Below are 43,464 nucleotides of genomic sequence, written 5' to 3' on the forward strand. Positions count from 1 at the left end.
AGCGCTACCTCGCACGCCAGATCTACCGAAAGCTCGAAGCCCTCCACGCCCAGCCCGCCCCGGCTTGACAGACATAGAAGAGTCCACCGGCCCCACACCGCAATCGGCGGCCCACCCGCCCACCGCGTCCCCAACCTCACGGGACAGAACACCTAGCCCGCCCCGGCCAGCCCCGGCCGGCCCCGCGCCGGGCCGGCCGGTGTCGGCCGGTGTCGGCCGGTGCCCGTCCGGACCGGTCCGGGCACGACCGGTGTCAGTCCGGGTCCACCTGACGTGCGGTGGCGAACGCGCGCTCGGTCTCCCAGAAGGCACGCATGGACACGAGCAAACCGTCCGAGTTGACCCGGTACACCGCGACGAGGTCGGTGTCCACCCGGTAGTTCCCCGGCAGGTGCGAGGTGATGGTGCCGACGTTGGCGACCTCGTCGCCTGCCGCGTGCGAGTCCCGGATGGTGAACTCGAAGTGCTCCACCGTGCCGATGGTCATGTCCCAGAACGCCGACAGCCCGTCATGACCGTGGTGCCCCTTTCCCTCCGGATCGAACCCGGACGGGCCGACCGGGTCCTCCACGACAGCGTCCGCGGCGAACAGCGCGAGCCAGGTCTCCTTGTCGTGCCGCGCGGCGGCGTGCATCGACCGGTACGCGGCGAGCCGCGCCGGGGGTTGGTCCGCCTGCTCGTCCCAGCACACCGTGACAGTCACCTGAAACCTCCTAGACCGCGGAGATGGTCTCGTCCGCGAACTTCTTGATCGAGTCCTTCTTGGACGACACGTCGGCGTCGAACCCCAGCCCGTCGAAGACCCACGGCATCACCACGGCATCGGTGACGCCGATCTCCGCCTGCTCCCGGTAGCCGTCCGCACCGAACCGGTCGATGCACACGGCCTGGAACTCGAAGGGGTCGTCCGCCCGGCCCTGCTCGGCCAGTAGCTCGCGCAACCGGTCGATGGTCTCGCGCAGCTCCTCGAAGCGCATCATCGCCGAGGACCAGCCGTCGCCGTATCGGGCGGCGCGGCGCAGCGCTGCGGGGCTGTGTCCGCCGATGTAGAACGGCATGTGCTGTCGGGGTGCCGGGCTCATCCGGAGCTTGCCGAAGTCGAAGTGCTCCCCGTGGTAGTCGACCATCCCGCCACCCAGGATCAGGCGAAGCACCTCGATCGCCTCGTCGGTGCGCTTGCCCCTGCCCGCGTACGGCACCCCGCACCACTCGAACTCCTCCGGCAGCCAGCCGACACCCAGCCCGAGCCCGAACCGGTCCCCGGTCAGCGCGGCCACCGAGCCGAGCTGGCGTGCGAGCACGACGGGATGCCGCGAGCCCAGCTTGAGCACCGAGGTGTAGAAGCGGATCGTGCTCGTGGCGGCGGCCATCCAGGTCGTCGCCAGCAGCGGATCGACCCACGGTGTCTCGGCACCCCAGAAGCGGTTCCCGTCCGCGGTGTACGGGTACTGCGCGGAGGTCTCCTCGGAGTAGAACAGCGAGTCCGGCAGCGCCACGGACGAGAACCCGTTCTCCTCCCCGCACCTGGCGAGCTCCGCGAGCTGATCAGGCGGGCTCAGCGCGACGGACAGCGTGAACTTCATGGGCACCCGACCTTTCTGGACGCTGTCGATCCTACCCGAACAACTATAACGTGTTCTAGTATCGTGTCGAGAGGTTCGCGGATGCGGCAGGAGGAGATCATGGATTCCAGTGCCATCGACGACGCGGCAGGCAGGCTCCTGCGCGCCTACGACAAGGCCCGCCCCGTCGCGCCGATCGTCGAGGACTTCCCCACCGCGACCGTCGACGATGCCTACCGGATCCAGCAGCAACAGGTCCGGACATGGACCGCTGCCGGCGATCGGGTCAAAGGGCACAAGGTCGGCCTGTCGTCGGCGGCCATGCAGCGCCAGATGGGGGTCCACCAGCCGGACTACGGGCACCTGCTCGCCGGCATGTTCCACCTGGAGCACCAGCCCATCGACGCCGGGGCGTACCTGCAGCCACGTATCGAGCCGGAGATCGCGTTCGTGCTGGGCCGCGACCTGACCGGCCCCGGCGTCACGGTCGCCGACGCCTTCAGGGCCGTCGAGTACGTGGTGCCCGCCCTGGAGATCGTCGACTCGCGCATCACCGACTGGCGCATCTCGATCGTCGACACCATCGCGGACAACGCCTCCTCCGGCGGTGTCGTGCTCGGCAGCACACCGCACCCGCTGAACGCCGTCGACCTGCCGATGGCGGGCTGCACGTTCGGCATCAACGGTCACGTCGTGGGCACCGGCACCGGTGGTGCCGTACTGGGCTCCCCCATCAACGCGCTGGTGTGGCTTGCGAACACGGTCGGCCCGCTCGGCATCACCCTGCAGGCGGGTCACGTGGTGCTACCCGGATCGATCACCCGCGCCGAGCCGGTCCAGGCGGGCGATACCGTAGTGGCAACGGTTGCCGGACTCGGCAGCGTCACGGCTGTCATGGCCGGCCCGCATGCACAGCGGGAGAATTGAACCGAGGCCCTGAACTGTCCCACCACGTGCAGAAGGAGCGCACATGAGGATGCACATCGACACGGACGTATGCACCGGCCACGGAGTGTGTGAGGGGATCCGCCCGGACGTCTTCGAGGTCGGCGACGACGGCGTCGTGCACCTGCTCACCGAGGAGTTCACCGAGGACGACCGCCAGGATCTGGAGGACGCGGTCGACCAGTGCCCCACCCAGGCACTGCGGCTCGAGGGCTGACCACGTGCCCGAGCAGCACCTGGTCGTGGTCGGTGCCTCGCTGGCGGGGCTGCGTGCGGTCGAGGCCGCTCGCCGGGCCGGGTACGAGGGTGAGATCACCCTGGTCGGTGCCGAGGAGCACCTGCCGTACGACCGCCCGCCGCTGTCCAAGGAGTTCCTCACCGGCGAGGTCGAGCCGAACTACTTCCGGGACGAGGAGTCGCTGCGCACCGAGCTGGAGGTGGACCTGCGGCTCGGCACGGCCGCCAGCGAGCTGCGCCCGACCGAGCGCACCGTCGTGGCAGGCGGCGCCGAGCTGGCCTACACCGGCCTGGTGATCGCGACCGGCGCCCGTGCCCGCGAGCTACCCGGAACGCCCGCCCTGGACGGGGTGTACACGCTGCGCGGCCTGGACGACGCGCGTCGCGTCCGCGCCGCGCTGGGCCCCGGGGTACGCACCGTGATCGTCGGGGCGGGGTTCATCGGCTCCGAGATCGCCAGCTCGGCCCGCGCCACCGGCGCCGAGGTGACCGTACTGGAGGCCGCGCCCGTACCGCTGGCAGGCGCTGTCGGCGAACGGATGGGCGCGGCCTGCGCCGGCCTGCACCAGCGCAACGGCACGGACGTGCGGTGCCGGGCGACGGTGGCGGCGATCGAGGGTGCGGGCGCGGTCGAGTCCGTCGTACTCGACGACGGAACCCGGCTGTCGGCCGACGTGGTTATCGTCGGCATCGGTGCCGTGCCGGAGACGCGCTGGCTGGCAGGCTCCGGTGTGGCACTGGACGACGGCGTTGTCTGCGACGAGACGCTCAATGCGGGCTTTCCCGGTGTGTACGCGGCAGGCGATATCGCCCGCTGGCCGAACCCGCTGTTCGGCGAGACGATGCGGCTCGAACACTGGACCACCGCCGCCGAGCAGGGCGGCCTCGCCGCGCGCAACGCGATCGACCCCGAGCAGGCCCGGCCCTGTGCCACGGTGCCGTACTTCTGGTCGGACTGGTACGGCAGCCGGATCCAGTTCGTCGGCGTCCCCACCGCCGACGAGGTACGGGTCGCGGCAGGGGACGTCTCCGCGGACAGCTTCCTCGCGCTCTACCGCCGCGGCGAGCACGTGTGCGGCGCGCTCGGCCTGAACCAGCGCAGACCTGTCATGAAGCTGCGCGCCTTGATCGCCAAACACGGCACCTGGCAGGACGCGCTCGACGTCGCCGCAGCCGGCTGACCAGGCAGGGCGGGGCGGGCATCGACCGTACGTCGACGCGATCAGGGCTTCGATGCCCGGCTGCCCTCCACGGGGTGCAGCTGCGCAACCATGTCGACAAGACGATCCGCGATCGCGTCGAAGGGCAGGTAGCCCATACCCGCGAGCACCATTCCCCCGACGAACGCCATGGTGACCGAGTCCACCGCGTTCGACGGCATCGGCCGCAACGCGCTGGACAGCGACCGGGCGCACTCCGCGCCGATCTCATCCCGCAGGCGTGCCACCTCGGGATCGTCCGCCAGCAGGGCCGACGTGCATGCCCTGCTCAGCTCCGGCTCGCCGGCGAACACCCCGGTAATGCTCCGCACGATGTCGTGCAGCTCGGCGCCCTCCTCGACCGACGAGGTGGCCTCCTGGATCGTTCGCCACACCACGGAGCTGACCAGGTGCTCCTTGGAGGAGAAGTAGGTGTACGCGGTCGCGGGTGAGACATCGGCACGCTTGGCGACCGACCGCACCGACAGGTCCCCGTACTCCACTGCGCGAATCTCTTCGACAGCGGCGTCGAGCACCCGCTGAACGGTGCTCGCCCTGCGGCCGTCGACGATCCTGCGAACCGGCTCCATGACCCGATCGTAACCTCGCCCCGCCCAGGCGACCCGCACCGCGCCACCGGCCCGTCACCGGCCGCACCGGCCCCGTGCCGGCACAGCACATGCGAGGCGGTTCGACACCGTCCCGAAGGAACTCGGCATTGAAACACGTTCTACTAATCGCTAGCGTGGAGCGCATGGGACGTACCGACGGGAAGGTCGCCGTCATCACGGGCGGGGCCCGGGGCATGGGCGCCTCACACGCCCGGCATCTGGTAGCCGAGGGCGCCGCCGCGATCATCTGCGACATACTCGACGACGATGGCAAGGCGCTGGCGGACGAGCTGGGGCCACGGGCTCGCTATATGCATCTCGACGTGACGCAGCCCGATCAGTGGCAGGATGTCGTCGCCACCACGGTCGAGGAGTTCGGCAAGCTCGACGTGCTTGTCAACAATGCCGGGATCGTGAACGGCAGCACGATACAGAAGTTCGACCCGGACAAGTGGCGCGAGATTCTCGACGTCAACCTCACCGGCACGTTCCTGGGAATCCAGGCCGTCACGGACGCCATGATAGCCGCGGGAGGCGGCTCGATCATGAACGTCTCGTCGGTCGAGGGGCTGCGGGGAAGCCCGTGGGCGCACGGCTACGTCGCCACGAAATGGGCCGTCCGGGGGCTGGCCAAGTCGGTGGCGCTCGAACTCGCGCAGCACAACATCCGCGTCAACTCCCTGCATCCCGGCCTGATCCGTACCCCCATGACCGAGGGGATCCCTGACGACATGGTGAAGATCCCGCTCGGGCGCAGCGCCGACCCCAGTGAGGTGTCCACCTTCGTGGTCTTCCTGGCAAGCGACGAGTCGAGGTACGCCACCGGCACCGAGTTCGTCATGGACGGCGGCCTTGTCGCCGACGTACCCCACAAGTAGCCCAGCGCCCCACAGCCGGGACATCGCCGACCGGCGCACCCGCGCAAGCGACTCGTGAACCGCCTCGGGTCGCTCGGCACGGGCGGGCCCGAGTGCGGCGCACCGTGGCGCGGGACAGGATGCTACGCGGCCGTATAGCGTCCTCTTCCGGTAACCAGTGGCAGGTCCATTGTCGTCCTGATGCCCGGCGCCGCCGCGACCACGGCGGGAACCGAGTTCACGATCCGCCCTGCCGCAGCGACGATGGCAGCGTGGTTGTGATCCCCGTGGTGGCTGGTGGGACAGATGTCGACCGTGTAGGACGGCTCACCGGCAATGTCCACACGGTACGATCCACCCGCCTGTGCCGGTTGCGGCCAGTCGGGCCGCAGGTCCTCCCGAAGGCGCGTGACATGCTCGACGACGATGGCCGGTCGCCCGTCCACCCGGCCGGTAACCTCGAATCGCACCGCAGCCGTACCGCCATGGGGGATGTGCCCCGCAGCGACGTCGAACGCCTCGGGCGCGGGCTCACGCTCGTACCACTCGGTAATCGTGTCGACCTCGATGCCCAGCCCGGCCGCGAGCTGGCGGATCGTGGTGCCCCAGGCGATGCTCAGCACGCCCGGCCTGAACAACATCGGCACCTCGTCCAGCGGCATGCCGAAGCCCATGACGTCGAACATGACGGTGGCGCCGTCGTAGGTCGCGTAGTCCGCGATCTCCATACAGCGCACCTGGCTGACACGCTGACACGTCCCCGTGAACGTCAGCGGGACGAGGTCGTTCGCGAATCCCGGATCCACCCCGGTGATGAAAACGCTCGAACCGCCTCGCTGCGCGGCACGTTCCAGCTGCGCGATGGACTCCTCGGGCAGCAGCTGCCAGGGATACTGCAGCGGCACCGGCGCGGAACCGACAACGTTGATCCCCGCCTCGAGAATCCGCCTGCAGTCCTCCACGGCCTCGTCCATCCTGGTGTCTCCCATGGCGCAGTAGACGGCACAGTCGGGCCTCGTGGCCAGGACCGCATCGAGGTCGTTCGTCGCCGCGACACCCGTCGAGACGTCGATGCCGGCCAGCTCACCGGCATCCCTGCCCACCTTCTCTTTCGCGGACACCCACACACCAGCCAGCTCGCAGTCGGTAGCGCTGATCAACGCGCTCAGCGCCGGGCGCCCGACATTGCCCGTTCCGATGTGCACCACCCGCACACGCATCGAATCGACTCCTCACACTCGCGTCACCGGTGACGACGACGGTCGCGCACCGCGAACACACCGGACACCGGAACTCACCTGCCTCTACCCGGCGGACCGGCGGCCGGCCGGCCGTTCGTCGAGGAAGAACCGGGCCGCCTCGTGTATGGCCTCAGGGGCCGGTCCCGGGCACCACCCCAGTTCGCGCACCGCCTTGCTGTGATCCATCGGCGGCATGATGTGCATCAGCCGCACGCTCGTACGGGTCAGCCGCACGTCGCGATCGAGCACCCGCCCGACCGCTTCGCCGAGCACTCCGAGTACGGACATCACCGGCAGCGGGACCGCCCACCGGGGCGGCGCGACCCCGCCGACCTCGGCAGCGATCCGGTAGATCTCCCGGGAGCTCATGAACCGCTCGGCCACGATGTACCGGTGCCCCACCCTGCCGTGCTCCGCGGCAAGCACCATCGCCCGGGCCGCGTCGACGACACCGACCACCTCCGCGGCCGCACCCTCGACATACGCCGGCATCCGGCCACGCGCCGCTGCCGCCAGCAGCCCGCCGTGCGGTGTCGGCGCCCAGTCCCCCGGTCCGTAGGTGTTGGCCACGCACATCGCCACAGCAGGCAGCCCGCGCTGCCGGGCGTAGTCGAGTACGAGCGACTCGGCACGTACGCGCGAGCGGACATACGCCCCAGCTGTCTCGAACCAGTCGTGTGTGGTGTCCTCCGTAGCGGGCCCGTCCGAGCTCAGACCGATGGTTGCCAGCGTGCTGGTGAACACGAAGCGGTCCAGATCCGCCTCGACGGCCGCGTCCAGCACGACACGGAGGGCTTCGACGTTGGTGCGGAACAGTGGTGCGGGGTCCCGTAGCCACGCACGCGTGTCGACGGCGCAGTGGAAGACCACGTCACAGCCGGCCATGGCAGCCCGGACAGCGGCGGCGTCGAGAATGTCGCCGTAGACACGCTCCACATCGAGATCGTCGATGCCCGTGGTCGAGCTCGTATGCCGCAACAGGACCCGGACGTGATACCCCTGCTGCACGAGCTCCCTGGTCACGTGCGAGCCGAGGAACCCGCTTGCGCCGATCACCAGCTTGCGGCCACCCCGCGGGCGGGAGCTCGACCGGCCGCTCTGCTGCGCGGGCTCAGGAGCCGACATCATGCCCCTCGCCCGATCTCACGGTCCTCGGTGGACCGGGCCGCGCGTACGCGCCGGGCCGGTCAGCTTCCGTGATGTCACACGACATGCCCTACGTCCGATCGAGCCGACATGAACCGAAGTCTGGACAATTGTATAGAACATGTTTCACAAACGCCATGAGTCCCGCGCGGCGCGCTCGAGCACGAGGCACGATGACCGCACCGGCATGACAGGTTCCGGGTACGGATCCACTCCCGCCCGGTTCACACCACTGTCGCGGCCGTGGCCGTCGCGGCATGCCGTCCGGCGCGCCGCCCGAAGAACGATGCCTCACCGAGCTGGGTACCCGATGAGTAGCCGGCGCCGTCGTAGGCGATATTGGATGCGCACGCACCGACAGCGTACGCGCCGGGAATGGCCGACCCGTCCGTCCTGAGAAGCTGCCCGTCCACCGTTACCCGCAGGCCACCCATGGTGAATCCGCTGTAGAAGGCCTTGCCCGGCGTGAAGTCGTAGGCGCCGTACGGAGGTGTGTCGAGCGGGACGACGTACTCGGAGGCCTTGCCGAAACCAGGATCCGCACCGGATCGGGCAGAGGCGTTGTAGTCAGCCATCGTCCTGGCGAGGGCGCCTGCCGGGATGCCAAGACCTTCTTCCATCTCCTCCAAGGTCTCCCAACCATCCACCAAGGACTGGAATCCGTAGTGCGGCCGGGCCATCGTCGCGGAGTCGAGGATCAGATAGGCGGTCTGGTCCGGCTGGTCGAACACGTACGAGGCGACTCTGCCGTGGTACGAGTCCTCGTTGACGAAACGCTCTCCGTGTTTGTTGACGACGATGCCCTTGAGAAGCTCCTCCGGCGGGTAGAAGGGAGACGTGAAGAACGCTCCGTCCATGTGCTCCGCGACCCCGCCGACCGACTCCCCGAGACGAATGCCGAGCCCGTCGTCGTAGGAGTTTCCCAGCGGCATCCCCTTGCTCATGAGTGCGGTGAGCCGAGGCGCGTAGGCCGAAACCATCTCGGAGTTGAGTACGAACCCGCCTGCGGCAAGCACCACCGCACGTGCCCGGATGGCACCGGTCTGACCGAACCGCTTCCACGTGACGCCGGTGACGTCACCGTCCGACCCCACGACCAGCCCCGTGGCAGCGGTGTCGAAGCGCACCTCCACGCCCAGGTCGTCGAGTCGATCCAGGGCCAGGTCGAGAACGAACGCCGCTCCACCGGTGTCCCCGGCGATCGGCGGTTTGTGCCCGCGTGGCGCCGGTGCCGCGTGCTCGTTGAACGGCCAGCACTTCTCGTTGCCCGTATACATCAACCCTTCGGTGCCGGGTTGCACCACGGCCTTGCCGGGATAGTACGAGCGTTCGAAGGAGAACCCGAGCGACTCCAGCCAGTGGAAGTGCTCGACGCTGCCCTCGCAGTACGCCTCGATCTTCTCGGGGGCACACTCGGGCGACATCGCCCGCAGGTACTTCGCCATCTCCTCTGGCGTGTCATCGAATCCCGCAGCCTCCTGCAGCGGGGTTCCCCCGCCGAGATAGAAGTGCCCACCGGCCATGGCTGTCGTACAGGTGAGCCTGCCACCTCGATCGATCACCAGCACTCGTGAGCCCGCGGCGGCCGCTTCGAGCGCGGCACTCGCACCGCCCATGCCCGCGCCCACCACGAGCACATCAACCTCATCCGACCAGGTGTGCAACTCGTCCGCGCTGGTCGGCGTCGGGATCTCTGTCACCATCGCTCCATCATAATAGAACTTGTTCTACATCGCCAGGCAGGCCGGAGGCCGGCGGGTCACGAACACCCACCCCGGGACACCGAGTTGCGGCCCACGTCAACGGAACGCGCACACGCCACGACCCAACGTCACCCGGACAACCACCGGGACTCGCCCAGGTGCCGGTGAACCCGCTATTGGACAACTGCCCAGATAGCTGTACAGTAAACTGTCGTGCGCACGAACCCGTGATCACCACCCGGCGCGAGATCACAAGCGGCTTCGAAGGGACCGCCGATGGCATTCCGTATGGATGCAACACGTTCTAGCATGGCTCCCATGCGGCACGGAATCGTCTTGTTCACCAGCGACCGCGGGATCACACCCTCCGTGGCCGCCAAGGCGGCGGAGGACAACGGCTTCGACACCTTCTACGTCCCGGAACACACGCACATCCCCACCAGGCGGGCGGCCGCGCATCCTGGCACGGGAGACGAGAGCCTTCCGGACGATCGGTACATGCGCACTCTCGACCCGTGGGTATCGCTCGCGACGGCCGCAGCGGTCACCTCCCGCATCCGGCTGGCCACGGCCGTGGCGCTGCCCGTCGAGTCCGACCCGATCACGCTCGCCAAGACCATCGCGTCCCTCGATCACCTCTCCGGCGGGCGCGTGACGGTCGGCGCGGGGTTCGGGTGGAACACCGACGAGCTCAGCGACCACCGTGTCCCGGCAGGCAGGCGGCGCACCGTGCTCCGCGAGTACCTCGACGCGATGCGCGCGCTCTGGAACCAGGAAGAGGCCTCCTACGACGGCGAGTTCGTCTCCTTCGGACCGTCGTGGGCCTGGCCCAAGCCGGTCCAGCCCCAGCCGCCCGTGCTCATCGGCGCGGGCGGCGGGCCGAAGACGTTCGCGTGGATCGCGGCCAACGCCGACGGGTGGATCACCACACCCCTCGAGCAGGACATCACCGGCAAGGTCGACGCGCTGCACGACAACTGGCGGGCAGCGGGCCGCGCGGGTCATCCGGAGATCGTCGTGCTCGCTGCCGTGAAGCCCTCGGCCGAGGACATCGCCACCTGGGAGCGTATCGGCGTCACCGAGATCATCTGGGGACTGCCGGACAAGTCCGAGGACGAGGTGATCTCCTTCCTCGGCAGGCACGCGCGGCGCCTGGGACTGACGTCCGACGAGGGCGCCGCGACCGCAGCCGAGGCGAGCGCCACCGGTCATGCCGAGCGTTCCGGTAGCCGGTAGCGGGTGCCGGGTACGGGCGACCCCGCCCCGGAGCCCATCCTCGGGTCTACGGCCGTGGTTCGAGGATCACCACGGGGATCTCACGATCGGTCCATGACTGGTAGCTGGCGAAGTCCGCGTACATCTCCACGAGCCGGCGCCAGAGACTCTCCCGCTCCTGCCCTGACGCGGTACGCGCGCGCACCGCCCGGACCTCGCCGTTGACCTGGACCCGGGTGTCGGGGTCGGCACGCAGGTTGAAATACCACTGTGGATGGCTCGGCAGGCCACCCTGCGAGGCGACCACGACGAGGTTGTCCCCGTCCGGCATGTACAGCAGCGGGATGGTGAACACCGTGCCGGACTTGCGTCCTCTGTGGTCGAGCAACAGGGTGTCGACGGGCTTGCGGAAGGCGGCTCCGATGCGCCACTTGCCGCCCAACCGCCCGTTGGTCCGCCGGTACAGCCACACCTGCGCCCTGCTCATTCTCTTGATGATCTTGGGCACGAGTGGCGAGTCCAGCCCTTTCGGGCGCGGTTTGACGTTAACCATGATCAACCAATCGGCGTGATGGGTAGGGAATGGCGTGGCTCGAACTCGAACGAGGATCCCGTGCTCAGCCGGGTCACAGCCACCTCGCCGAACTCCTCGGCGGGTTCGTCGCGCTCGACGACACGGCAGCTCCACTCCGACTCGTCTCCCTCGACGAGCACGTCGAGGTGGGGGTCAACGGCACGCACGATCGCCTGGAGCGGCTCGACGGCCCGCGGTCCGCACCGCGTGATCCAGGCGCCGTCGTCATGAGCCGGTGAGCGCCGGACGGTGAACCCGTCGCCCGTGAACTCCGCGGCGACGTAGGCAGCAGGGTTCAGCAACGGGTGCAGCCGGAGCACGGCTACCGCACCGGTGACGCCTCCGGGAAGCCGCAGCGCGCGGTGGATGCGCTCCGCCCCGATCCCGGCGATACCGCGCAGCTGCTTCGCACCCACCTCCGCGGCACCGTCCGGCTCCAGCCGCGCCGAGACCGCACGGCCGAAACCGAGATTGAGCAGGTGCATCTGCAGGCATACCTCGTCGGCGATCCGTGCCAGCGCGGAGCGCGAGAACGCGGCGAAGTCCAGGTCGCTGAGCAGCGGGCCCGAGTAGTCGGACATGCCCTCCTCGGCCTCCTCGATCGGGTCGAGCACGATCGAGGCCGCGTGCGTATCCCTGTTCCGCGTACACCCGACCGACTCGCCCACAGGCTCGTGCGATTCGTCGATCGTCACCGTCCACATGCAATGCGGCTGCCGGTCCGGTGGCGTGCGCGGCGGCCGGTGCACGGGCCGCACCTGTGCCTTCGGGTTGGTGGCGACCGCCGTGGCGTCGAACGTGGGGTCCTCGATGTCATGGCACATCCCCTTGACGTACGCATCACCCATCGGCTCGACATCCATCAACGCGCCGCAGTGGTCCAGGTGGAACGTGCCGTGGTTCGGGTCGGTCACGTGATAGCGGAAGTCCATGAACTGCGGTGGCGCGCCGATGTCGAGCTGCAGGCCCTTGAAGATCGTCACGACGTCGGTGCCCTGGAAGTTCAACGCCCGCTGCATCCGTGCGGTGTAGATCGGGCTGGCGGCCATCCACTCCTCGATCGCCACCCGGAGCATCCCTTCACGACCGAGCGAGGAGATACACCACGCCATCCCGGACCGGTCGATCAGCTGCCCCATGAGGAGCAGCTCCGGCACGAGCGTGGCGAGCTCACCCCGCTCGAGATCGCGATACCTGCTAACCATCCAACCATAATAGAACATGTTCTCGTTCCGCCGACAGTCCCGAACGGGTAGGAGCCGAATGTGACACCGGGCTCCCTAGATGGAACCGAGGTCACCTTGGGCTCCTACGACCCCGCGCCAGCCGGAAAGCGCCGAAGGTGACCTCGGTTCCATAGAGGGAGCCGAACGTGACATTCGGCTCCACCACCTCAGGGGGTTGCTGCGGTGGCAGGCTCGCGTTCGGCGAGGATCTCCAGGGCGATGTCGATGATCATGTCTTCCTGGCCGCCGACGTAGCGGCGCTCGCCGCAGCGGTAGAGGATCTCGTGCGCGGGGACGCCGTACCGCTCGGCGGCACGCTCGGCGTGCAGCAGGAACGAGGAGTACACGCCCGCGTAGCCCTGCACGATCGAGGAGCGGTCCATCACAGGCAGGCGCGTGATGAACGGTTTCACCACGTTCTCCGCGGCGTCCATCAGCCCGTCCTTGTCGACCCCGGTGCGCGCGCCGATCCGGTCGAACGTCGCCGCGAGCACCTCGGTCGGCGAGTTGCCCGCGCCCGCGCCGAGCGCGACGAGCGACCCGTCGATCTGCCGCGCACCCGCCCGGTAGCACAGCACGGAGTTCGCAACCCCGAAGCTGAGGTTCTGGTGCCCGTGGTAACCGACCTGCGCGTCCGTACCGAGCTCGTCGACAAGCGCGGCAACCCGGTCCGATGCGTCCTCCAGCACGAGCGCGCCCGCCGAGTCGACGACGTAGACGCACTGGCAGCCTGCGTCGGCCATGATCCTGGCCTGCTTGGCCAGGTCCTCCGGCGAGGACATATGCGACAGCATCAGGAACCCGACCGTCTCCAGGCCCAGATCCCGCGCCGCCTGGAAGTGCTGGATCGACACGTCCGCCTCGGTGCAGTGCGTGGCGATCCGCACCGCGCCCGCACCGAGATCGGCAGCGGCGCGCAGGTCGGTGACCGTGCCGAGGCCGGGAAGTAGCAGCACCGCGATCGTGGCACCGGAAGCCTCCTCCACCGCTGCCGAGATCAGCTGCTTCTCGTCGACCAGCGAGAACCCGTAGTTGAACGTGGAGCCGCCGAGCCCGTCGCCGTGCGTCACCTCGATCAACGACACCCCTGAGGAGTCCAGCGCGCGCACCGTGTCGCGCACGTGCTGCTCGGTGAACTGGTGCGCCATCGCGTGGCTGCCGTCGCGCAGCGTGGTGTCCACGATCCGCACGTCCCGCTCGACGTCGTCCCACATGCTCATACCCGCACCGCCGTGTCCTTGTCGATGATCTTGCTGGCGAGCTGCTCCCCGACCTGGGAGGCGGCCGCCGTCATGATGTCCAGGTTGCCCGCGTAGGTCGGCAGGTAGTCGCCGTTGCCCGCCACCTCGAGGAACACGGCGACCCGCGCGCGGTCGCCCCAGCCGGGCCGCGGGTCGTCGTACTGCGGTTCCGCCTTGAGGGTGTAGCCCGGAACGTACTCCTGCACGTCCCGCACCATCCGCCGGATCGAGTCGGTGATCGCGTCCCGGTCGGCGGCGGGGTCGATCGCGCAGAACACCGTGTCGCGCATGATCATCGGTGGCTCGACCGGGTTGATGATGATGATCGCCTTGCCGCTGTCCGCGCCGCCGACCGTCTCGGTGCCGTGCGCGGTGGTCTCGGTGAACTCGTCGATGTTGGCCCGCGTCCCCGGCCCGGCCGAGCGGGAGGACACCGAGGCCACGATCTCCGCGTACGGAACCGGGGTCACCCGCGAGACCGCGTGCACGATCGGGATGGTCGCCTGCCCACCGCAGGTGATCATGTTGACGTTGGGAGCGTCCAGCTGGTCCGAGATGTTGACCACCGGGCAGGTGAACGGTCCCAACGCGGCGGGCGTGAGATCCACGGCCTGGATACCGGCGTCGGCGTAGCGCGGCGCGTTCGCAGCGTGCGCCTTCGCCGACGTCGCCTCGAACACCAGGTCCGGCACCTCCGGCTGGGACAGCAGCCAGTCGACCCCCTCGGCCGAGGTCCGCACGCCCAGCTCGGCGGCGCGCGCGAGACCGTCGGACTCGGGGTCGACACCGACCATGTAGCGCACCTCGACGTTGCCGCTGCGGCGCAGCTTGGCGAGCAGGTCGGTGCCGATGTTGCCGGAGCCGACGATCGCGGCGACGGCCTTGCCGTCATGCATAGGACACCTCACGTCACGGAGTTTGACTCGACACCCTTCACACTTCCCCGGGCCACCCGGCACACTCAACACATGCGTGCCGCTGAGCGGAACGACCCGCAGGAGAGCAGCCCGTCGACGACGGCGCGCATCACCGCGCTGCTCACCGCCTTCCGCCCTGGGGACGACGCGCTCGGGGTGTCCGAGCTCGCCAGGCGCACCGGCCTGCCCAAGACCAGCACCCACCGCCTCGTCCGGCACATGCTCGCCAACGGCCTGCTCGAGCGCGACGGCGAGGCCGTGCGGCTCGGGCTGCGGCTGTTCGAGATCGGGCAGCTGGCCACCCGGCAGCGCGGGCTGGTCGACGCGGCCCGGCCGCACCTGGCCGACCTGCGGGAAGCCACGCACAACACGGTGCATCTGGCCGTCCTGGAAGGCACCGAGGTCGTCTACCTCGACGTGCTGCGCGGGCCGGACGCCCCGCGGCTGCCGTCCCGGATCGGGGGGCGCTTTCCCGCGCACGCCACCGGGGTCGGCAAGGCGATCCTGGCCTACTCCGCCGCGAACGTGCTCGACACCGTGCTGGCGGCAGGGCTGAGGCCGGTCAGCAAGAAGACCATCACCTCACCTGCCGTGCTTCGCAACCAGCTCGCGCGGATCCGCGACTCGGGGATCGCCTACGACCGCGAGGAGTCCGGTGTCGGCGTGGTCTGCGCGGCGGGCCCGCTTCTGGACGGTGCCGGGCGGGCGGTCGCGGCGATCTCCATCTCCGGCTGGAGCAACCGGATGCGCACCGACCGGATCGCGCCTGCCGTACGCACCGCGGCGCTCACGCTGTCCCGCACGGTCACGCTGCGCTGACCGGGACCGGCCACCGTCGCCCCTGCCGGGCCGGTTCGGCGGTCACCGGGTCGTCACGCGGTTCCCCGCGCCGCGCGGGGCGAGCGCCCGCGGGCTACGGTCCCGGTATGTCCCTCTGGGAACGGCTGCAGAGCGTGCTCGTCGCGGCGAGCGCGGTGGCAGGCACGCTCGCCGGCCTGGCGCTGCCGATCGGCGAGGCCGCGGGGCACGTGGTGCTGCCTGCGCTGCTGCTGATGCTGACCGGGGTGTTCGTCCAGGTCGACGCGACGTCGCTCGGCGAGGCACGTCGCGCGCACACCGTCGTGGCCGCCAGCCTCGTCCTCAACTTCGTCTGGACGCCACTGCTGGCGTGGGCCTTGGGGACGGTCCTGCTCGGCCACAACCCGGACCTGCGGATCGGGCTGCTGCTGTTGCTGGTAACACCGTGCACCGACTGGTACCTCGTGTTCACCGGGCTCGCGCGGGGCCACATGGGTGTGGCCGCCGCGCTGCTGCCGATCAACCTCGTGCTGCAGCTGATGCTGCTGCCGCTGTACGTCATGCTGCTCGGCGGGCCGGTCACGTCGATAGCGCTCGGCACGATCGTCCAGGCCGTGTTGCTGGTCCTGCTTGTGCCTCTCGCGGCTGCGGTGCTACTGCGCTCGGCGAGCTCGCGCTGGGCGGGGGCGGGCCTGCGGGAGCGGGTGCTGGACCCCGTGGCGTCGGCATCGGCGGTTCCGCTGCTGCTCGTGGCGGTGTTCGCGATGTTCGCCTGGCAGGCGCGCACCGTCGTCGAGCACGCGCTCGCCGTCGTCACCCTGCTCGGCCCGCTCGCCGTCTTCTTCGTCGTCATGCCTGCCGTGTCCACGGCTACCGGGCGGGCACTGCGGCTGCCGCGCAGCCAGCGGGTCACGCTGACGATGAGCACGGTGGCCCGCAACTCGCCGATCGCGCTCGCGCTCGCGGTCGCCGCGTTCCCCGGCCGCCCGCTGATCGCGGTGAGCCTCGCCGTCGCCCCCCTGATCGAGCTCCCGGTACTCGCGCTGATCAGCCAGCTCGTCCGGGGTCGCAGCGACGCCCCTGCCGGGTAAGGCCGAACGCGGCCATCGGGACGCCGGACCGGACCGGGTTGATTCATCGCCCGAATGGAATATAATCGCCGCATGGCGATGCGTATTGCGAGCGAGCCCGCGCGGCACACCGATCTGGATGCCGCGGTCTCGCTGTTCCACAGCCTCTCGGACAGCACGCGCCTGGCGATCGTTCACCGGCTCGCCATGGGGCGGGCACGGGTCACCGACCTGGTCGGCGAGCTCGGGCTGGCCCAATCCACCGTGTCCAAGCACATCGCGTGCCTGCGCGGCTGCGGCCTCGTCGACGGCGAGCCGGAGGGCAGGCAGACCTTCTACGCCCTGGTCCGGCCCGAGCTGCTGGATGTGCTCACCGCGGCGGAGTCCGTACTCGACGCGACGGGAAACGCGGTGACGCTGTGCCCGACCTACGGCACGCACGGAGGTGAGTCATGAGCGACGCGTGCGGGTGCGAGCACCCCGAGCCCGAGGAGGCGCAGCCGGGAACGTTCTGGCGGCTCCGCGAGGTCCGGTTCGCGGCCGCAGCCGGGGTGCTGCTGCTGGCAGGCTACGTCGCGGCCTGGTCGGGCGCCCCCAGCTGGAGCGTGCTCGCGGTACACGCCTGCGCGCTCGCGGCAGGCGGGTCGATGTTCGTGCCGGGCGCGCTGCGCGCGCTCGCGCGCGGCTCGGTCGGTGTCGGCACGTTGATGACCATCGCGGCGATCGGGGCGGTGCTGCTCGGCCAGGTCGGCGAGGCCGCGACGCTGGCGTTCCTGTACTCGCTCGCCGAGAGCCTCGAACAGTACTCGATCAGCCGCACCCGGCGCGGCCTGCGCGCCCTGCTTGACCTGGTGCCCCAGCAAGCCACCGCGCGGCGCGACGGGGTCGAGGTGACCGTGGCCACCGGCGACCTCGTTCCGGGGGACATCCTCGTGGTGCGTCCCGGTGAGCGCGTCGCCACCGACGGGCGGATCATCCACGGGCGCACGTCCCTGGATGTCTCCGCCATCACCGGGGAGTCGGTCCCTGTCGAGGCAGCCACCGGCGACGAGGTGCTCGCCGGGTCGATCAACGGCACCGGCGCCGTCGAGGTCCGCGTCACGCGCACGGTCCAGGACAACTCGCTGGCCAGGATCGTCTCCATCGTGCAGGCCGAGCAGGAGCGCAAGGGCGCCGGACAGCGGCTCGCCGACGCCGTCGCCAGGCCCCTCGTACCCGGGGTCATGGTGGCTGCAACGGTGATCGCCGCCGTCGGCTCCCTCGCGGGGGACCCGTCCGTGTGGATCGAACGCGCCCTCGTCGTGCTCGTGGCCGCCTCCCCGTGCGCGCTGGCGATCTCCGTCCCGGTGACCGTGATCTCCGCCGTCGGCGCGGCCAGCAGGCTCGGCGTACTGATCAAGGGAGGCGCGGCGCTCGAGTCGCTCGGCTCGGTACGCGGCATCGCCCTGGACAAGACCGGCACCCTCACCCGCAACGAGCCTGCTGCCATCGCGGTACGACCTGCGCACGGGGTGCATCGCACGCGGGTACTGTCCGTGGCTGCGGCGCTGGAGGCGCGCAGCGAGCACCCGCTCGCCCTCGCGATCGGCACCGCGGCCGCCGGGTCCCGTGACGGGGCAGACGTCACCCCGGCACGCGACGTCGAGTCGGTCACAGGGGCCGGGCTGACGGGGTGGCTCGACGGGCGGCCTGTGCGGCTGGGCAGGCCGGGCTGGATCGACCCCGGCGAGCTCGCCGCGGACGTCTCGGAGCTCCAGGAACGCGGGGCCACCGTGGTCTGCGTGGAATCCGACGGCGGAACCATCGGGGTGATCGCCGTCCGTGACGAGCTGCGCCGGGAAGCCCCTGAGGTCGTCGGCGGCCTGCGCGCGCGGGGCTACCGGGTCAGCATGCTCACCGGCGACAACACGGCCACCGCACGCTCGCTCGCCGCGGAGGCCGGCATCGACGCCACCGAGGTACACGCACAGCTACGTCCGGAGGACAAGGCCGACGTCATCCGCACCCTGAGGCGCCACGGCGCCACGGCGATGGTCGGTGACGGCGTGAACGACGCTCCCGCCCTGGCATCGGCGGATCCCGGCATCGCGATGGGCGCGATGGGCACGGACGTGGCCATCGAGACCGCCGACGTCGCGCTCATGGGCGAGGACCTGCGGCACCTCCCGCGCGCGCTGCGGCACGCCCGCCGCGCGCGCGGCATCATGCGGCAGAACCTCGGCCTGTCGGTGGCGATCATCGTCTGCCTCGTGCCGCTCGCGCTCACCGGCGTGCTCGGTCTGGCCGCGGTGGTACTGGTACACGAGCTCGCGGAAGTCGTCGTCATCGCCAACGGCGTCCGGGCAGGCCGCACCGGCAGGCGAACCGGGCTCGGCGAGGCACAACCGGGGGCCGTGGCCGCGGCAGGCATGTCCGGATCGGCCGGGCGTGCCGCCTGACGCCACGCTCCTCGCGTGGTCAGATCACGTCGATCGCGGAGACCCGCCACTCCCCGTCGACCTTCTCCGCGGTCACGTCAAGGGTCGCCGTCCGGGACTCGGGGGCGCCGCCCTCCGCGCTCCGCGTCTGCTGGTCGAGGAAGACGAGCAGCGTCGCCGTCTCGCCATCGAGCTCCCGGACCCCGATCGAGCGGATCGTGCTCGTCCGGACGAGGTCCTCCTCTGCCGCTCGCCGCGCCACGGCGTCGAACCGCTCGCGGTGCTCGGCCGCGGCCTCGCCCGTCAGCCCCATCTCGACGGCGCGTTCGGTACGTTCCAGGTTGGTGTGGTCGTAGGAGAATACGGCGCGCAGCGTAGCGCCGACGCTCTCGAGGACCTCGCTGGTGGCCTCGGTATCGGCAAGCGCGAGGTTGTCCCCCGAGCCGCCGCGCAGCTCGTGCGCGCGCAGCCCGAACCACACCGAGCACGCGACCGCGACGGCGAGCACGGCGCTCAGTAGTACCACGACGGTCCGCCTGTCGAGAACAGTCCTCGCACGCCGGGTCATGAGGCGACCTCGACTCCGGTGATCTTCCACCCGTCGTCCGTATCGGCAAGGGAGGCGTTCATGCGCCGCGTCTCGGAGACCGCCTCCTCACCGCCCCCCGCCAGGTCCACCTCGAGCACGGCGATGACCCGTGCCGAGTCCTGGTACGGGTCTATGTCGGTCACGGCCGCCCGCAGCATCCGGGCGGTGGAGACCGTCTCGTCGCGTTCCGCCCGATCCCGCTGGCTCTCCCTGCCCCCGCGGAGGTCCTCGTGCAGATCGCCTGCCGTCACCGCGAGCCACTCGTCGAGATCGTCCTCGATTGAGCGGTGGTCGATCGTGTGCAGCGCGACGAGACCCTCGGTCGCCGCCTCCAGCGCGGCGTCGCGCTCGTTCGCCACCGACAGCTCGGAGTCCTGCGCCGCCGATGCCCACGACCAGCCGAACCAGCCTGCGGCGAGCACCGCGAGCACGGTCAGCACGAGCAAGCTGTCGCGTACCGGGTCGCCGGAGGTCGCGATCCGCCGACTACCGAGAAGCCTCAATCCGTGACTCCCAGCAAGTCCGCGAAGTCCCCGGGAGCATCCTGCTGCGTCGGCAGGTCGAGCAGGCCGGGCAGGTTCCCGTCCGGTTGTTGCCCCGCGTCCTGACCGTCGCCCTGGCCGCCGCCCGGCTCGGCCACCTCGACGGGCTCACCCTTGTACGGGGCGTTCTGCGACCCTCGCACCGCGATGGGGCTTCCCGGCGGCTCGGCGCAGTACGCTTCCGTGTTCGGCTCGACCTCCTCGAAGTCGTTCGCGGGGCGCTGTTCGGTTCCCTCGTAACCGCGCATGCACGATGGTGGGTCGAAGAAGTTGAACACGAGCCCCAGCTTGCCCTTGCCGTCCTCGCTGACGGTGTTCGGGAACGCGGAGAGCATGCTGAAGTTCACCATCAACTGCTCGGTCGAGTCGGTACGCACCTCCATGATATCCGCCGTCGTCAGCAGGTTGGCCAGTAGCAAACCCATGTCGTTGCCCGAGGTCCTGAGGAACTCGCTCACCTGCTGACCGACCTGGGGAGTGCGGTCGATGACCTTCCGGATGTCGGAGTCGGACTCGGCGAACTGCTCGGCGATGTCCTTGAGGCCGCTGGAGAACTCCGTGATGTTGTCCGCGTTGCGCCGCTGGTTGTCGAGCACGGTCCGGCCGGACGAGAGCAGCTGCCGCGTCTCGGGAAGGCTCTCCTGTGCCCGCTCGGTGAAGGAGTGCGCGGTATCCAGCAACACCTGCAGGTCCTGGCCCGCCCCGGAGAACGCCAGGTCGGCCTCGGTGACCACGGTGCGCAGCGACTCCGTGTCGACGCTGCTGACCAGCTCGTCGAGGCTGGTGAGCACATCGTACGAGGGAACGGGGATCCCGGTGTCGTCCTGGGAGATCACCGACCCGTCCTCGAGGTACGGCTCACCGCCGCTCTGTGGTCGCAGGTCGACATACTGCTCCCCGACAGCCGACCGGTTCGTCACGGTCGCCGTGGTGTCCGCCGGTATCGGCGGGGCGTCCTCGCTGATGTCGAGATCGACATCGATACCCCCCTCGCTCAGCCGCAAGGAGGCCACCTCACCCACCTCGACGCCGCGGTAGGCCACCTGCGCGCCCTCGAAGATCCCTCCCGAGTCGGCGAACTGCGCCGTGACCACGTACCCGCGGGGGCCGAACAGCCGGTCCAGTCCCGCGTAGTTGAGCCCGACATAGGCCACCGAGAGTGTGGCGATCACGACGAAGGCCGCCAGCTTGATACGGGTGTTCCTGGTCAGCATCAGCGACCTCCGAGTAGTGCGCCTGGCACGCCGAGCAGACCACCGTCACCGCCGGTCGAGCCGTCGGTGCCGCTGCCGGACTGCGGGAGCGGCAGCTCGGGAAGGTTCGGGGCGCCCCTGCTGCCTCCGCCGGGCTCGGCCTGCTCGGTGCCGCCTTGTGGCTCGCTGCCCGGGGTCTCGAACAACCCGAGCGGTGGCTGGCTCGAGTTGCGGATGTTGTCGATGAGCTTGTCCAGCTTCAACTCGAACTCCACATCGACGTTGGCGTAGTCGCCCTTCACCACGTCGCCTGCGTTCCACGGCAGCGGGTACGTCGGCAGGATCTTGAGTGCCTCGATGAGGTCGGCGTCGGCTTCGGCGAGCTTGCGTAGGACCGGTTCCAGCGCGCGCAGGTTCTCCACCACCTGGTCCCTGCTCTGCTCGATCGTGTCCACCGTGACGTCGGAGAGCTCGTCGAGCGCGCCGAGCGCGTTGACGAGCTCGTCCCGCTGCTCGGAGACCACTCGCAACCCCGGCTCGAGCTCGTCGAGAGCCGTGGCGAGATGGTCGTTCTCCGCGCGCAGGGTTCCGGACAGCTCGTCGAGGCCGTCGATGGCACGCACGATCTCGTCCTTCTGGCCGTCGAGAGACCGGGTGAGCTCCTCGGCATGCGACAGCAGGGCCTTGATCTCCGGCTCGTTACCGGACATCGCGGCGTTGAGCTCCTCGGCGATGTCCCGCAGCTGGTCGATACCGCCGCCGGACAGCAGCAGCGACAGCGCCCCGAGCACCTCCTCCAGTTCGACGCCCCGGCTGGTCCGGGCGAGCGGGATCGTCGCGCCGTCGGCGAGCGTGCCCTTGGCCTGACCGTCCTCCGGCTCGCGCAGCTCGACGAACTTCTCCCCGAGCAGGCTGGACTGACGCAGGTCGGCTTCGGCGTTGGCCGGTAGCTCGATGTCGCCGTTGACGGTCATCGTCACCTCGGCCGATTTGGTGTCCTCCGCGAGCGCGATGTGGTCCACCCGCCCGATCGAGACGTCGTTCACCCGTACGCTGGCGTGCGGAACGAGGTCGAGCACGTCGTCGAACTCCGCCGTCACGCGGTACGGATCCTCACCGACATCGGCCCCACCGGGCAGCGGCGCGTTGTACAGGCCGGAAAAGCCCGCCTCACCGCACGCCGCCAGCACGACAGCGCACACGAGCGCCACGGGCACGAGGACCAGTCGCCTGGCGAGCACGCTCATCAGCCACCTCCCTCCGCGTCGACGAGTACGTCCGCGAGCGGCAGCGGCAGGTCAGGCAACTCACCGTCGTTGAGCGAGGCGACGATCTCCGAGACGGGCGGCAGCTGCACCGCGCCGTCGAGCACGGGCTGGATCTTCTCGCAGGCACCGGCGACATCCACGGGCACCTCCTCGGGCTGGCTCGCGTTGAGCAGGCGGCACAACGTCATCACCGGCGGGAAGGTGAGCTCGTTGAGGTTGCCGCGCACCGCGATCGTGCCCGACGCGGCGTCGTAGGTGTTGATGAAGTTGTTCATGGCGTTCGGCCCGATGTCGAGCACCTCGGCCACCGAGTCCCGGTGATCGACCAGCTCCTTGGTCAGCGCGGAGAGCTTCTCCACATTGGAGGACAGTAGTTCCTCGTTCTCGTCGACGAAGCCGTTCACGTCGTCGAGCGCGACCGCCAGCGAGCTCAGCGCCGCGTCGACGTCGCCGGACTCCCCGGAGAGGAAGCCGGTGACGTCGGCCATCGTGTCGAACAACTCGTCGAGCTGCTTGTCACTCCTGGCGAGCATCGTGGTGAACTCGCCGAGATGCTCGACAGTGTCGAAGAGGTCGTTGCCGGACTGGTCGAAGGTCCTCGACAGCTCGGCGAGCCGCGTCACCGTGTTGTTGAGGTTCTTGCCGGTGCCGTCCAGGTTCTCCGCCATCGTGTCGAGGGCCCCGGACAGCGACCCGTCGGAGTTCGCCCCCTCGGGACCCAGGTCCTTCGCCAGCGTGTCCAGGCTCTCGAAGAGCTCGTCCAGCTCGACCGGCGTCGCCGTCCGCTCCGAGGGGATCACCGCACCGGACTCCATGACCTCGCCCGACTCGTAGACCGGTGTCAGCTGCACGTAGCGGTCACTCACCAGGCTCGGGGCGACGACGACGGCGTTGGCATCGGCAGGTACATCCACGTCGTCCTGCACGGCGAGGTCGACACGCACGTGCTCCCCCTCCGGTTCGACGTTGGTCACGCTTCCCACCTCGATGCCGAGCACGCGCACGGACGAGTCCGCGTACAACCCCACCGCCCTGTCGAAGTACGCGGTCAGCTCGGTGCCCTCGTCGTCGCGCAGCGCCAGCCACGCCACGGCGCTGATCATCAGCACGAGCACGCAACCGAGGGCGATGGCGCGGGCCGGGCCACCGGCCTTGTGCAGCAGGCTCACCATCACTCCCTCTCAATCCCCTGGTCGGGCGCGGCCACCGGCCTCTCGCAGCCTTCCGGGTTGTTCTCGTAGTCGCCGATCCGGAAGCTCGGCGGCAGGAAGCCGCAGAAGTAGCCCTCGAACCACCTGCCGTTGCCCAGCGCGTTGCCGCCGAGGCGGGTGAAGGGGGCCAGCAGCTCGAGGCTGCGGGAGAGGTTGTCCTGGTTCTCCTTCAGGACGTCGGTGACCTCGTCCAGCGTCTGCAGTGTCGGCCGCAGCTGCGCGCGGTTGTCGGCGACCAGACCGGACAGCTGCTGCGAGACCTCCTGCGTACCGGAAAGCAGCCGGTCGATGGCTTCCTTACGGCTCTGCAGCTCGGACAGCAGCAGGTTCGCGTCCTCGATCACCTTCTGCACCCGCTCGGTGCGGCTGGACAGCAGCTCGGAAATCTGCTCGGTGTTGGACAGCAGCCGCTTCAGCTCCTCGTCGCGGGAGGCCACCGTCTCGGACAGCGCGGACAGGCCGTTCAACGCCTCCTGCGTGTGCTCCGGTGTGTCGCTGAACGTCTCCGATATGGTGTCGAAGCTCTCGGCGAGCTGCTCGGTGTCCACTTCGGAGGACGTTTCCTCCAGCTGATCGAAGGCGTCCTGGATATCGAACGGGGTGGTGGTCCGCTCGGCGGGGATCGGTTCGTTCGGATCGAGGCGCCCGTCGCCGCGCGGGGTCAGCGTCAGCATCTTCTCGCCGAGCAAGCTCTTGATCTCGATCGCCGCAGTCGAGCCGGCCCCGAGCCGCGAGGCCGACTCCCGCCCCTGCCTGTCGACCCGGAAGGTGGCCAGCACCTGGGTGCCGTCCAGCTCCACGCCGGTGACCTCGCCGACCTTGACCCCGGCGAGCTGGACCTCGTCGCCGTCCTTCAGACCCGCGGACTCCGCGAAGTGCGCGGAGTAGGTCGTTCCCCCGCCGATGATCGGCAGGTCCTTCGCGTTGTACGCCGCGAACAGCGACAGCAGCAGTAGCACCACCGTCACGGCACCGACGGTGGTCTGGTCGCGCGACTTCAGCGGTTTCATCCGTCGCACCTCTCCGCGGTCTGCGCACCGGGCAGCGGGACCAACGGGACCTCGACGTTGAGCGACTCGATACCGATCGTGCCGGAGATCCCGCACATGAAGTAGTTGTACCAACCGCCGTAGCTGAGCACCCGCGTGAACTTCCGCATGTTCACCGGCAGCCGCTCGAGGAGCTCGCCGAGCGTGCCCTTCGACTCGTGCACCGTGTCGGCGAGCTCGCCGAGGGCGTCGATGTCCTCCCGCAGCGGGGGCCGTGCCTCGGACACGAGCCCGGAGACGCTGTGTGTGAGCTCGCCGAGCGACTCGGTGGCCTCACCGATCGGCTCACGGCGTTCGGCCAGCCCCGTCACCAGTGCCTGCGTCGTGTCGATCAACCGCTCCGTCTGTGGCCCGCGCTGGTTGATCGTGTCGAGCACGTGGTTCAGGTTGGTCACCACCTCACCGATCACCTCGTCCCGGTCGGCGATCGTGGAGGTGACCGACGCCGTGTGGGCGAGCAGGCTGTCGATCGTGGCGCCCTCGCCCTGGAAGACACTGATGATCTCGGCGGAGAGCTTGTTGATCTCATCGGGATCCAGGGCCCGGAACAGCGGCTGGAACCCGTTGAACAGCTCCGTCAGGTCCAGCGCGGGTTGGGTGCGATCCACCGGGATCACGTCGCCACGCTCCAGCGACTCCGCCGAGTCGACATCGGTGCCGAGCGAGAGGTAGCGCTGCCCGATCACGTTCCGGTACTTCACGCTGGCCGTGGTCTCGCCGGGAAGCTCGTGGTCGGTCTCGACCCCGAACCGCACGTCGGCGATGTTGTCGCCTGCGACCTCGATCGACTCGACCTGGCCGACGCGCACACCCCGGATACGGACGTCATCACCCTCGCGCAACCCGGAGGCATTCTCGAACCGGGCAGTGTAGCTGGACATCTCCCCGAAGTTCGCGTTCGCGATCGTCGCCGCGAGAATTCCGGTGAGCAGCCCTGTGACCAGCGCGAACACGACGATCTTGACGAAGGACGATACGAATCCGCTCATCGCACCTCCACCTTCGCCCCGCGATACAACGGACCGATGAGCAGGCTCGCCCAGTCGGGTACGTCCGCGGGACTCCCCTCGACCGCCGGGGCGGCGAGCAGCGACAGCAGCCGCTGCTCCATCGGTGAGTTGGCGATGGAGCGGCCGGCAGGCGCCGCACCACCGGAAGAGGACGTGTCCCCGGAGTCCCCGGCGTCCCCGGAGTCCTCGGAGTCCTCGAAGTCCTCGTAGTCGGCCGCCTCGCTGCCGTCGGGCTCGTGCGGCGGCGGCGGTTTGGTCGAACCGTCGGCGATCGGGCCGTCCGGCGGGTACTGCGGGAAATGCTCGGGACGGTCGACCTGCGGGTAGCACCTCGGCCCCCGCTTGTCCTCGTACCGCGGCTCGTCCTTACCCGGTTCGTACTTGCCCCGGCTGGAGATGAACTCGATCGTGATCCAGTTCTTCCCGTCCCTGAAGGCCTCCGCGGCCGCGTCCATCTGGTTGGCGAACTGGCGCAGCATGCACGGGTACTGCGGGGCGTACTTCTCCAGCACGTCCAGGGTCGGCTGCGCCGTGGCGGTGAGGTCGATCAGGTTGTCCCTGTTGACCTCGATGAAGCTGCGCATGTCGTTCGAGCTGGTGACCACGGTCCGGTACAGGTCAGTGAGGTCCCCGCTCTTCTCGGCGATGGTCTGCGTGGTGGTGGTCGCGGTGGACAGCGCCTGCAGGAAGTCCGGAGCGGCCTCGGAGTAGATCTCGGACACGTCGGCGAGCCCCTTCAGGTTCTCCTCGAGGTCGGGAAGCGAGTGGTTGAACTCGCCGAGGTACTCGGACAGCAGCACGAGCGTCTCCCCGAGGTCCTCGCCCCGGCCGTCCAGCGCCGTGGCGACCGAGTTCAGCGCGCTCGACAGCTTCTGGGGCTCGACGGCCTGCAGTAGCGGCATCACGTTGTCGAGTACCTGCTCCAGCTCGATCGCGTTCTCGCTGCGGTCCTGGCCGATCGTCGCGCCATCGGTGATGTGCTCGACGCCGTCGCCTGCCAGCGGCCTGCCTTCCGGCAGCTGCAGTGCGACGTAGCGCTCGCCGAACAGCGTCTTCGGCAGCAGCCGGGCCTGCACGTTCGCCGGGACGAGCTCGAGTTGCTCCGGCCGCAGCGCCAGCTCGAGAGTCGCGCCGTCCGCGCGGGAGGAGATCTCTCTGACCTCTCCGACGACGACGCCGCGGACCTTGACGTCCGCGCCGGGGCGCATCTGGTTGCCAACATGGCCCGTCTCGAGCGAGACCGTGGCTGCCGTGCTGAACGCCTTGTTGTACATGCCGACGGTCACGCCGAAGAACATCGCGATGACGACGAGCAACGCGACCCCGAGCGCCTGGTAGCGCAACCTGGCGAGCAGCACCCTCCGTCTCGTCCCGCTCATCCCGCGATCCTCACCGTCGTCGTCGAGCCCCAGATGGCCAGGCTCAGAAAGAAGTCCAGCACCGCGATCATCACGATGGAGGTCCGAACGGCCTTACCGACGGCCACGCCGACCCCGGCAGGCCCACCCCGTGCGGTGTATCCGTAGTAGCAATGCGTCAGGATCACCACCACGCTGAAGATCAGCACCTTGCCGAACGACCACACGACGTCTTCCGGGGGCAGGAAGAGGGCGAAGTAGTGGTCATAGGTCCCCGCCGACTGCCCGTACACCCAGATGGTGATCTGTCGCGATGCCACGTAGGCCGACAGCAACCCCACCGCGTAGAGCGGGATCACCGCGGCCACGCCTGCGAGTACGCGGGTGGTGACGAGGTACGGGACGCTGGGCACACCCATCACCTCGAGGGCGTCGATCTCCTCGGAGATGCGCATCGCGCCGAGCTGGGCGGTGAACCCGCACCCCACCGTCGCCGACAGCGCCAGCCCTGCCGAAAGCGGTGCCACCTCGCGGGTGTTGAAGTACGCGGAGATGAACCCCGTCAGCGCTGCGGTGCCCAGCTGCTCCAGCGAGGAGTACCCCTGCAGGCCGACGACCAGACCGGTGAACATCGTCATCCCGATCATCACGCCGAGCGTGCCGCCGATGATGGCCAGCGCGCCCGTCCCGAAGCAGACCTCGGTCAGCAGGCGCGCCATCTCGCGCGAGTACCGCGCGATCGTGCGGGGCGACCAGGCCAGTGCCCGCGCGTAGAAGGACAGCTGTTGGCCCAGCCCCTCCAGGCCTGCACCGGGACGCGCGATGATCTCCAGCGTCCTGTCGGAGAGCTCCTCCCGCTCCTCATGCTCGCGCTCTTCCTGCTCGCGCTCCGCCGATGTCGTCATACGATCACAACGCCTTCGGTGGAACGACTTGCAGGTAGATGGCCGTCAGCACGACGTTGATCAGGAAGAGCGCGAGGAACGAGATCACCACTGCCTGGTTCACAGCGTCCCCGACGCCCTTGGGCCCGCCTGCGGGGTTGAGCCCCCGGTACGCGGCGACGACACCCGCGACGAACCCGTACAGCACCGCCTTGAACTCGCTCACCCACAGGTCCGGCAGCTGCGCGAGCGCGTTGAAGCTGGCCAGGTACGCGCCGGGCGTGCCGCCCTGCATGATGACGTTGAAGAAGTAGCCGCCGAGCACGCCGACCACGCTGACCAGCCCGTTGAGCAGCACAGCGACCACGGTCGCGGCGAGTACTCGCGGGACGATGAGGCGCTGCACCGGGTTGACACCGAGCACCTCCATGGCGTCGATCTCTTCGCGGATCTTGCGGGCGCCGATATCGGCACAGACGGCCGAGCCGCCCGCTCCGGCCACGAGCAGCGCCGTGATCAGCGGGGCCGCCTGCTGGACGATCCCGAGCGCGGCAGCGGCGCCCGTGAAGGACTGCGCCCCGATCTGCTCGGTCAGCGAGCCCAGCTGCAGCGCGATGACGGCCCCGAACGGGATGGCGACCAGCGCCGTCGGCAGGATCGTCACGCTGGCGAAGAACCAGCACTGCTGGATGAACTCCCTGAACTGGAACGGACGGCGGAACGTGCCACGCAGCACCTCCCACGCCAGCGTGGTCATCCTGCCGACCTGCGCGAGCGCAGCAGAGCCAGGCACCGAGACTCCGGTACCCCTGACGGCCATCGGCTTCCTCCACGCTCCTGTCGTGCTGCCCTTCAGCACCGGGCCTGCGCGCCCGCGCCGGGCAGGTCCGGCGAACTAGACCTTCAACGAGTGGGTCGTCGTCACCCCTCCGTCGGCGACGAACTCCGCCCCCGTGCAGTACGAGCTCTCGTCGCTGGCGAGGAAGACCACGAGGTCGGCGATCTCGTCGGCCTCACCCAGGCGACCCAGGGCGATCCGCTTGGACAGCCAGCTGGTGTCGAGCTCGATCCCGCCCATAGCATCCTGCACCATCTGTGTGTCGATCATGCCAGGATGTACCGAGTTGGCGCGAATGCCGTCTTTGCCGAGTTCAAGGGCGGCGACCTTGGTCATCCCCCGGATGGCGAACTTGCTGGCGGTATACGACATCAGCATCGGCACGCCTGCCAGCCCGTCAATCGAGGAAAGGTTCACGATCGATCCGCCACCGGCCTCTCGCATGGGTTCAACGACCGAACGCATGCCGAGGAACGTACCGGTTTGGTTAACACGGATAACGCGTTCGTAATCACTGAGGGTGGTGTCGGCCAGCTCGGCGAAGTGCAGCACGCCCGCGTTGTTGACCAGCACGTTGAGCGTGCCGAAGCTGGCGACCGACCGCTCGACGGCCTCGGCCCACTCCGCCTCCTCGGTGACGTCCAGGTGGCAGAACAGCGCCGCATCACCGAGCTCCTCCGCCAGCGCCTTGCCGTCCTCGTCGTTCACATCGGCGACGACGACGCGCGCTCCCTCTGCGACGAACCGGCGTGCCGCCGCCGCACCCTGCCCCCTGGCAGCCCCGGTGATCAGCCCTACCTTGCCGGACAGCCGACCCATGTTCACTCCCTTACCTGCTCGTCGCTCGCTACCGTGCTCACATCAACTCGTCGCCGAGCGGCATCATCACCGTCTTGAGCTCGGTATATGCCTCGAAGGCCGACTGGCCTCCCTCCCGGCCGAGGCCGGACTGCTTGAACCCGCCGAACGGGGCGTGCGGCTCGAGCTGGAACCCGTTGATCCCGACCGTGCCCGCCCGCACACCGCGCGACACACGGAACGCACGCTGCACGTCGCTGGTGAACACACCGGCGCCGAGCCCGTACTCGGTGTCGTTGGCCAGCCGGATGGCTTCCTCCTCGTCACCGAACGGGACCACAGACAGTACCGGGCCGAAGATCTCCTCCTGCGCGATCGTCGAGGAGTTGTCCACATCCGCGAAGATCGTAGGCGAGACGAAGTTGCCTGCCGAGTACTCACCCTCGAGGCGCTCCCCGCCCATGACCAGCGTGGCACCTTCTTCCTTCCCCTTGGCGATGTAGCCGAGCACCCGCTCGAGCTGCTGCTCGTTGATCAGCGGGCTGGCCAGCACGCCGGGGTCGAACGGGTCCCCGAAGGTGATAGCCGAGGCCATACCCTTGGCAGCCTCGAGGAACTCGTCGTAGATGTCCCTGTGCACCAGTGCCCGGGTGTTGGCCACACAGGCCTGCCCGGACAGCCCCATGGTGACCGCGCCGACCACCGTGGATGCCGCGATCGTGACATCGGGGGCGTCGTCGAAGACCACGGCGGGACTCTTGCCGCCCAGCTCGAGGGAGACCCGCTTGAGGGTGCCCGCGGAGGCCTCGACGATGCGCTTGCCGACGCCCCTGCTGCCGGTGAAGCTCACCTTGTCCACGTCGCTGTGCGTGATCAGCGCTTCCCCGCACTCCTCGCCGGTACCGGTGACCATGTTGAGCACACCTGCGGGAAGCCCCGCCTCCGCCAGCAGCTCGACCATGCGCAGCACGGAGTACGTCGCGTACTCGGACGGCTTGAGCACGACGCTGCAGCCCGCGGCGAGCGCGGGCGCGACCTTCTGCGCGAACAGCAGGAACGGCGCGTTCCACGGCAGGATCGCGGCGACCACGCCGAGTGGCTCGCGGAAGGTCATCGTCAGGTGGTCGCCGCCCTGGTAGGGCGGCAGTGTCTGCCCGCCGATCTTGTCCACCCAGCCGGCGTGATGGTCGAAGACGTCGGCAGCGGCGCCCACCGACGTCGCGTAGATCGACCCGAAGGACAGCGGCACGCTGTTGTCCAGTGCCTGCAACCCGCGCAGCTCGTCCGCGTGCTCGCGCAGCAGCCGCCCGTACCGCTGCAGCACGGCGATACGCTCGCCCGCGCGTGCCCGGGACCATGTCCCCGCCTCGAAGGAGCGACGTGCAGCGGCGACGGCCGCGTCCACGTCCGTGGCGCTCGCTCTGGCGAACTCGCCGATCACCTCGCCCGTTGCCGGGTGACGGTGCGTCCACGTGGCACCGCCGTCCGCGGCGCCCCAGTGACCGTCCACAAGGAGCTGCCCGGTCCGCACACCGAGCTCGTCCCGGTGCGATAGCACGCTAAGCGTCATGTTTCGTATCTCCTCACCTGCGTTGGACCCTGCCTGCTCGCCGCGGTCACGGGAGGTCGCTCACCTCGGTAGCCGCGAACATCCGGTCGGTTGCCCGGCCGTCGAAGTAGCCACCCAGCTGCTCGGCCAGCTCAGCCGGGTTCCACTGCCCGTCGGCGGCGTCGAAGCGCGCCTCGACCGTGGGTGGCGCCATCAGCGCCACCATCCCCCCGTGCACCACGAACACCTGCCCGGAGATCCGCTCGGCTTCGGCGGAGGCGAGGTAGGTGACCAGCGGCGTGACGTGGTCGACGGAGAGCGGGTCGATGCCGCTCTCCGGTGCCGGGCCGAAAACGTCGGAGGTCATCGCGCTCCTCGCGCGGGGGCAGATGGCGTTGGCGCGCACGCCGTACCGCGCCATGCCGCGCGCGGTGGCCGTGGTGAGCGCCGCGATCCCGCCCTTGGCCGCCGCGTAGTTCGGCTGCCCCTCGGAACCGAGCAGGAACGCCTCCGATGTCGTGTTGATGACGCTGCCGTACACGGGCGCGCCATCCGATTTGGACTTGCCACGCCAGTAGGACGCCGCGTTACGGGAGAGCAGGAAGTGTCCGCGCAGGTGCACCCTGATGACCTCGTCCCACTCCGCGTCCGTGGCGTTGAACAGCATCCTGTCCCTGGTAATGCCGGCGTTGTTCACCAGGATGTGCAGGCCGCCGAAACCCTCGACGGCCGCGGCGGTCAGCGCGTCGGCCGTGTCGCGATCGCCGACGTCGCCCGGTACGAAACGTGCCGAACCACCCGCTTCCGCGATCTCGTCGACGACGCCCTTCGCCGACTCGTCGAGGTCGCCGACGACGACCGAGGCGCCGGCCCCGGCGAGCGCGAGCGCCTCGGCCCGGCCCAGTCCGCTGCCGGCACCGGTCACGATGGCGACGGTGCCTTCGAGACTGCCACTCACGCGATGTTCACCACCTGCCGGATCAGATCGTGGTTGCCCGCACGCAAGACGTTCAACCCGTCGTTGATCTCCTCGAGGGTCAAACGCTTGCTGATCATGCCGTCCAGGTCGAGCATGCCCGCTCGCCAGAACTCGATCATCCTCGCCGTGTCCCTGTGCACGTGGCACGACCCGTAGAACGACCCCAGGATCTTCTTGTCGTGCAGGAAGAGCTCTTGCGCGCTGAACTCGACCATGCTGTCGGCCTTGCCCGCGCCGACGATGACGACGGAACCGCCACGGCGCGTCTGGTCCCAGGCCGAGCGGATGGTCGCGGACTGGCCCACCACGTCGAAGGCGTAGTCGAACCCGGCCCCGCCCGCGAGTTCCTGGTTGAGCCCGTCCAGCTCCTCGGGGGCGACCGCGTGGGTGGCCCCGAACTTGCGGGCGAGGTCGCGTTTGGCCTCAACGGGATCCACCGCGACGATCGTGGTAGCACCCGCGATCCTGGCTCCCTGCAGGACGGAGATCCCCACACCGCCGCACCCGATGACGACCACGCTCGAGCCCGGTTCGACCGCCGCGGTGTTGAGCACCGCACCCACGCCGGTGAGCACTCCACAGGCGACGAGGGCGGCGATCTCGAACGGGACATCACTGTCCACCTTGATCGCACCGGCCGCGGGGACGACGAGCTCCTCGGCGAACGTGCCGAGGCCCGCGTAGCCGAACAGCGGGGCGTCGCCTTGCTGGAAGCGCGGCGAGGTGAAGGCGGCCACCGCGTGCACGGCGCAGAGGTTCGGCTGGCCACGCAGGCAGTCCGCGCAGGCGCCACACGGCGGGACGAAGGAGACGGTCACGTGGTCACCCGGGGCCAGATGCTCCACGCCGGAGCCGACCTCGACGACCTCGCCTGCTCCCTCGTGCCCGATCACACCGGGCGCAAGCGCGGGCAGAGTTCCGTCCATGGCGGAGAGGTCGCTGTGGCAGATGCCCGAGGCGCGCACCTTGATCCTGACCTCTCCCTGGCCGGGCGACACGGTCGTGACGTCGTCGCACAGGTCCAACTCGTCCGCGCCGATCTCGGTCAGCACAGCAGCTTTCACGTGAACTCCTCCTCATCGAGGTCGCCGCGTCGGCCTTCTCGTAACTCGGGCGGCTCACCTCAGTCCGGCCACCTGGCCCGGCACGGGCACCCGCATTCTCCGGCGCCGGGCCACCGGCCCGCGGCGACGGATGCGCGTCGACTCCGCCGTCTCGGGGCGGCTCTCGCCCGCCAACCCGTGAACAGCCCTCCCGGTGCACCACCACGAACTAGAACTTGTTACTAGCAGAGACTAGAACGTGTTCTCGATTTGCACAAGGGTCAGCCCGGCGCGCCGGAAGCGCGATCGTCCCGCGCCGGTTCGGCCAGCACGCAGCGAGTACCGCTGTAGATCGTCGGCATGCACTTGTTGCAGTGAATGCACAGCGAGTCCTCCCGCTCACCGGCGGCGATGGTCTCGACCAGCGCGGGCTCGCGCAGCAGCGCACGCGCCATGGCCACGAACTGGAAGCCCTCCCGCATCGCCTGGTCCATCACCGGTTTGCGCGCGATCCCGCCGAGCAGCACCATCGGCAGGCTCGTCGCGTGCCGGATCTGCCTGGCACCGTCCAGGAGGTAGGCGTCCTGGTACGGGTAGCTGCGCAGCAGGAACCGCCCGAACATCCGCACACCGAGCCGGACCGGCCTGGGCATCGCGTCGGCGAACTCGCCGAGCGGCACGTCACCACGGAAGAGATACATGGGGTTACTCAGCGAGCTGCCCGCGGTGAGCTCGAGCGCGTCGACCGAGCCATCGGCCTCCAACCAGCGGGCGACCGGGATCGCCTCGTCGAGCCAGAAACCGCCGGTGGTGCCGTCGTCCATGTTGAGCTTGACGATGATCGCCAGGCGGTCACCGACCGCATCCCGGACGGCTCGGGCGACCTCGCGCAGGAAGCGCGCCCTGTTCTCCAGCGAACCGCCGTAGGCGTCGTCGCGCCGGTTGAGCCTCGGACTGAGGAAGGAGCTGACGAGGTAGTTGTGCCCACAATGGAGCTCGACCGCGTCGAAACCGGACTCGGCGGCGAGCACGGCGGCGTCGGCATGGTCCCGCACGATACGGCGGATATCGTGCTCGCTCACCGCGCGCGTGCGGCGCATGCTCATCGGCTGCAGCAGCTTGCCGGGCGCGAGCGCGCGCATGCCGGTACTGAGCGGGTTGGCCACCGGTCCCGCGTGGCCGAGCTGCGCGGAGACGGCCGCGCCCTCGGCGTGCACCGCCTCCGTCAACCTCCGTAGGCCGGGCACGGCATCGCGCCGCACGTGGATCTGGTGGCGATCGGTCCTGCCCTCCGGGGATACCGCGCAGAACGCCACGGTCGTCATGCCGACCCCGCCTGCCGCGGGCCGCCGGTGGAAGTCGATGAGCCCGTCGGTGACCAGCCCTTCCCGGCTACGCCCCTCGTAGGTCGCCGCCTTGATGACGCGGTTGCGCAGGGAGACGGGGCCGAGCCTGGCCGGGCCGAGCACATCCGGCGCATGCCGATGCGACTGCTGTCCGTCGGGCACGGTATCGACCTCCAGCCAAACGTTGTCCGGTACACGGGTGTCCCATGCTATTCTAGAACTTGTTCTAGGATCGGGGTAGGAGGCATGCTGTCCACCAACACCGATCCCAGGAGAAGCGGAGGCAGGCGATGCGCATCGGCTACACGGATGAGCAGACGAAGCTGCGCCACCATCTGCGCGACTACTTCGCCGATCTCATGACACCCGAACGCCGCGCCGAGCTCGCAGGCGAAGGCGGCGAGTACGGAGACGGCACAGCCTACAAGGAGATCGTGCGCGAGCTGGGCCGCGACGGGTGGCTGGCACTCGGCTGGCCGGAGGAATACGGCGGCCAGGCGCGGCCGATGCTGGACCAGCTCATCTTCACCGACGAGGCGGCGGTGGCAGGCGTGCCGGTGCCGTTCCTGACGATCAACACGATCGGCCCGACCATCATGCGCTACGGCACCGACGAGCAGCGCGCGTACTTCCTCCCCAAGATCGCCGCGGGCGAGCTCCACTTCTCCATCGGCTATTCCGAACCCGACGCCGGGACCGATCTGGCCTCCCTGCGCACCCGCGCCGTCCGGCACGGGGAGGGCGCGGACGGCGAGTACGTCGTCAACGGGCAGAAGATGTGGACGAGCCTGATCGAGTACGCCGACTACGTCTGGTTGGCCGCGCGCACCGACCCGGACGCCGAGCGGCACAGGGGCCTGAGCATCCTGATCGTGCCGACCTCGGCGAGCGGCTTCTCCTGGACCAAGGTGCACACCGTCGCCGGGCCGGGCACGAGCGCGACCTACTACTCCGACGTGCGCGTACCTACCTCGGCCCTTGTCGGCGAGGAGCACAAGGGGTGGCGGCTGATCACCAACCAGCTCAACCACGAGCGGGTCGCGCTGACCTCGGCGGCACCCATGCAGAACGCGCTGCGCGAGGTGCGTGAGTGGGCTCAGCAGACCACGACACCCGACGGCAACAGGGTGATCGACGCCGAGTGGGTACAGCTTCACCTGGCCCGCGTGCACGCGCACGCCGAGTACCTCAAGCTGCGCAACTGGAAGACCGCCTGGGCGGCGAGCAACTCCGAGCTCGGCCCGGCCGAGGCCTCCGCGACCAAGGTGTTCGGCACCGAGTTCGCCACAGAGGGATACCGGCTGCTGATGGAGGTACTCGGCGCGGGTGCGGTCGTCCGCGAGGGCTCGCCCGGGGCGCTGCTGCACGGCAAGGTCGAGCGCCTGCACCGCTCCTCGCTCATCCTCACCTTCGGCGGCGGGACCAACGAGGTACAGCGCGACATCATCGCAGCGGCCGCCCTCGGGCTGCCCGTCTCCCGCTGACGCCGGACCCCGCGACCGGGGCGTCCCCGTCCGGACCACGACCCGCACAAGGAGCACCATGGACTTCTCGCTCACCGAAGCTCAGCAGGACCTCGGTGGTCTCGCCGCGCGCATCCTCGGCGACTGGAACGAACGTTCCGGCAGTAGCCCCGTCGAAGCATACGACCCCGATCTCTGGGCACAGCTGGCCAGGGCAGGCCTGCTCGACGCCGCACTCGCGGAGTCGGTCGGCGGTGGCGGGTTCGGCTTGCTCGAGCAGTGCAGCGTGCTGATCGAGATCGGCACCGTCGCCGCCCCCGTCCCCTACCTGTCCAGCATCACCGGCGGCGCGGCCGCGATGGCCGAGTTCGGCTCCGGGATGCACACCGAACGCTGGGTGCTGCCCGTGACCCGCGGGCAACGCACGCTGGCCTCAGCACTCGCCGACGAGGGCAGCCCACCCGGTTTCACCGGCCGCTACGTCGACGGCTCCCTGCGGGTCTCCGGGACGCAGACCGCGGTGCTGCACGGCGCGCACGCGGACGGCTACGTGTGCGAGCTGGCCACCCCGGACGGTGCGGCACTCGCCGTAGTGGACCGCGCGCACGACGGGCTGAGCGTCAGCGAGCAGCACGTGGTCGACGGCACCGACGCCGCCCTTGTCGAGCTGGACGACGCCGCCGTCGACGAGGGCGCGCTGCTCGGTGCGCCGGGCTCCGGGGCGGCGACGTGGCTGCGGCAGCGCGTCACCGTGGGGCTGTGCGCGTTGCAGCTGGGCATCACCTCCCGCGCCCTGGAGATGACCAGCGAGTACGCGCAGAAGCGCGAGCAGTTCGGCGAGGTCATCGGGTCGTTCCAGGCGGTGCGGCAGCGCCTGGCCGAGGCCTACCTCGATGTGGAAGCCGTCCGGCTGACCCTGTGGCAGGCGGCGTGGGCACTGTCCGAGGGCAAGCCGGCCGCCGAGGAGGTCGCCACGGCCAAGTTCTGGGCCGCGCAGGCCGGGCACCGCGTGGCGCACTCCGCAGTACACGTGCACGGGGGAGTGGGAATCGACACGGACTACCCGCTGCACCGCTACTTCGTCGCGGCCAAACGCGCGGAGTTCGCGCTCGGGGGTGCCACGGCCCAGCTCCGCGCGCTCGGCTCGCTGCTGGCGGACACCCCGGCATGACGGCGACCGCGGACGGACCACCCACCGTCACCGGCCACCTGCTGGCCCGTGCCGCCGAGGAGCATGCCGGGCTCGCCTTCGGTGCGGCCACCTGGACCTGGCGGGAGCACGTCCAGGAATGTGCAGAGCACGCCGCGCTGCTGCGGGAGCTACACGGCGAGGACGCCCCGTTCCACGTCGGCGTGCTCGCGGACAACATCCCGTCCTTCTCGTTCCTGCTCGGGGCAGCCGCCCTGTCCGGGGCCGTCCTCGTCGGGCTCAACCCCACGCGCAGGGGCGACGCTCTCGCGCGCGACGTGCGCGTCGCGGACTGCCGGATGGTGATCACGGAGAGCGCCTACCGCCCGCTGCTCGACGGCCTCGACCTCGGCGCCGCGAACGGGAAGGTGTTCGATGTGGACACCGCGGCGTGGGGCGAGGCGCTGGCGGCGCACCGCGGAGCCCGGCTGCGTCCCGTCCCGAGCGAACCGGACGACCTGCTGATGCTGATCTTCACCTCGGGCACGAGCGGGGAGCCGAAACCGGTCCGGTGCACGCACGCCAAGATCGCCTACCCGGGCGAGATGCTGGCGTCGCGGTTCGAGCTCTCCGCCGCGGACACGGCGTACGTCGCCATGCCGCTCTTCCATTCCAACGCGGTCATGGCCGGGTGGTCGGTGGCCGTGGCCGGCGGTGCCACCCTCGCGCTACGCAGGCGGTTCTCCGCATCGGGTTTCCTGCCCGACGTGCGCGCCTACGGGGCGACCTACGCCAACTACGTGGGAACGCCGCTGTCCTACGTCCTCGACGTCGCCGAAGGCGCCGACGACGCGGACAACCCGCTGCGCGTCGTCTACGGCAACGAGGGCGCGCCTGCCGACCTCGCCGCGTTCGCCGAGCGCTTCGACTGCGCCGTCGTCGACGGGTACGGCTCCACAGAAGGCGGGGTGGCGATCTCGCGCACACCGGACACACCGGCAGGCGCACTCGGCCTGCTGCCGGACGGCGTGGACATCCTGCATCCCGACACGGGACAACCGTGCCCGCCTGCGCGGTTCGACGCGGCAGGGCAGCTGCGCAACCCGGACGAGGCGATCGGCGAGCTGGTCAACACCGCGGGAACCGGGATGTTCGCCGGGTACTACAACGCCGCGGACGCCGAGTCCGACCGCGTGCGGGACGGCATGTACTTCACGGGGGATCTCGCTTACCGCGACGGCGAGGGCTTCTGCTACTTCGCGGGGCGCACCGGGGAGTGGCTCCGCGTTGGCGGGGAGAACCTCGGTGCGGCCCCCATCGAGCGCGCGTTGCTGCGCCACCCGGACATCGTCGAGGCCGCCGTGTACGGCATCCCGGACGAGCGGGTGGGTGACGCCGTAACGGCCGCGCTCGTGCTCGCTTCGGGGGCCTCCTTCGACGCGGAGGCGTTCGGAGCGTTCCTCACCGGGCAGGGCGATCTCGGGCCGACCCAGTACCCGCGCTACGTGCGGGTACTGGCCGAGCTGCCGCGCACCCCGACGCACAAGGTGCTCAAGCGTGAGCTCGCCGCGCAACAGCTGGACTGCCCCGACCCGGTATACGTACGCACGTCCCGCGAGCCACCGAGCTACGCGGCCCGGTGAGAGGCAGATGCCGAATGCGACTTTCGGCGCCCTCTATGGAGTCACGTTGACCTTCGTTCCGAGCGGCACTGATTTAGCACGTGCGTAACGCGACTCGTACGATTCGTCAACATCGGCTTCGTAGCGTCGTCGGCGACGGACCTCACGAGGTGGGGCACTGGCGAGAGGAGGCCGACGATGTCATGGGAGGCACAACGCCAACGCACGCGGACGATCGGGCGGGTGCTGGACGACGTGCATCGCAGCGGGAGCTCGCGGATCCCGGCCAACTGGCGAGAACCTATCACGTGCATCTTCGGCAGTGAGGGCACGTTCCTCGTCACGCTGCTCTACCGGTGGTTCAACGAGTTCGTGCAACGGGTCGACGAGACCGTGCGGCACGGGTGCGAGGACTCCGAGCGTGCCGCCTACATGGTGCGAACGCAGCTGGCCGCGGAACGCCCCGCGCTACACCGCGTGCTGACCGCGCATGCCGAGCACCCGGCGCTTCGCGCGGCCCGTGCAGACTGTGCGATAAGGCTGAGCTCCGGCGTCCGGTTGGCACTGGACGGCCCGCCCGCGGCTACCGCGACCGCAGCGTGACGCACAAGCCCGCCGGTGCGGGAGCCCAAGGTGACATCCGGCTCCATCGATGGAACCGATGTCACCTTGGGCTCCCACTATCCGAGGTCACACCAGCCGGTGACGCCTCAGCGGGTCTTGTCCAGTCTCGACAGCGCTTCGTTGAACTCGCGGACGAGGTCGGCCATCACGTCCGAAACCGGGCGGACCTCGTTCATCTTGCCGACGATCTGGCCGACCGGCATCGCGACGACCGACGGGTCATCCGCGGCCGCGATGCGTTGATGGGCCTCGCTCACCAGCAGGTTCTGCAGCGGCATCGGCAGCGGGTCCGGCGCGCCGGGCGCGCTCCAGGCCTCCGTCCAGCGCGTCTTGAGCAAGCGCGCCGGCTTCCCGCTGAAGATGCGGGTACGCACGGTGTCCGCGGAGCTCGCCCCGAGCAGCGCCTGCTGCATCGTCGCCGAGGTACTCATCGTCTCCAGGTACTCGGATGTGGTCAGCCAGTACGAGCCCATCCACACCCCGGACGCGCCGAGCGCGAGCGCCGCCGCGATCTGCTTGCCGGAACCGATCCCGCCCGCGGCCAGCACGGGGGCACGGTCGCCGACGCGCTCGGCGACCTCGGGCAGCAGCACCATGGAGGCGATCTCGCCGGTGTGCCCGCCTGCCTCGTAGCCCTGCGCGACCACGATGTCCACGCCGTTGTCGACGTGGCTGACCGCGTGCTCGGCCTTGCCTGCGAGCGCGGCCACCTTGACACCCCTGTCGTGGGCCTGCTCGATGACGTCGTTCGGCGGCGACCCCAGCGCGTTGGCGATCAGGCTGATCGGGTGCTTCAACGCGACCTCGACGTGCGCCCGCGCCACCGAGTGCAGCCATCCGAGCACGCCCGCGTCGTCGGTGGTCGACGGCAGGTCCGGCACGCCGAGCTCGTTCAGGGTCCGCTCCACGAACGCGCGGTGCTCGTCCGGGATGTACTGCTCCAGGTCGGTCATGCTGCCCTCGGTGGGCACCTTGGAGGGCATGACGATGTCGACGCCGTACGGCTTGCCGTCGGTGTTGGCGTCCATCCACTCGAGGACGCGGTCGAGCTCCTCGGCGTCGTTGAACCGCACGCAGCCCAACACGCCCAGGCCTCCCGCCCGGGAGACCGCCGCCGCGACGTGTTCGGAGGGAGTGAACGCCACAATCGGGTAGGTGGTCCCCAGGGTGTCACACAGTGATGTCCGCATCGTGCTCCTCTGCATAAGACTTGGCCCACGTGTAGTCGGGCTTCCCGCTCGGTTGCCTGCGCACCTCGGATACGAACCACAGGCTGCGCGGCACCTTGTACCCGGCGATCTTGGTGCGCACGTGGTCGCTCAGCGCACCCGCGTCGATCGAGGTTCCCTCGGACGGCTGGATGACGGCACCGACCCGGTTGCCCCACCGCTCGTCCGGGACGCCGACGACCAGGGCGTCGAAGACATCCGGGTAGGACTTCAGGGCACCCTCGACCTCCTCGGGGTAGACCTTCTCGCCGCCGGTATTGATCGTCTGCGAGCCACGGCCGAGCAGCGTGACCGTGCCGTCCTCCTCGTAGCGCGCGTAGTCGCCGGGAACGACGTACCGCTTCCCGTCGATCTCCACGAAGATGCTCTTGGTCTTCTCGGGGTCCTTGTAGTAGCCGATGGGCACGTGCCCACCGCGCGCCATCTTGCCCACCGCGCCTGGCTTCGGCTCGATGAGGTTGTTGTCCTCGTCCACGAGCACGGCCTGCTTGCTGAAGTTCACCCGCGGGCCCGCGGAGTGGTCACTGTCCTTACTGATCATGCTGATCCCGGTGAACCCGCTCTCCGATGCGCCGACGGCGTCGGTCAGCACCGCGTTCGGGAACTCCTCGAGGTACTCGTGCTTGAGCGACTGCGAGAACAGCGCGGCATGGCTGGTGATTGCCACCAGGGAGGATGCGTCGTAGTTGCCTTCACGGTAGGCGGCCAGCAGCGGCTTGCCCATCGCGTCCCCGACCATCGTGAGCACGTTGACCTTGTGCTCCTGGATCTCGCGCCACACCTGGTGCGCGTCGAACTGCGGCACGAACACGACCGAGCTACCGGCGAACAGCGCGCCGAAGGCGGCCCACTGCGCCGCGCCGTGGATCAGCGGCGAGACCGGCATCCGGACCAGGCCGGGACCTTCCTTCGCCTGGTTGGCCAGCGTCCACTCGTCGGGGACGTACTCGCCGGTCAGGAAGTCGATGCCGCCGCCGAGCGTGCGCCAGACGTCCTCCTGCCGCCACATCACGCCCTTCGGGTACCCGGTGGTCCCTCCGGTGTAGAGGATGTAGAGGTCGTCGGCGCTTCGTTCACCGAAGTCGCGCTCTGCCGACTGGCGCGCGAGCGCTTCCTCGTAGGCGACCCCGTTGTAGCCGGAGTAATCCGCGTCCGAGCCGTCCTCGACGACCAAGACGTGCTTCAACTCCGGCGCGTCCGGGAGCACCTCGGCGACGCGGTCGGTGAACTGGCGCTCGTGGATCAGCGCGACGAGGTCGGCGTTGTCGAAGAGGTAGCGCAGCTCCTCCGCGACGTAGCGGAAGTTGACGTTGACCGCGCGCGCCCGCAGCTTGTACGCCGCGAACATCGCTTCCATGGACTCGATCGAGTTGCGGGAGTAGATGCCCACATGGTCGTCCTTGCCGACACCGACCGAGGCGAGGTGGTGTGCGAGCTGGTTGGCGCGCTTGTCGAGCTCACCGTAGGTGATCTGCCGGCCGCCACAGATGACGGCAGTACGTTCCGGCACGGCGTCTACGGCGTGCTCGAGGAGATCGGCGATGTTCAGAGCCATACACCACAAACTAGAACATGTTATCGTTCATGGCAATGGTCAACTTGGTTCCGCGCTCGCGGCGCGGAACCCGCACGGCCTCTCGGCCACCGGGCCGATACCTCACCAGCGACCGGGAAGGGATCTTCCATGACCACGACACCACCGGAGACCGAGCGTGACAGCGAGGCACACGCGCTCGTGGAGCAGCGTGGGCACACGCTGATCGTGACCATGAACCGCCCGGAGGCGCGCAACGCGCTCAGCGGCGAGATGCTCGAGATCATGGTCGATGCGTGGAACACGGTCGACAACGACCCGTCCATCCGCAGCTGCATCCTCACCGGAGCCGGTGGCTCGTTCTGCGCGGGTGCCGACCTCAAGTCGATGAGCAAGAACAACCCGGGAACCGCGATGTCCAGCGGGGGCTGGGACCCGTCGCGGATCGAGGGGCTGCTCAAGGGACGGCGCCTGACCAAGCCGCTGATCGCCGCCGTCGAAGGTCCGGCCATCGCGGGCGGGACGGAGATCCTGCAGGGCACGGACATCCGTGTTGCCGGACGCAGCGCGAGGTTCGGGGTGAGCGAGGCGCGGTGGAGCCTGTTCCCGATGGGTGGCTCCGCCGTGCGGCTGCCACGCCAGATCCCGTACACGGTCGCCGCCGACATCCTGCTCACCGGGCGGCATGTCACGGCGGACGAAGCCAAGGACATCGGCCTCATCGGGCACGTCGTCGACGACGGTACGGCCCTGGACAAAGCCCTGGAGATGGCCGAGCTGGTCAATGCCAACGGCCCGCTCGCCGTGCAGGCGATCCTGCGGACGATGCGCGACACGGAGGGCATGCACGAGGAGGAGGCGTTCGGCATCGACGCCAAGCTGGGTCTGAACGTGTTCACCAGCGCCGACGCCAAGGAAGGCCCCCGCGCGTTCGCCGAGAAGCGCACACCGCAGTTCCGCGGCGAGTAGCCGCAGGGGGCGAGCCGAAGGACCCCCGGGTACCGAATACGTATCGACGGAGTCCCTCGGCTCGCCCCACCGCCCGGCTAGTTGTACCCGGCCATGGGGTTGGTTTGGGTGTTGGGTTTGTAGTCGAGGAGGACCTCCGGGCTTAGTGGAGATGTCTGACGTCTTCACGAAGCACCAGGAGGTCCTCATGGCCCACGGTAATGCCCGCTTGACTGTTCACGGCAGGCGATTGATCGTCGAGCGCGCCCGAGCGGGTTGGAAGCGGTCGCATATCGCGG

At 69.3% G+C, this 43,464-nt stretch carries 41 protein-coding genes; 14 read left to right on the plus strand and 27 right to left on the minus strand.

Going from position 1 to position 43,464, the window contains the following annotated elements; genetic code table 11:
• Nucleotides 1-253: 253 nt before the first annotated feature.
• A complete protein-coding gene (locus CHB84_RS19395; protein ID WP_176440045.1) occupies nucleotides 254-703 on the minus strand; it encodes a nuclear transport factor 2 family protein in 450 nt (149 codons plus the stop codon).
• A 10-nt stretch (nucleotides 704-713) separates the two neighbouring features.
• Nucleotides 714-1,583 carry a TIGR03619 family F420-dependent LLM class oxidoreductase gene (locus CHB84_RS19400; protein WP_089303092.1) on the minus strand — a complete coding sequence of 290 codons (870 nt, stop codon included), beginning with the start codon at nucleotides 1,581-1,583 and terminating at the stop codon, nucleotides 714-716.
• Nucleotides 1,584-1,682: 99 nt separating this feature from the next.
• Between CHB84_RS19400 and CHB84_RS19405 the strand changes: the two genes are divergently transcribed.
• Genes CHB84_RS19405 through CHB84_RS19415 form a run of 3 tightly spaced genes read left to right on the plus strand, consistent with a single transcriptional unit; the run spans nucleotide 1,683 to nucleotide 3,925 of the window.
• On the plus strand, nucleotides 1,683-2,489 hold the full coding sequence (locus tag CHB84_RS19405; RefSeq protein WP_089303128.1) for a 2-keto-4-pentenoate hydratase: 807 nt from the start codon (nucleotides 1,683-1,685) through the stop codon (nucleotides 2,487-2,489).
• 43 nt (nucleotides 2,490-2,532) lie between these two features.
• A complete protein-coding gene (locus CHB84_RS19410; protein ID WP_089303093.1) occupies nucleotides 2,533-2,724 on the plus strand; it encodes a ferredoxin in 192 nt (63 codons plus the stop codon).
• 4 nt (nucleotides 2,725-2,728) lie between these two features.
• The gene (locus CHB84_RS19415; protein WP_089303094.1) at nucleotides 2,729-3,925 is read left to right on the plus strand and encodes an NAD(P)/FAD-dependent oxidoreductase; all 1,197 of its coding nucleotides are present in this window, start codon (nucleotides 2,729-2,731) and stop codon (nucleotides 3,923-3,925) included.
• A gap of 41 nt (nucleotides 3,926-3,966) precedes the next feature.
• Here CHB84_RS19415 and CHB84_RS19420 read toward each other — a convergent pair whose 3' ends face one another.
• The gene (locus CHB84_RS19420; protein WP_089303095.1) at nucleotides 3,967-4,533 is read right to left on the minus strand and encodes a TetR/AcrR family transcriptional regulator; all 567 of its coding nucleotides are present in this window, start codon (nucleotides 4,531-4,533) and stop codon (nucleotides 3,967-3,969) included.
• Nucleotides 4,534-4,697: 164 nt separating this feature from the next.
• On the opposite strand from CHB84_RS19420, the gene CHB84_RS19425 reads away from it, so the two are divergent.
• Nucleotides 4,698-5,432 (plus strand): glucose 1-dehydrogenase, encoded by a 735-nt coding sequence (locus CHB84_RS19425; RefSeq protein WP_089303129.1) that lies wholly within the window; start codon nucleotides 4,698-4,700, stop codon nucleotides 5,430-5,432.
• A gap of 122 nt (nucleotides 5,433-5,554) precedes the next feature.
• Here CHB84_RS19425 and CHB84_RS19430 read toward each other — a convergent pair whose 3' ends face one another.
• From CHB84_RS19430 to CHB84_RS19440, 3 genes are all read right to left on the minus strand, one after another.
• A complete protein-coding gene (locus tag CHB84_RS19430; protein WP_089303096.1) occupies nucleotides 5,555-6,631 on the minus strand; it encodes an NAD(P)H-dependent amine dehydrogenase family protein in 1,077 nt (358 codons plus the stop codon).
• 84 nt (nucleotides 6,632-6,715) lie between these two features.
• Nucleotides 6,716-7,777: an NAD-dependent epimerase/dehydratase family protein gene (locus CHB84_RS19435; RefSeq protein ID WP_089303130.1), complete on the minus strand. Its 1,062-nt coding sequence runs from the start codon at nucleotides 7,775-7,777 to the stop codon at nucleotides 6,716-6,718.
• Nucleotides 7,778-8,022: 245 nt separating this feature from the next.
• A complete protein-coding gene (locus CHB84_RS19440) occupies nucleotides 8,023-9,501 on the minus strand; it encodes an FAD-binding protein (RefSeq protein WP_089303097.1) in 1,479 nt (492 codons plus the stop codon).
• 318 nt (nucleotides 9,502-9,819) lie between these two features.
• Between CHB84_RS19440 and CHB84_RS19445 the strand changes: the two genes are divergently transcribed.
• On the plus strand, nucleotides 9,820-10,737 hold the full coding sequence (locus tag CHB84_RS19445; RefSeq protein ID WP_089303131.1) for an LLM class F420-dependent oxidoreductase: 918 nt from the start codon (nucleotides 9,820-9,822) through the stop codon (nucleotides 10,735-10,737).
• Nucleotides 10,738-10,783: 46 nt separating this feature from the next.
• On the opposite strand, the gene CHB84_RS19450 is transcribed toward CHB84_RS19445, so the two are convergent.
• From CHB84_RS19450 to CHB84_RS19465, 4 genes are all read right to left on the minus strand, one after another.
• A complete protein-coding gene (locus CHB84_RS19450) occupies nucleotides 10,784-11,203 on the minus strand; it encodes a nitroreductase family deazaflavin-dependent oxidoreductase (protein WP_425432319.1) in 420 nt (139 codons plus the stop codon).
• Between the two features lie 68 nt (nucleotides 11,204-11,271).
• Nucleotides 11,272-12,495: a hypothetical protein gene (locus CHB84_RS19455; protein ID WP_089303099.1), complete on the minus strand. Its 1,224-nt coding sequence runs from the start codon at nucleotides 12,493-12,495 to the stop codon at nucleotides 11,272-11,274.
• A 188-nt stretch (nucleotides 12,496-12,683) separates the two neighbouring features.
• Complete coding sequence (dmpG, locus tag CHB84_RS19460; protein WP_089303100.1) at nucleotides 12,684-13,736, minus strand: 4-hydroxy-2-oxovalerate aldolase; 1,053 nt, start codon at nucleotides 13,734-13,736, stop codon at nucleotides 12,684-12,686.
• Nucleotides 13,733-14,653: an acetaldehyde dehydrogenase (acetylating) gene (locus CHB84_RS19465; RefSeq protein WP_089303101.1), complete on the minus strand. Its 921-nt coding sequence runs from the start codon at nucleotides 14,651-14,653 to the stop codon at nucleotides 13,733-13,735. Before CHB84_RS19465 ends, dmpG begins: the two co-directional genes overlap by 4 nt.
• A 72-nt stretch (nucleotides 14,654-14,725) precedes the next feature.
• Here CHB84_RS19465 and CHB84_RS19470 point away from each other — a divergent pair, with 72 nt between their 5' ends.
• The 4 genes from CHB84_RS19470 to CHB84_RS19485 all read left to right on the plus strand — a co-directional run bounded on the left by CHB84_RS19470 (nucleotide 14,726) and on the right by CHB84_RS19485 (nucleotide 18,980).
• Complete coding sequence (locus tag CHB84_RS19470) at nucleotides 14,726-15,493, plus strand: IclR family transcriptional regulator (RefSeq protein WP_089303132.1); 768 nt, start codon at nucleotides 14,726-14,728, stop codon at nucleotides 15,491-15,493.
• 107 nt (nucleotides 15,494-15,600) lie between these two features.
• On the plus strand, nucleotides 15,601-16,563 hold the full coding sequence (locus CHB84_RS19475; RefSeq protein WP_089303102.1) for an arsenic resistance protein: 963 nt from the start codon (nucleotides 15,601-15,603) through the stop codon (nucleotides 16,561-16,563).
• Between the two features lie 72 nt (nucleotides 16,564-16,635).
• The gene (locus CHB84_RS19480) at nucleotides 16,636-16,998 is read left to right on the plus strand and encodes an ArsR/SmtB family transcription factor (protein WP_089303103.1); all 363 of its coding nucleotides are present in this window, start codon (nucleotides 16,636-16,638) and stop codon (nucleotides 16,996-16,998) included.
• On the plus strand, nucleotides 16,995-18,980 hold the full coding sequence (locus CHB84_RS19485) for a heavy metal translocating P-type ATPase (RefSeq protein WP_089303104.1): 1,986 nt from the start codon (nucleotides 16,995-16,997) through the stop codon (nucleotides 18,978-18,980). Before CHB84_RS19480 ends, CHB84_RS19485 begins: the two co-directional genes overlap by 4 nt.
• A 19-nt stretch (nucleotides 18,981-18,999) precedes the next feature.
• Here the strand turns inward: CHB84_RS19485 and CHB84_RS19490 are convergent, their stop codons facing one another.
• From CHB84_RS19490 to CHB84_RS19560, 15 genes are all read right to left on the minus strand, one after another.
• Nucleotides 19,000-19,527 carry a nuclear transport factor 2 family protein gene (locus CHB84_RS19490; RefSeq protein WP_089303105.1) on the minus strand — a complete coding sequence of 176 codons (528 nt, stop codon included), beginning with the start codon at nucleotides 19,525-19,527 and terminating at the stop codon, nucleotides 19,000-19,002.
• Nucleotides 19,524-20,051: a hypothetical protein gene (locus CHB84_RS19495; RefSeq protein WP_089303106.1), complete on the minus strand. Its 528-nt coding sequence runs from the start codon at nucleotides 20,049-20,051 to the stop codon at nucleotides 19,524-19,526. The genes CHB84_RS19490 and CHB84_RS19495 overlap by 4 nt, the downstream gene beginning before the upstream one ends.
• Nucleotides 20,048-21,304, minus strand: coding sequence for an MlaD family protein (locus CHB84_RS19500; RefSeq protein ID WP_089303107.1), 1,257 nt, complete (start codon nucleotides 21,302-21,304; stop codon nucleotides 20,048-20,050). The genes CHB84_RS19495 and CHB84_RS19500 overlap by 4 nt, the downstream gene beginning before the upstream one ends.
• Entirely contained in the window at nucleotides 21,304-22,530 is a 1,227-nt protein-coding gene (locus CHB84_RS19505; protein ID WP_089303108.1) for an MCE family protein, read from the minus strand. The genes CHB84_RS19500 and CHB84_RS19505 overlap by 1 nt, the downstream gene beginning before the upstream one ends.
• Nucleotides 22,530-23,723: an MCE family protein gene (locus tag CHB84_RS19510; protein ID WP_089303109.1), complete on the minus strand. Its 1,194-nt coding sequence runs from the start codon at nucleotides 23,721-23,723 to the stop codon at nucleotides 22,530-22,532. The genes CHB84_RS19505 and CHB84_RS19510 overlap by 1 nt, the downstream gene beginning before the upstream one ends.
• The gene (locus CHB84_RS19515; protein WP_089303110.1) at nucleotides 23,723-24,772 is read right to left on the minus strand and encodes an MCE family protein; all 1,050 of its coding nucleotides are present in this window, start codon (nucleotides 24,770-24,772) and stop codon (nucleotides 23,723-23,725) included. Before CHB84_RS19515 ends, CHB84_RS19510 begins: the two co-directional genes overlap by 1 nt.
• Nucleotides 24,769-25,800 carry an MCE family protein gene (locus CHB84_RS19520; protein ID WP_089303111.1) on the minus strand — a complete coding sequence of 344 codons (1,032 nt, stop codon included), beginning with the start codon at nucleotides 25,798-25,800 and terminating at the stop codon, nucleotides 24,769-24,771. The genes CHB84_RS19515 and CHB84_RS19520 overlap by 4 nt, the downstream gene beginning before the upstream one ends.
• Nucleotides 25,797-27,200 (minus strand): MCE family protein, encoded by a 1,404-nt coding sequence (locus tag CHB84_RS19525; RefSeq protein WP_089303112.1) that lies wholly within the window; start codon nucleotides 27,198-27,200, stop codon nucleotides 25,797-25,799. The genes CHB84_RS19520 and CHB84_RS19525 overlap by 4 nt, the downstream gene beginning before the upstream one ends.
• On the minus strand, nucleotides 27,197-28,084 hold the full coding sequence (locus CHB84_RS19530; protein ID WP_089303113.1) for an MlaE family ABC transporter permease: 888 nt from the start codon (nucleotides 28,082-28,084) through the stop codon (nucleotides 27,197-27,199). Before CHB84_RS19530 ends, CHB84_RS19525 begins: the two co-directional genes overlap by 4 nt.
• A gap of 4 nt (nucleotides 28,085-28,088) precedes the next feature.
• Nucleotides 28,089-28,883, minus strand: coding sequence for an MlaE family ABC transporter permease (locus CHB84_RS19535; RefSeq protein WP_089303114.1), 795 nt, complete (start codon nucleotides 28,881-28,883; stop codon nucleotides 28,089-28,091).
• A 75-nt stretch (nucleotides 28,884-28,958) separates the two neighbouring features.
• Entirely contained in the window at nucleotides 28,959-29,720 is a 762-nt protein-coding gene (locus CHB84_RS19540; RefSeq protein ID WP_089303115.1) for a glucose 1-dehydrogenase, read from the minus strand.
• Nucleotides 29,721-29,757: 37 nt separating this feature from the next.
• Entirely contained in the window at nucleotides 29,758-31,269 is a 1,512-nt protein-coding gene (locus tag CHB84_RS19545; RefSeq protein WP_089303116.1) for an aldehyde dehydrogenase family protein, read from the minus strand.
• Between the two features lie 46 nt (nucleotides 31,270-31,315).
• Nucleotides 31,316-32,206, minus strand: a complete 891-nt coding sequence (locus tag CHB84_RS19550) for a 3-oxoacyl-ACP reductase (protein ID WP_089303117.1) — start codon at nucleotides 32,204-32,206, stop codon at nucleotides 31,316-31,318.
• Nucleotides 32,203-33,291 (minus strand): Zn-dependent alcohol dehydrogenase, encoded by a 1,089-nt coding sequence (locus CHB84_RS19555; protein ID WP_089303118.1) that lies wholly within the window; start codon nucleotides 33,289-33,291, stop codon nucleotides 32,203-32,205. Before CHB84_RS19555 ends, CHB84_RS19550 begins: the two co-directional genes overlap by 4 nt.
• Before the next feature lie 260 nt (nucleotides 33,292-33,551).
• Complete coding sequence (locus tag CHB84_RS19560) at nucleotides 33,552-34,778, minus strand: oxidoreductase (RefSeq protein ID WP_089303119.1); 1,227 nt, start codon at nucleotides 34,776-34,778, stop codon at nucleotides 33,552-33,554.
• A 128-nt stretch (nucleotides 34,779-34,906) separates the two neighbouring features.
• On the opposite strand from CHB84_RS19560, the gene CHB84_RS19565 reads away from it, so the two are divergent.
• From CHB84_RS19565 to CHB84_RS19580, 4 genes are all read left to right on the plus strand, one after another.
• Nucleotides 34,907-36,100, plus strand: a complete 1,194-nt coding sequence (locus CHB84_RS19565) for an acyl-CoA dehydrogenase family protein (RefSeq protein WP_089303120.1) — start codon at nucleotides 34,907-34,909, stop codon at nucleotides 36,098-36,100.
• 58 nt (nucleotides 36,101-36,158) lie between these two features.
• Nucleotides 36,159-37,250 (plus strand): acyl-CoA dehydrogenase family protein, encoded by a 1,092-nt coding sequence (locus CHB84_RS19570; RefSeq protein ID WP_089303121.1) that lies wholly within the window; start codon nucleotides 36,159-36,161, stop codon nucleotides 37,248-37,250.
• Entirely contained in the window at nucleotides 37,247-38,851 is a 1,605-nt protein-coding gene (locus CHB84_RS19575) for a long-chain-fatty-acid--CoA ligase (RefSeq protein WP_089303122.1), read from the plus strand. The genes CHB84_RS19570 and CHB84_RS19575 overlap by 4 nt, the downstream gene beginning before the upstream one ends.
• A 177-nt stretch (nucleotides 38,852-39,028) precedes the next feature.
• A complete protein-coding gene (locus CHB84_RS19580) occupies nucleotides 39,029-39,433 on the plus strand; it encodes a hypothetical protein (protein WP_089303123.1) in 405 nt (134 codons plus the stop codon).
• 107 nt (nucleotides 39,434-39,540) lie between these two features.
• Here CHB84_RS19580 and CHB84_RS19585 read toward each other — a convergent pair whose 3' ends face one another.
• A complete protein-coding gene (locus tag CHB84_RS19585) occupies nucleotides 39,541-40,644 on the minus strand; it encodes an NAD(P)H-dependent flavin oxidoreductase (RefSeq protein ID WP_089303124.1) in 1,104 nt (367 codons plus the stop codon).
• Nucleotides 40,625-42,238, minus strand: coding sequence for an acyl-CoA synthetase (locus CHB84_RS19590; protein WP_089303125.1), 1,614 nt, complete (start codon nucleotides 42,236-42,238; stop codon nucleotides 40,625-40,627). The genes CHB84_RS19585 and CHB84_RS19590 overlap by 20 nt, the downstream gene beginning before the upstream one ends.
• 129 nt (nucleotides 42,239-42,367) lie before the next feature.
• On the opposite strand from CHB84_RS19590, the gene CHB84_RS19595 reads away from it, so the two are divergent.
• The gene (locus CHB84_RS19595) at nucleotides 42,368-43,186 is read left to right on the plus strand and encodes a crotonase/enoyl-CoA hydratase family protein (RefSeq protein WP_089303126.1); all 819 of its coding nucleotides are present in this window, start codon (nucleotides 42,368-42,370) and stop codon (nucleotides 43,184-43,186) included.
• Nucleotides 43,187-43,464 lie beyond the last annotated feature (278 nt).

Source organism: Haloechinothrix alba, from assembly GCF_900188115.1.
In the GTDB taxonomy this organism is placed as follows: domain Bacteria; phylum Actinomycetota; class Actinomycetes; order Mycobacteriales; family Pseudonocardiaceae; genus Haloechinothrix; species Haloechinothrix alba.

Excerpts from the sequence above, each read along its gene's own strand:
- CHB84_RS19420 (WP_089303095.1), bottom strand. The coding sequence starts at position 4,533 with ATGGAGCCGGTTCGCAGGATCGTCGACGGCCGCAGGGCGAGCACCGTT.
- CHB84_RS19430 (WP_089303096.1), bottom strand. The coding sequence starts at position 6,631 with ATGCGTGTGCGGGTGGTGCACATCGGAACGGGCAATGTCGGGCGCCCG.
- CHB84_RS19400 (WP_089303092.1), bottom strand. The coding sequence starts at position 1,583 with ATGAAGTTCACGCTGTCCGTCGCGCTGAGCCCGCCTGATCAGCTCGCG.
- CHB84_RS19585 (WP_089303124.1), bottom strand. The coding sequence starts at position 40,644 with ATGCGGACATCACTGTGTGACACCCTGGGGACCACCTACCCGATTGTG.
- CHB84_RS19435 (WP_089303130.1), bottom strand. The coding sequence starts at position 7,777 with ATGTCGGCTCCTGAGCCCGCGCAGCAGAGCGGCCGGTCGAGCTCCCGC.
- CHB84_RS19505 (WP_089303108.1), bottom strand. The coding sequence starts at position 22,530 with ATGAGCGTGCTCGCCAGGCGACTGGTCCTCGTGCCCGTGGCGCTCGTG.
- CHB84_RS19485 (WP_089303104.1), top strand. The coding sequence starts at position 16,995 with ATGAGCGACGCGTGCGGGTGCGAGCACCCCGAGCCCGAGGAGGCGCAG.
- CHB84_RS19580 (WP_089303123.1), top strand. The coding sequence starts at position 39,029 with ATGTCATGGGAGGCACAACGCCAACGCACGCGGACGATCGGGCGGGTG.
- CHB84_RS19540 (WP_089303115.1), bottom strand. The coding sequence starts at position 29,720 with ATGGGTCGGCTGTCCGGCAAGGTAGGGCTGATCACCGGGGCTGCCAGG.
- CHB84_RS19465 (WP_089303101.1), bottom strand. The coding sequence starts at position 14,653 with ATGCATGACGGCAAGGCCGTCGCCGCGATCGTCGGCTCCGGCAACATC.
- CHB84_RS19570 (WP_089303121.1), top strand. The coding sequence starts at position 36,159 with ATGGACTTCTCGCTCACCGAAGCTCAGCAGGACCTCGGTGGTCTCGCC.
- CHB84_RS19545 (WP_089303116.1), bottom strand. The coding sequence starts at position 31,269 with ATGACGCTTAGCGTGCTATCGCACCGGGACGAGCTCGGTGTGCGGACC.
- CHB84_RS19490 (WP_089303105.1), bottom strand. The coding sequence starts at position 19,527 with ATGACCCGGCGTGCGAGGACTGTTCTCGACAGGCGGACCGTCGTGGTA.
- CHB84_RS19455 (WP_089303099.1), bottom strand. The coding sequence starts at position 12,495 with ATGGTTAGCAGGTATCGCGATCTCGAGCGGGGTGAGCTCGCCACGCTC.
- CHB84_RS19590 (WP_089303125.1), bottom strand. The coding sequence starts at position 42,238 with ATGGCTCTGAACATCGCCGATCTCCTCGAGCACGCCGTAGACGCCGTG.
- CHB84_RS19445 (WP_089303131.1), top strand. The coding sequence starts at position 9,820 with ATGCGGCACGGAATCGTCTTGTTCACCAGCGACCGCGGGATCACACCC.
- CHB84_RS19405 (WP_089303128.1), top strand. The coding sequence starts at position 1,683 with ATGGATTCCAGTGCCATCGACGACGCGGCAGGCAGGCTCCTGCGCGCC.
- CHB84_RS19450 (WP_425432319.1), bottom strand. The coding sequence starts at position 11,203 with ATGAGCAGGGCGCAGGTGTGGCTGTACCGGCGGACCAACGGGCGGTTG.
- CHB84_RS19515 (WP_089303110.1), bottom strand. The coding sequence starts at position 24,772 with ATGAAACCGCTGAAGTCGCGCGACCAGACCACCGTCGGTGCCGTGACG.
- CHB84_RS19440 (WP_089303097.1), bottom strand. The coding sequence starts at position 9,501 with ATGGTGACAGAGATCCCGACGCCGACCAGCGCGGACGAGTTGCACACC.
- CHB84_RS19565 (WP_089303120.1), top strand. The coding sequence starts at position 34,907 with ATGCGCATCGGCTACACGGATGAGCAGACGAAGCTGCGCCACCATCTG.
- CHB84_RS19475 (WP_089303102.1), top strand. The coding sequence starts at position 15,601 with ATGTCCCTCTGGGAACGGCTGCAGAGCGTGCTCGTCGCGGCGAGCGCG.
- CHB84_RS19520 (WP_089303111.1), bottom strand. The coding sequence starts at position 25,800 with ATGAGCGGATTCGTATCGTCCTTCGTCAAGATCGTCGTGTTCGCGCTG.
- CHB84_RS19470 (WP_089303132.1), top strand. The coding sequence starts at position 14,726 with ATGCGTGCCGCTGAGCGGAACGACCCGCAGGAGAGCAGCCCGTCGACG.
- CHB84_RS19525 (WP_089303112.1), bottom strand. The coding sequence starts at position 27,200 with ATGAGCGGGACGAGACGGAGGGTGCTGCTCGCCAGGTTGCGCTACCAG.
- CHB84_RS19535 (WP_089303114.1), bottom strand. The coding sequence starts at position 28,883 with ATGGCCGTCAGGGGTACCGGAGTCTCGGTGCCTGGCTCTGCTGCGCTC.
- CHB84_RS19425 (WP_089303129.1), top strand. The coding sequence starts at position 4,698 with ATGGGACGTACCGACGGGAAGGTCGCCGTCATCACGGGCGGGGCCCGG.
- CHB84_RS19410 (WP_089303093.1), top strand. The coding sequence starts at position 2,533 with ATGAGGATGCACATCGACACGGACGTATGCACCGGCCACGGAGTGTGT.
- CHB84_RS19530 (WP_089303113.1), bottom strand. The coding sequence starts at position 28,084 with ATGACGACATCGGCGGAGCGCGAGCAGGAAGAGCGCGAGCATGAGGAG.
- CHB84_RS19500 (WP_089303107.1), bottom strand. The coding sequence starts at position 21,304 with ATGCTGACCAGGAACACCCGTATCAAGCTGGCGGCCTTCGTCGTGATC.
- CHB84_RS19575 (WP_089303122.1), top strand. The coding sequence starts at position 37,247 with ATGACGGCGACCGCGGACGGACCACCCACCGTCACCGGCCACCTGCTG.
- CHB84_RS19595 (WP_089303126.1), top strand. The coding sequence starts at position 42,368 with ATGACCACGACACCACCGGAGACCGAGCGTGACAGCGAGGCACACGCG.
- dmpG (WP_089303100.1), bottom strand. The coding sequence starts at position 13,736 with ATGAGCATGTGGGACGACGTCGAGCGGGACGTGCGGATCGTGGACACC.
- CHB84_RS19480 (WP_089303103.1), top strand. The coding sequence starts at position 16,636 with ATGGCGATGCGTATTGCGAGCGAGCCCGCGCGGCACACCGATCTGGAT.
- CHB84_RS19510 (WP_089303109.1), bottom strand. The coding sequence starts at position 23,723 with ATGGTGAGCCTGCTGCACAAGGCCGGTGGCCCGGCCCGCGCCATCGCC.